Origin of the sequence: Neptunomonas marina (assembly GCF_004005935.1) — a bacterium.
In the GTDB taxonomy this organism is placed as follows: Bacteria; Pseudomonadota; Gammaproteobacteria; order Pseudomonadales; family Balneatricaceae; genus Neptunomonas; species Neptunomonas marina.
In genome coordinates this window covers 229,163-286,833 of sequence record NZ_SACQ01000005.1, presented here as the reverse complement: position 1 = coordinate 286,833, position 57,671 = coordinate 229,163, and the positions used below count along the sequence as shown (strand labels likewise).

Annotated in this window: 54 protein-coding genes, 1 tRNA gene and 1 riboswitch (2 of these 56 running past the window's edge); of the genes, 19 read left to right on the top strand and 36 right to left on the bottom strand. The window is 49.6% G+C overall.

The window, feature by feature from the left end:
* From EOE65_RS12385 to gyrA, 4 genes are all read right to left on the bottom strand, one after another.
* Positions 1-1,451, bottom strand: partial view of a bifunctional prephenate dehydrogenase/3-phosphoshikimate 1-carboxyvinyltransferase gene (locus tag EOE65_RS12385; RefSeq protein WP_127694628.1) — the 5' portion only. It extends 772 nt beyond the left edge of the window; 1,451 of the gene's 2,223 nt are visible here — the first part of the coding sequence; its start codon is at positions 1,449-1,451; the stop codon falls past the left edge of the window.
* Between the two features lie 52 nt (positions 1,452-1,503).
* Positions 1,504-2,604: a prephenate dehydratase gene (pheA, locus tag EOE65_RS12380; protein ID WP_127694627.1), complete on the bottom strand. Its 1,101-nt coding sequence runs from the start codon at positions 2,602-2,604 to the stop codon at positions 1,504-1,506.
* 8 nt (positions 2,605-2,612) lie between these two features.
* Entirely contained in the window at positions 2,613-3,695 is a 1,083-nt protein-coding gene (gene serC / locus EOE65_RS12375) for a 3-phosphoserine/phosphohydroxythreonine transaminase (protein ID WP_127694626.1), read from the bottom strand.
* A 67-nt stretch (positions 3,696-3,762) separates the two neighbouring features.
* Positions 3,763-6,357 carry a DNA gyrase subunit A gene (gene gyrA, locus EOE65_RS12370; RefSeq protein ID WP_127694625.1) on the bottom strand — a complete coding sequence of 865 codons (2,595 nt, stop codon included), beginning with the start codon at positions 6,355-6,357 and terminating at the stop codon, positions 3,763-3,765.
* Positions 6,358-6,617: 260 nt separating this feature from the next.
* Between gyrA and ubiG the strand changes: the two genes are divergently transcribed.
* The 3 genes from ubiG to EOE65_RS12355 are packed head-to-tail and all read left to right on the top strand — an operon-like array spanning position 6,618 to position 8,764.
* Complete coding sequence (ubiG, locus tag EOE65_RS12365; RefSeq protein ID WP_127694624.1) at positions 6,618-7,325, top strand: bifunctional 2-polyprenyl-6-hydroxyphenol methylase/3-demethylubiquinol 3-O-methyltransferase UbiG; 708 nt, start codon at positions 6,618-6,620, stop codon at positions 7,323-7,325.
* 6 nt (positions 7,326-7,331) lie between these two features.
* Positions 7,332-8,003, top strand: coding sequence for an HAD family hydrolase (locus EOE65_RS12360; RefSeq protein ID WP_127694623.1), 672 nt, complete (start codon positions 7,332-7,334; stop codon positions 8,001-8,003).
* A gap of 11 nt (positions 8,004-8,014) precedes the next feature.
* Positions 8,015-8,764, top strand: a complete 750-nt coding sequence (locus tag EOE65_RS12355) for a YciK family oxidoreductase (protein ID WP_127694622.1) — start codon at positions 8,015-8,017, stop codon at positions 8,762-8,764.
* Positions 8,765-8,815: 51 nt separating this feature from the next.
* Here the strand turns inward: EOE65_RS12355 and rluB are convergent, their stop codons facing one another.
* From rluB to EOE65_RS12335, 4 genes are all read right to left on the bottom strand, one after another.
* The gene (rluB, locus tag EOE65_RS12350; protein WP_127694621.1) at positions 8,816-9,661 is read right to left on the bottom strand and encodes a 23S rRNA pseudouridine(2605) synthase RluB; all 846 of its coding nucleotides are present in this window, start codon (positions 9,659-9,661) and stop codon (positions 8,816-8,818) included.
* Positions 9,662-9,733: 72 nt separating this feature from the next.
* Entirely contained in the window at positions 9,734-10,126 is a 393-nt protein-coding gene (locus EOE65_RS12345; protein WP_127694620.1) for an H-NS histone family protein, read from the bottom strand.
* Positions 10,127-10,228: 102 nt separating this feature from the next.
* A complete protein-coding gene (locus EOE65_RS12340; RefSeq protein ID WP_127694619.1) occupies positions 10,229-10,849 on the bottom strand; it encodes an L-threonylcarbamoyladenylate synthase in 621 nt (206 codons plus the stop codon).
* Positions 10,850-10,857: 8 nt separating this feature from the next.
* Positions 10,858-11,700 (bottom strand): PHP domain-containing protein, encoded by an 843-nt coding sequence (locus tag EOE65_RS12335; RefSeq protein WP_127694618.1) that lies wholly within the window; start codon positions 11,698-11,700, stop codon positions 10,858-10,860.
* Positions 11,701-11,769: 69 nt separating this feature from the next.
* Between EOE65_RS12335 and EOE65_RS12330 the strand changes: the two genes are divergently transcribed.
* The 5 genes from EOE65_RS12330 to EOE65_RS12310 all read left to right on the top strand — a co-directional run bounded on the left by EOE65_RS12330 (position 11,770) and on the right by EOE65_RS12310 (position 14,235).
* The gene (locus EOE65_RS12330) at positions 11,770-12,315 is read left to right on the top strand and encodes a septation protein A (protein ID WP_127694617.1); all 546 of its coding nucleotides are present in this window, start codon (positions 11,770-11,772) and stop codon (positions 12,313-12,315) included.
* Between the two features lie 2 nt (positions 12,316-12,317).
* Positions 12,318-12,617: a YciI family protein gene (locus EOE65_RS12325; protein ID WP_127694616.1), complete on the top strand. Its 300-nt coding sequence runs from the start codon at positions 12,318-12,320 to the stop codon at positions 12,615-12,617.
* 183 nt (positions 12,618-12,800) lie between these two features.
* The gene (locus EOE65_RS18350; RefSeq protein ID WP_127694615.1) at positions 12,801-13,403 is read left to right on the top strand and encodes an OmpA family protein; all 603 of its coding nucleotides are present in this window, start codon (positions 12,801-12,803) and stop codon (positions 13,401-13,403) included.
* 73 nt (positions 13,404-13,476) lie between these two features.
* Positions 13,477-13,905, top strand: a complete 429-nt coding sequence (locus EOE65_RS12315) for a DsrE family protein (protein ID WP_127694614.1) — start codon at positions 13,477-13,479, stop codon at positions 13,903-13,905.
* A 9-nt stretch (positions 13,906-13,914) separates the two neighbouring features.
* A complete protein-coding gene (locus EOE65_RS12310) occupies positions 13,915-14,235 on the top strand; it encodes a rhodanese-like domain-containing protein (RefSeq protein WP_127694613.1) in 321 nt (106 codons plus the stop codon).
* A gap of 5 nt (positions 14,236-14,240) precedes the next feature.
* On the opposite strand, the gene EOE65_RS12305 is transcribed toward EOE65_RS12310, so the two are convergent.
* From EOE65_RS12305 to EOE65_RS12275, 7 genes are all read right to left on the bottom strand, one after another.
* Positions 14,241-15,161, bottom strand: a complete 921-nt coding sequence (locus EOE65_RS12305) for a D-alanyl-D-alanine carboxypeptidase family protein (RefSeq protein ID WP_127694612.1) — start codon at positions 15,159-15,161, stop codon at positions 14,241-14,243.
* On the bottom strand, positions 15,145-16,449 hold the full coding sequence (locus EOE65_RS12300; protein ID WP_127694611.1) for an ExeA family protein: 1,305 nt from the start codon (positions 16,447-16,449) through the stop codon (positions 15,145-15,147). Before EOE65_RS12300 ends, EOE65_RS12305 begins: the two co-directional genes overlap by 17 nt.
* Before the next feature lie 217 nt (positions 16,450-16,666).
* Positions 16,667-17,737, bottom strand: coding sequence for a nucleotidyltransferase domain-containing protein (locus tag EOE65_RS12295; protein ID WP_127694610.1), 1,071 nt, complete (start codon positions 17,735-17,737; stop codon positions 16,667-16,669).
* A complete protein-coding gene (locus EOE65_RS12290) occupies positions 17,734-18,654 on the bottom strand; it encodes an HprK-related kinase A (protein ID WP_127694609.1) in 921 nt (306 codons plus the stop codon). The genes EOE65_RS12295 and EOE65_RS12290 overlap by 4 nt, the downstream gene beginning before the upstream one ends.
* 263 nt (positions 18,655-18,917) lie before the next feature.
* Positions 18,918-19,595, bottom strand: a complete 678-nt coding sequence (locus EOE65_RS12285; protein ID WP_127694608.1) for a hypothetical protein — start codon at positions 19,593-19,595, stop codon at positions 18,918-18,920.
* Positions 19,596-19,761: 166 nt separating this feature from the next.
* Positions 19,762-21,063: a nucleotide sugar dehydrogenase gene (locus tag EOE65_RS12280; protein ID WP_127694607.1), complete on the bottom strand. Its 1,302-nt coding sequence runs from the start codon at positions 21,061-21,063 to the stop codon at positions 19,762-19,764.
* A gap of 42 nt (positions 21,064-21,105) precedes the next feature.
* Positions 21,106-22,134: an SDR family oxidoreductase gene (locus tag EOE65_RS12275; protein WP_127694606.1), complete on the bottom strand. Its 1,029-nt coding sequence runs from the start codon at positions 22,132-22,134 to the stop codon at positions 21,106-21,108.
* A gap of 164 nt (positions 22,135-22,298) precedes the next feature.
* On the opposite strand from EOE65_RS12275, the gene prsK reads away from it, so the two are divergent.
* Together prsK and prsR are read left to right on the top strand one after the other, a co-directional pair.
* A complete protein-coding gene (prsK, locus tag EOE65_RS12270) occupies positions 22,299-24,374 on the top strand; it encodes an XrtA/PEP-CTERM system histidine kinase PrsK (RefSeq protein ID WP_127694605.1) in 2,076 nt (691 codons plus the stop codon).
* A 21-nt stretch (positions 24,375-24,395) separates the two neighbouring features.
* Positions 24,396-25,742, top strand: a complete 1,347-nt coding sequence (gene prsR / locus EOE65_RS12265; RefSeq protein WP_127694604.1) for a PEP-CTERM-box response regulator transcription factor — start codon at positions 24,396-24,398, stop codon at positions 25,740-25,742.
* Between the two features lie 111 nt (positions 25,743-25,853).
* Here the strand turns inward: prsR and EOE65_RS12260 are convergent, their stop codons facing one another.
* A complete protein-coding gene (locus tag EOE65_RS12260; protein ID WP_164847103.1) occupies positions 25,854-27,320 on the bottom strand; it encodes a TIGR03013 family XrtA/PEP-CTERM system glycosyltransferase in 1,467 nt (488 codons plus the stop codon).
* A gap of 509 nt (positions 27,321-27,829) precedes the next feature.
* Here EOE65_RS12260 and prsT point away from each other — a divergent pair.
* Entirely contained in the window at positions 27,830-30,436 is a 2,607-nt protein-coding gene (prsT, locus tag EOE65_RS12255) for an XrtA/PEP-CTERM system TPR-repeat protein PrsT (RefSeq protein ID WP_127694602.1), read from the top strand.
* A 67-nt stretch (positions 30,437-30,503) separates the two neighbouring features.
* Here the strand turns inward: prsT and EOE65_RS12250 are convergent, their stop codons facing one another.
* Positions 30,504-30,776 (bottom strand): hypothetical protein, encoded by a 273-nt coding sequence (locus EOE65_RS12250; protein WP_127694601.1) that lies wholly within the window; start codon positions 30,774-30,776, stop codon positions 30,504-30,506.
* Here EOE65_RS12250 and EOE65_RS12245 point away from each other — a divergent pair.
* A complete protein-coding gene (locus EOE65_RS12245; protein WP_164847102.1) occupies positions 30,757-31,275 on the top strand; it encodes a LysR substrate-binding domain-containing protein in 519 nt (172 codons plus the stop codon). The genes EOE65_RS12250 and EOE65_RS12245 overlap by 20 nt on opposite strands.
* 126 nt (positions 31,276-31,401) lie before the next feature.
* Here the strand turns inward: EOE65_RS12245 and EOE65_RS12240 are convergent.
* From EOE65_RS12240 to EOE65_RS12225, 4 genes are all read right to left on the bottom strand, one after another.
* Positions 31,402-31,478 (bottom strand) — tRNA-Met (locus EOE65_RS12240).
* Positions 31,479-31,532: 54 nt separating this feature from the next.
* Entirely contained in the window at positions 31,533-31,910 is a 378-nt protein-coding gene (locus EOE65_RS12235; RefSeq protein WP_127694599.1) for a PilZ domain-containing protein, read from the bottom strand.
* Entirely contained in the window at positions 31,910-32,710 is an 801-nt protein-coding gene (locus EOE65_RS12230) for an OmpA/MotB family protein (RefSeq protein WP_127694598.1), read from the bottom strand. Before EOE65_RS12230 ends, EOE65_RS12235 begins: the two co-directional genes overlap by 1 nt.
* The gene (locus tag EOE65_RS12225) at positions 32,707-33,489 is read right to left on the bottom strand and encodes a motility protein A (protein ID WP_127694597.1); all 783 of its coding nucleotides are present in this window, start codon (positions 33,487-33,489) and stop codon (positions 32,707-32,709) included. The genes EOE65_RS12230 and EOE65_RS12225 overlap by 4 nt, the downstream gene beginning before the upstream one ends.
* 75 nt (positions 33,490-33,564) lie before the next feature.
* Here EOE65_RS12225 and EOE65_RS12220 point away from each other — a divergent pair, with 75 nt between their 5' ends.
* Positions 33,565-34,416 carry a DUF72 domain-containing protein gene (locus EOE65_RS12220; RefSeq protein ID WP_127694596.1) on the top strand — a complete coding sequence of 284 codons (852 nt, stop codon included), beginning with the start codon at positions 33,565-33,567 and terminating at the stop codon, positions 34,414-34,416.
* Positions 34,416-35,054: a DsbA family protein gene (locus tag EOE65_RS12215; RefSeq protein ID WP_164847101.1), complete on the top strand. Its 639-nt coding sequence runs from the start codon at positions 34,416-34,418 to the stop codon at positions 35,052-35,054. The genes EOE65_RS12220 and EOE65_RS12215 overlap by 1 nt, the downstream gene beginning before the upstream one ends.
* Before the next feature lie 62 nt (positions 35,055-35,116).
* Here EOE65_RS12215 and EOE65_RS18345 read toward each other — a convergent pair whose 3' ends face one another.
* On the bottom strand, positions 35,117-35,563 hold the full coding sequence (locus EOE65_RS18345; RefSeq protein WP_127694594.1) for a cold-shock protein: 447 nt from the start codon (positions 35,561-35,563) through the stop codon (positions 35,117-35,119).
* A gap of 187 nt (positions 35,564-35,750) precedes the next feature.
* Here EOE65_RS18345 and EOE65_RS12205 point away from each other — a divergent pair, with 187 nt between their 5' ends.
* Together EOE65_RS12205 and plsB are read left to right on the top strand one after the other, a co-directional pair.
* The gene (locus tag EOE65_RS12205) at positions 35,751-35,960 is read left to right on the top strand and encodes a SlyX family protein (protein ID WP_127694593.1); all 210 of its coding nucleotides are present in this window, start codon (positions 35,751-35,753) and stop codon (positions 35,958-35,960) included.
* Positions 35,935-38,283 (top strand): glycerol-3-phosphate 1-O-acyltransferase PlsB, encoded by a 2,349-nt coding sequence (gene plsB / locus EOE65_RS12200; protein ID WP_127694592.1) that lies wholly within the window; start codon positions 35,935-35,937, stop codon positions 38,281-38,283. The genes EOE65_RS12205 and plsB overlap by 26 nt, the downstream gene beginning before the upstream one ends.
* A gap of 42 nt (positions 38,284-38,325) precedes the next feature.
* Here plsB and ribB read toward each other — a convergent pair whose 3' ends face one another.
* From ribB to mpl, 6 genes are all read right to left on the bottom strand, one after another.
* Positions 38,326-38,985: a 3,4-dihydroxy-2-butanone-4-phosphate synthase gene (gene ribB, locus EOE65_RS12195; protein ID WP_127694591.1), complete on the bottom strand. Its 660-nt coding sequence runs from the start codon at positions 38,983-38,985 to the stop codon at positions 38,326-38,328.
* A gap of 106 nt (positions 38,986-39,091) precedes the next feature.
* A riboswitch (FMN riboswitch) is annotated at positions 39,092-39,251 on the bottom strand.
* 67 nt (positions 39,252-39,318) lie between these two features.
* Positions 39,319-40,131, bottom strand: coding sequence for a class I SAM-dependent methyltransferase (locus EOE65_RS12190; protein WP_127694590.1), 813 nt, complete (start codon positions 40,129-40,131; stop codon positions 39,319-39,321).
* Entirely contained in the window at positions 40,132-40,941 is an 810-nt protein-coding gene (locus tag EOE65_RS12185) for an undecaprenyl-diphosphate phosphatase (RefSeq protein ID WP_127694589.1), read from the bottom strand.
* Positions 40,942-41,625, bottom strand: a complete 684-nt coding sequence (tsaB, locus tag EOE65_RS12180; protein ID WP_127694588.1) for a tRNA (adenosine(37)-N6)-threonylcarbamoyltransferase complex dimerization subunit type 1 TsaB — start codon at positions 41,623-41,625, stop codon at positions 40,942-40,944. It lies immediately after the preceding gene.
* Positions 41,626-41,663: 38 nt separating this feature from the next.
* A complete protein-coding gene (locus tag EOE65_RS12175; RefSeq protein WP_127694587.1) occupies positions 41,664-42,299 on the bottom strand; it encodes a flavin prenyltransferase UbiX in 636 nt (211 codons plus the stop codon).
* Positions 42,292-43,659: a UDP-N-acetylmuramate:L-alanyl-gamma-D-glutamyl-meso-diaminopimelate ligase gene (gene mpl / locus EOE65_RS12170; protein WP_127694586.1), complete on the bottom strand. Its 1,368-nt coding sequence runs from the start codon at positions 43,657-43,659 to the stop codon at positions 42,292-42,294. Before mpl ends, EOE65_RS12175 begins: the two co-directional genes overlap by 8 nt.
* A gap of 145 nt (positions 43,660-43,804) precedes the next feature.
* Here mpl and EOE65_RS12165 point away from each other — a divergent pair, with 145 nt between their 5' ends.
* The gene (locus EOE65_RS12165) at positions 43,805-45,181 is read left to right on the top strand and encodes an AmpG family muropeptide MFS transporter (protein ID WP_127694585.1); all 1,377 of its coding nucleotides are present in this window, start codon (positions 43,805-43,807) and stop codon (positions 45,179-45,181) included.
* Positions 45,182-45,256: 75 nt separating this feature from the next.
* A complete protein-coding gene (locus tag EOE65_RS12160; protein ID WP_127694584.1) occupies positions 45,257-45,478 on the top strand; it encodes a hypothetical protein in 222 nt (73 codons plus the stop codon).
* A gap of 77 nt (positions 45,479-45,555) precedes the next feature.
* Here EOE65_RS12160 and purL read toward each other — a convergent pair whose 3' ends face one another.
* Complete coding sequence (gene purL / locus EOE65_RS12155; protein ID WP_127694583.1) at positions 45,556-49,458, bottom strand: phosphoribosylformylglycinamidine synthase; 3,903 nt, start codon at positions 49,456-49,458, stop codon at positions 45,556-45,558.
* Positions 49,459-49,552: 94 nt separating this feature from the next.
* On the opposite strand from purL, the gene mltF reads away from it, so the two are divergent.
* Positions 49,553-51,037, top strand: coding sequence for a membrane-bound lytic murein transglycosylase MltF (mltF, locus tag EOE65_RS12150; RefSeq protein ID WP_127694582.1), 1,485 nt, complete (start codon positions 49,553-49,555; stop codon positions 51,035-51,037).
* On the opposite strand, the gene tadA is transcribed toward mltF, so the two are convergent.
* The 7 genes from tadA to guaB form a co-directional block, all read right to left on the bottom strand.
* A complete protein-coding gene (gene tadA / locus EOE65_RS12145) occupies positions 51,011-51,547 on the bottom strand; it encodes a tRNA adenosine(34) deaminase TadA (RefSeq protein WP_276317521.1) in 537 nt (178 codons plus the stop codon). The genes mltF and tadA overlap by 27 nt on opposite strands.
* A gap of 92 nt (positions 51,548-51,639) precedes the next feature.
* Complete coding sequence (locus EOE65_RS12140) at positions 51,640-52,644, bottom strand: CobW family GTP-binding protein (protein WP_127694581.1); 1,005 nt, start codon at positions 52,642-52,644, stop codon at positions 51,640-51,642.
* Positions 52,634-52,867, bottom strand: coding sequence for an LbetaH domain-containing protein (locus tag EOE65_RS18240; protein ID WP_240656985.1), 234 nt, complete (start codon positions 52,865-52,867; stop codon positions 52,634-52,636). The genes EOE65_RS12140 and EOE65_RS18240 overlap by 11 nt, the downstream gene beginning before the upstream one ends.
* 69 nt (positions 52,868-52,936) lie before the next feature.
* Positions 52,937-53,194 (bottom strand): LbetaH domain-containing protein, encoded by a 258-nt coding sequence (locus tag EOE65_RS18235; RefSeq protein ID WP_240656984.1) that lies wholly within the window; start codon positions 53,192-53,194, stop codon positions 52,937-52,939.
* Positions 53,195-53,239: 45 nt separating this feature from the next.
* Positions 53,240-54,574, bottom strand: a complete 1,335-nt coding sequence (locus EOE65_RS12130; RefSeq protein ID WP_127694580.1) for a dihydroorotase — start codon at positions 54,572-54,574, stop codon at positions 53,240-53,242.
* A gap of 281 nt (positions 54,575-54,855) precedes the next feature.
* Positions 54,856-56,436, bottom strand: a complete 1,581-nt coding sequence (gene guaA / locus EOE65_RS12125) for a glutamine-hydrolyzing GMP synthase (RefSeq protein WP_127694579.1) — start codon at positions 56,434-56,436, stop codon at positions 54,856-54,858.
* Between the two features lie 95 nt (positions 56,437-56,531).
* Positions 56,532-57,671: the 3' portion of an IMP dehydrogenase gene (gene guaB, locus EOE65_RS12120; RefSeq protein WP_127694578.1), read on the bottom strand. It continues 330 nt past the right edge of the window; the window shows 1,140 of its 1,470 coding nt (coding positions 331-1,470); its start codon lies beyond the right edge, outside the window; the stop codon is at positions 56,532-56,534.

Below are 57,671 nucleotides of genomic sequence, written 5' to 3'. Positions count from 1 at the left end.
TCTTGCGCGTACAGAGCAGCCAACATCAGCGCCGTTTTGATTTGGGAGTTAGCAGCAACTAATGTTCCCTCTTGGCTCTGGATAGGACCGCCTTTAATCAGCAGTGGCGCGTGACCATCTGTTGTTGAAATAGTGGCACCCATACGGCGTAGTGGCTCTACAACTTGTTCCATTGGGCGAGACGAGAGCGAGGCGTCTCCCTGTAAAACAGTGTCAAATGGTTGAGCAGCTAGCAGCCCCGCCATCAAACGCATCGCGGTGGCGGAGTTTCCAAGATAGAGCGGCCCCGGCGGTTCGCAGAGGCCATGCAGCCCTACGCCATAAATCTTCACACGCCCTTGATAAGGGCCCTCAATCACGACACCCATATCACGAAAAGCCTGCAGCGTGGCGAGACTATCTTCACATTCTAAAAAGCCATCGATGATTGTTTCGCCCTCAGCTAATGCGCCGAAAATAATAGCGCGGTGCGAGATCGATTTATCACCTGGCACAACCACTTGGCCATTAATCACACCACCAGAATGGGCGTGGAAGGTTACGTCAACATTGTTATGTTTTTGTGAATAAGCAGTGCCAGCCAGCATTTTCGTGAAATGCTCACGGGCCGCTTTGGCGCGGGTAAAAATACCCAGCATCTGTTGGCCATCATTCTCGACAATCGCTTGGCGCAACGTGCTTAAACCAGCAGTAAACTTATCGATTTGCGCAAGCAACTCTGCTTGGTTGGCGTCGCAGACATCTCGCCACATCGTCGGATCAGATGCCGCAATACGGGTAAAGTCTCGAAAACCACCCGCCGCATAGCGAAAAATCTCCAGATTGTCTTGCTCTTTCGCCAACGTATCTACCAACGAAAACGCTAACACATGAGGAAGATGGCTTGTGGCTGCCAAAACTTCATCATGGCGATGGATATCCATCTGAATCAGCTCGGCGCCGGTCACTTGCCACATGCGGGAGACCAACTGTTGCGCCTCTTTCGAGGTGTCGTCCAATGGCGCAACAATGACTTTGTGCTTTTTAAACAGATCAGCGTCAGCCGCAGCAACACCGCTTTTCTCGGAGCCAGCTATGGGATGCCCTGGTACAAACCACTCCGGTACACGACCAAAAACCGCTTGCGCCGCTTCAATAACATTGCGCTTTGTACTGCCTACATCTGTTAGGACAACCTCAGCTTTTAGATAAGGTTGAATCGCCCTGAGCACCGTTTCGGTGGCCTTTACCGGCACAGCCAGCACGATCAAGTCTGACTTAGCGACAGCCGCCGCTAAGTCAAAGCCTGCTTCATCAATAACGCCAAGGCTCACGCCTTTTGTCAGCTCATCTTCATTTCGATCAGAGCCAATAACACTACGCGCAAAGCCACGCTGCTTTAACGCTTTAGCCAACGAGCCACCGATCATACCCAGACCGATGACTAATAGGTTATCTACTAACGGAGTCACGACCTCTCTCCTCGCTTACCACAGATGCTAAAAGACGACATCACGTTTCTCTTTACAGCACAGCCTGTGGATACGAGCCCAGAAGTTTTAACTCAACAGAACCGGCTTCAAGCTCCTTTAACACCTCTTGCACACCGGGCTCCTCGGCATGGCCTTCAAAGTCGATGTAAAACATATAGCTCCACCCAGTGCCATTGCCCGGACGGGTTTCAATACGTGTAAGACTGATACCATGGCGATGAAACGGTTCTAGTAACGAGTAAAGCGCGCCGGGTTTATCGTGAGCACATAACAAGATCGACGTTTTGTCTTTGCCGCTTACACCCACATCCTGATTGCCTAAAATCAAAAACCGAGTTGTGTTGTCAGGGAGGTCTTCGATATTGCGCGCCAGAGCTTCCAACTTGTACAAATCGGCAGCAATGTCACCAGCAATCGCCGCAGCCCCCTGTTCACCAGCGGCGATACGAGCGCCTTCAGCGTTAGAGTTAACGGTAATCTTGGCAGCCTGCGGGTAGTGTTGCTCAAGCCAGTTACTGCACTGGGCAAACGACTCCTGATGGGCATAAATCGTTTTAACATCGCTGCTTTCGGTACCCGCTTGCGCCAGTAGCTGATGATGAATCGGCAGCTCTAGTTCACCACAGATCTGCAAGTTAAAACGCTTAAACAGGTCGAGAGTATGGGTCGCCATACCTTCGGTGGAGTTCTCGATCGGTACCACGCCATAGTGTGCAGCACCGGCCTCAACTTCACGAAAGACTTGATCCAAGGAGGTTAACGGTGCACTAACAGCAGAACCACCGAAGTGCTTCAACGCCGCTTGATGCGTAAACGTCCCTTCAGGGCCTAAAAACGCCACGCGCATCGGCTGCTCTAACGCTAGACAGACCGACATAATTTCACGGAAAAGCCGCGCCACCTCTTTGTCGGGCAGCGGCCCCTCGTTCCGCTCCATCACGCGTCTTAATACTTGCGCTTCGCGCTCAGGACGATAAAAAACAGCATCCTCTTCACCCTGAAACTCTTGCTTTACTTCAGCCACACCTTGAGCACAACGAGCGCGCTGGTTAAGCAACTGATGAATCTGCTTATCAATACTATCGATCTGCTGGCGCAGCTCACCCAACGCCTCTTCCTGTTTGGTCGTCATACTTGCTCCTAGCCGTGGCGGCGCTCAAACTCTGCCATGAACTGAACCAATGCATCCACTGCCGCTTCTGGTACAGCGTTATAGATGCTGGCACGCATCCCACCCACGGAACGATGTCCTTCCAAGTTCAGCAAACCTGCAGCCTTTGACTCCTCTAAAAAGACACTATCAAGCGCAGCATCCGCGAGTGTAAACGGCACATTCATACGAGAACGGTTGCGCAGCGCAACAGGGTTGGCATAAAAATCACTACTATCGATCGCAGCATAGAGTTTGCTGGCTTTACGCGCGTTGGTTTGCGCCATCGCTTCCACGCCACCTTGCTGTTTCAACCATTGGAAAACCAACCCCGCCAAGTACCAGCCAAAGGTAGGAGGCGTATTATTCATTGAGTCAGCTTTCGCATGGACTGCATAGTTCATCATGGTTGGCGTCATGGCTTGCGCTTTACCAAGCAGATCATCACGAATGATTACGACAGTTAACCCAGCAGGACCGATATTCTTCTGCGCACCGGCATAGATCACACCAAACTTAGAGACATCAAGCGCGCTGGAAAGAATGTTAGAGGACATATCCACCACCAACGGGACATCACCCGTTTGCGGAATGTAATCAAACTCCACTCCACCAATGGTTTCATTCGAGGTGTAGTGAACATAAGCTGCATTGGGGTCTAGCTGCAGTTGCGCCTGCTCAGGGGCACAGAAGAAGCGCTCAGACTCTGTTGTTGCGGCAATATTCACTTGGCAGTAGCGCTGTGCTTCAGCGATAGCTTTCTTGGACCACACGCCGGTATTGATGTAATCCGCACTATTGCGATCACCCAATAAGTTCAGCGGCAGAAATGAGAACTGACTTGTAGCACCACCTTGAAGGAATAGAACTTTATAGTTATCCGGGATCGAGAGTAGGTCACGCAGATCTTGCTCAGCTTGCGAGGCAACCGAGACGAATTCATCACTTCGGTGACTCATCTCCATAATAGATAAGCCGTTGCCATGCCAGTCCAATAGTTCCTCTTGCGCTTGCGCAAGAACGGCTTCAGGTAGTGCGGCAGGCCCTGCACTGAAGTTAAATTTACGTGCCATATCTCAATCTCTTAACGTTATCTATACCTAAAACATAAAGTGCGGCCTGAGCCGCACTTTACATGACTTAATTGTCAGCTTGCGGTGCGTCTTCTTGCACCTCATCAGCATCCGTCAAAGCCTCATCCTCGGGCTCTTCTGGCTCCTCAATCCGCGCTAACCCCACCAAGTTTTCATCATCCGCAACGCGAATCAGACGAACACCTTGAGTGTTGCGGCCCAGCACTGAGATTTCAGAAGTACGCGTACGCACCATGGTGCCTTGGTCACTGATCAGCATCATATCGTCGCCATCAAAGACCTGCACAGCACCGGCCAATTGGCCATTGCGCTCTGTGCACTGCATACCAATAACACCTTGGTTACCGCGGCCTTTACACGGGAAGTCTTCCACAAGGGTTTGCTTACCATAACCGCGCTCAGATGCAGTCAACACACGACCGCCCTCTTTGGGAATGATTAGCGAGATAACACGCGCATCATCTTTCATCTTAACGCCGCGGACACCGCGTGCTGTACGACCCATGGCACGTACTTCACCTTCGTGGAAGCGCGCCGCTTTACCCGTACTTGTTACCAGCAGAATATCGTCATCGCCTTCGGTGATCGCAGCTCCGATAAGAGCATCGTTCTCAAGCAAGTCAACAGCGATCAAGCCGCTTGTACGAGGGCGGGAGAAGTTAGCCAGCGATGTCTTCTTAACAACACCGCTAGAAGTTGCCATAAATACATAGCGGTCTTCGCTGTACTCTTTCACCGGCAGAATCGTAGAGATACGTTCGCCTTCTTCTAACGGCAAGATATTGACGATAGGGCGACCACGAGCCGTACGGCTAGCGACAGGAATTTCGTACACTTTTAACCAGTAAACTTTGCCACGGTTGCTAAAGCACAGAATGGTGTCATGAGTGCTGGCAATTAATAGATGCTCGACAAAGTCTTCATCTTTAACTGCAGTCGCTGATTTACCTTTTCCGCCTCGGCGCTGGGCTTGGTAGTCCGTTAACGGTTGCGTTTTCGCATAGCCACCATGAGATATAGTGACAACCATATCCTCTTCAGTGATGAGATCAGCAACTGTTAAATCACGCTTAGACGCAATAATTTCTGTACGGCGATCATCACCATACTCAGCTTGAATCGCCACTAGCTCTTCACGGATTACTTCCATCAAGCGCTCGTATGAACCCAAAATTTCTAATAGCTCAGCGATGCGATCCAGCAGCTCCTGATACTCAGCGATGAGTTTTTCGTGCTCAAGGCCTGTTAGGCGGTGTAAACGCAGATCCAAAATCGCTTGTGCTTGCACGGGAGACAAGTGGTACTTGCCATCAACTAGACCAAAATGATCCTCTAGACCGTCAGGTCGACAAGCACCTTCACCTGCACGCTCCAACATACCGGTCACAGAGCCCGGCGCCCACGCCGTTTCCACCAGACGCTCTTTGGCTTCAGCCGGTGTCGGAGACTGCTTGATCAGTTCAATGACTTCGTCAATATTCGCCAGCGCGATAGCAAGGCCTTCAAGCACGTGGCCGCGCTCACGGGCTTTGCGCAGCAGATAAACCGTACGGCGTGTGACAACTTCGCGGCGATGGCGAATAAAGTTTTCAAGCAGCTCTTTTAGGTTCAGAATTTTTGGTTGGCCATCGACAAGCGCAACCACGTTGATCCCAAACACACCTTCCATCTGTGTTTGCGCGAACAAGTTATTGGCAACCACATCAGGCATCTCACCGCGACGCAGCTCAATAACGATACGCATACCGTCTTTGTCAGACTCATCGCGAAGTTCAGTGATGCCCTCTAGCTTTTTCTCTTTGACCAGCTCAGCGATCTTCTCAATCAAGCGCGCTTTGTTCAGCTGATAAGGGATCTCGGTGACAACGATCGACGCTTTACCGCGCTCGTCCTCTTCGATGTGGTGACGCGAGCGAATGTAGATACGTCCGCGCCCGGTACGATAGGCCTGCAAGATCCCAGCACGGCCATTAATAATGGCACCTGTTGGAAAGTCAGGGCCTGGAATGTGTTCCATCAAGCCATCAATATCCATCGCGGGATCATCGATTAATGCTAAACAGCCGTTGATCACTTCGCGCAGGTTATGTGGCGGAATATTGGTCGCCATCCCTACCGCAATACCAGATGAGCCATTGACCAAAAGGTTGGGCACACGTGTTGGTAAAACGTCAGGAATCTGCTCTGTGCCATCATAGTTTGGCACGTAGTCGACAGTCTCTTTATCTAAATCGGAGAGCAGCTCATGAGAGATTTTCTCCATGCGAATTTCGGTGTAACGCATCGCAGCCGCTGAGTCGCCATCAACGGAACCGAAGTTACCTTGACCATCCACCAGCGTGTAACGCATGGAGAAGTTCTGTGCCATTCGCACAATAGTGTCATAGACCGCACTGTCACCGTGGGGGTGGTATTTACCTATTACATCACCGACGACACGCGCCGACTTTTTGTAAGGCTTGTTCCAGTCGTTCCCGAGTTCATTCATCGCAAATAGGACGCGACGATGCACAGGTTTCAAACCATCTCGAACGTCAGGCAAGGCACGCCCGACAATGACACTCATTGCATAATCGAGATAAGACTGTTTCATCTCATCTTCGATATTTACCGGTAGAATCTCTTTGGCTAAATCACCCATAGGTATCAGCTTTCCTTGGTTGGTCTATCTATCCGGCCGCCGGATAAACAGAGGCCATTTTTAACCGCGAGATTGTACCATAAAATTACACTATCGACATATCTGACGCCGTGATACTGCAACAAAATCAACTTACTAAAACAGCACTTACCTATTTCAACTTCTAATTGAAATCACGCTAACTGCTAATTCTTTTCTGCCCTCACTAAAGCGTCGATGTTAGAATGGGCGCAAGAGTAACCAAGAATTTAGTGATAAGTATGCAAGCACCTAACGTAGACGCTGCCGAGATTGCCAAGTTTGAAGAATTAGCCAGCCGGTGGTGGGACCGCAATAGCGAATTTAAGCCCCTACACGATATTAATCCTCTTCGCGTTGGCTACATTGACCGCTTCGCAGCACTCGCAGGCAAGCGCACCATTGACGTCGGCTGTGGCGGCGGCATTCTGGCGGAATCCATGGCCCAACGCGGCGCAGATGTCACCGGCATTGATATGGGCGCAGCGCCATTAAAAGTAGCGAAATTGCACGGCCTGGAAAGCGGTGTTTCGGTAAACTACCAGCAAACAACCGCTGAAGAGATGGCAGAGCAGCATCCGGAAGCCTTTGATGTGGTTACTTGCATGGAAATGCTCGAGCACGTACCCGATCCATCCTCCATTGTTGCCGCTTGCGCAGCCATGCTCAAACCCGGCGGCACTGCATTTTTCTCAACCTTAAACCGCAACCCCAAAAGCTACCTATTTGCCATTTTGGGTGCAGAGCGCTTGCTCAAGCTGGTGCCACAGGGAACCCACGACTTCAACAAGTTCATTCAACCCGCTGAGCTGGCCGGTTGGATTCGCGCAAGCGGGCTTGAGATTGATGATATCTCCGGGATGACCTACAACCCGCTCACGCAGCAGTACCGCCTTGCGCCAGATGACGTCGACGTGAACTATATGATTGCCGTTCATAAACCAGAGTAATTTAGGATGAAAACCCTTGGCGCAGCGCTGTTTGATTTAGATGGAACTCTGCTCGATTCAGCACAAGACTTTCTGTTTATTTTAAATACCATGCGTGCTGAGCGACAGATGCCACCTATCAGCTATCACGAGCTGAAACCCACAGTTTCTGAGGGCGCTGCAGCGATGGTGGCTCACGCGTTCCCGAAATTAAGTGACACTGCACCATTAAAAGCAGAGTTTTTAGAGCGCTACCACCAAGCACCTACTGCAAAGAGCGAGCTTTATCAGGGTGTTGAAGTCATACTGAGACACTTTGAAGAGCAAGGCACACCTTGGGGCATTATCACGAATAAGCCGCGCCACTTCACGCAACCCATACTAGCGCACTTTGATTTGCTCGAGCGCTGCGATTGCCTCGTTTGCCCCGAGGATGTTACCCACAGCAAACCGGCACCCGACGCTTTATTACTGGCCGCCGACATACTCAGCACAGAGCCAGATACATGCATCTATGTCGGCGACCACCAACGAGATATTACCGCAGGCAATAGGGCTGGTATGTTCACGATAGCCGCATTGTGGGGCTATATAGGTGAAGCCGATGACACCACCCAATGGCAAGCAGATACAACAGCCAATCGTATCCAAGACATATTACCTGCACTTGAGAACCACTTTTCCATAGCGGCACTTTAAGAGGACAAGCCATGTTTGAATATCAAGCTCCCGACAACCTGCTGCAAGACAAAATTATTTTAGTAACGGGTGCTGGCGATGGCATTGGCCGTGCTGCCGCACTCACCTACGCCGCCCACGGCGCTACGGTCATTTTAGTGGGCAAAACTACCGAGAAGCTAGAAGCCGTTTACGATGAGATAGAAGCATCTGGCGCGCCGCAGCCCGCTATCGTGCCTTTAAACCTTGAGACAGCCACCGAGCACGACTATATCGACCTCACCAATATTTTAGAGCAAGAGTTTGGTCGTATTGATGGTATTTTGCACAATGCAAGCGTACTCGGCATGCGCACATCGCTCGAGAATTATGACCCAATTACTTGGAACCAAGTCATGCAGGTCAACGTAAATGCACCCTTTATTTTGACACAGAACCTACTTCCACTGCTGCACCGCTCAGAGCGCGCATCGATTATCTTCACTTCATCTGGCGTGGGCAGAACAGGTCGCGCCTACTGGGGTGCATATAGCGTATCGAAATTCGCGACCGAGGGGATGATGCAAGTGCTTGCCGATGAACTTGAGAACACATCGAATATTCGAGCTAACTGCATTAATCCAGGCGCCACACGCACACAAATGCGCGCTTACGCCTACCCAGCGGAAAACCCGGAGACCGTTGCAGCACCTGCTGAGATCATGCCGGTTTATCTCTATCTGATGGGCGATGAAAGCGCAGAGATCAATGGCAAATCCCTTGATGCACAGAGCAAAAGATAACCAATCACAAAACAACCAGACATAAAAAAGCGCGGTTTAAACCGCGCTTTTTTATTCACTACGATGCTTTGGCCCAACAGACTGCCTTATTTTTTGGTTCTTCTGTCTGCGCTCATACTTAGCTTTTTCAGCAGGTTTCATACGAACAGGCTTTTTCTTATCCAGCCCCATCATATTCGACAGCTCTTTAATTTCTTTATTGGTGAGCTCTTTCCACGTTCCGATCTTTACGTCGCTCGGCAAAAACAACGAACCATAACGAACGCGCTTAAGACGACTGACCTGCAAGCCCTGAGATTCCCAAAGGCGACGCACTTCTCGATTTCGCCCTTCCATAACAACACAGTGGTACCACTTGTTCGCACCTTCGCCATCGAAAAACTGTACATCCGTGAAGCGTGCCATACCGTCTTCCAGTAACACACCTTCAGTCAGGGTTTGTAACGTTTGATCTGTCACATCTCCTAACACACGCACAGCATACTCTCGATCGATATTTGCAGACGGATGCATCATACGATTCGCAAGCTCACCGTCCGTCGTAAAAACAAGCAAACCACTGGTGTTGATATCCAAACGACCAATAGCGATCCAACGACCTTGACGCAGCGGCGGTAGATGGTCGTAGACGGTTGGCCGCCCCTCAGGGTCATGACGCGTAGAAACCTCACCTAGCGGCTTGTTATAAATCAATACGCGACGCGGACTTTCCGCTTCAGATATAAGTTCAACAGCCTTTCCATCGACTGTCACCTGATCTCGCTTGGAAACACGATCACCGAGTGTTGCACGGGCACCATTAATGGTAATTCTGCCCGCTTCTATCCAGCGCTCCATCTCACGACGTGAGCCATAACCAGAGCGCGCCAATACTTTTTGTAACTTTTCATCAGACATTTGACGCTTCCTAAAAACAAAAAGGCCCCTCAGCAAAACAACCGAGAGGCCTTTCACATAATTAACAAACCGTTATTTTATCCGACATGCGTCCTTATCGACACCATGCTTATCAAAATAACGCTGGAAAGCGAGCGGCGTGCGGCCTCGACCAGACCACTCGTGCACATTACCTTCCTCATCTTCAATACGATATTTAGCTTCAACCTTCTTTTTCGGCGTTTCAGCCACTAAATCGCGAAGATCATCAAAACTCAGACCGGCTTCCTGCATTGTACGACGAATCGCATCGATCTTTTCGTTTTTCTCTTGTTCAACTCGCTGCTTTTCCTCTTCGACGGCAATTTTCTCGCCGTGAATTTCATTTAAATCAGCGATGACTTTTTCAACATCCGCTATTGATAAATCCTGACACTGCTTACGCAGTGAATTTTTGCGCATTAAAACTTTTAAGAATTCAGTCATTAGTGAGCCCAACGATTTATCTAAATTAAAGTAACTGCATTATCGCTAAAAAAACTCAAGATTCAAGTTTGTTCCCATAAATTAATAAGGAAACCATATCCGTTATTCAAATGGGGTTATATCTCCAGCACCTTTTCGAATAACCTCGGGCTGATCTTCAACAAAATTAATAACGCTTGTTGCTTCAAGCCCGCAATACCCTCCATCAATCACAAGATCTACCTCATGCTGCAAAAGGTCTCTTATTTCATAAGGGTCTGTTAGAGGGTCTACGTCACCCGGCAGAATAAGAGAAGTGCTCATAATAGGCTCCCTTAACTCCGCCAATAGCTCTTGAACAACCGCATTGTCGGGAATTCTAATACCGATAGTTCGGCGTTTTGGGTGCAGCAACCGACGCGGGACTTCGCTAGTGGCTTTTAAAATAAACGTATAAGCGCCCGGCGTGTGGGCTTTAATCGCCCGGTATTGCTGATTATCCACTTTCGCGTAGGTAGATATTTCACTCAGATCACGACATACCAGCGTAAAATTATGTTTATCATCAAGTTTACGGATACGCTTAATACGATCTAACGCCGCTTTATCACCAACATGACAGCCCAGCGCATAAGCGCAGTCAGTCGGGTAAACCACCACACCGCCTTTATTAATAATATCCACAGCCTGCTTGATTAGCCGCTTCTGTGGATTATCCGGATGTATTTGAAAAAACTGACTCACAAAATCACCTAAGTGTTAATTAAACCGTTTTCGATAGTGGGCATATCATCTGGTATTACCGGAAAAGAACCTACCGCACTCCACTGGTTTGCCGGTGTATGGAAATCACTGCCAGCCGACACCAACAGGTCATATTTATCGACTAAAAAGCCCAATGAACGTTGCTGATCAAGTGTCACACCGGGGTATGAAATTTCGATCGCATCCCCCCCAAGCTCAGCAAAAGCAGCAACCAAGGCTCTCACCTTGGTCAGCGTTAGGCGGTATTTGGTAGGGTGCGCCAATACAGCCACACCACCGGTTGCTTGGATAAGTGTTATCACAGTCTCTAACGAAGGCCACTCGACTTTTACATCACCAACCTTCCCAACCCCTAAATAGCGCTTGAACGCCTGTCCTGCGTCGCTAACCAGACCTCGATCAACAAGCACTTGTGCAAAATGAGGCCGCCCTACTTGGCCACCAGACAATGCCATTGCCTCTGCTAGCAGCCCTGTTAAACCTGTGGCTTTCTCTAGCTTTACAGCAATCCGCTCTGCACGCTCTTCTCGCAGCCGAACCAATAGCTCAACATGCGCCGATATCATCGGGTGGTGAGCATCAAACCCAAGCCCCACAACATGGACCACTTGCTTGATATGAAGACAAGTCCACTCAACACCAGCAATTAGCTCAACTCCCTCAGGAAGCTCAGAGGAGGCTAACGTGAGGTAGCCATCAACCGTATCGTGATCAGTCAAGGCCAAGCGTTGTACACCTGCCTCCATAGCAACCTCTAGCAGCGCATGGGGCGCTAGCGCCCCATCTGAGGCAGTCGTATGGGTATGGTAGTCAAACGTATGAAAACTCATTATCTCTCTACGGTTTATCCGCTAATGTTTGGGCGATATACTAGCCGTTTTGGGCTTGGTTATACGATTATGAAGCTACTTCTCGACTTTCTCCCTATTCTAATCTTTTTTGGCGTTTATAAATACACAGGGGATATTATTATCGCGACGGCTGTGCTGATCCCAGCGACGCTAGCGCAAATGCTTTACACATGGCTGAAAGAGCACCGCATAGAAAAGATGCAGTTAGTCACGCTTATTCTGGTGGTGGTTATGGGGGGAGCCACGGTTCTCTTCCAAGATAAGACCTTTATCCAGTGGAAGCCTACCGTCGTGAATTGGCTATTTGCTGCGGCTTTTTTTGGTAGTCAGTTTATTGGCCAAAAAACGATTGTTGAGCGCATTATGGGGGCTAATATCGAGCTTCCGAAAAATGTATGGTCCACCCTAAATATCTCTTGGGTTATTTTTTTCCTGTTTATGGGCGCCATCAACTTGTTCGTCGCCTACAATTTCTCGGAAGATATTTGGGTCGATTTCAAACTGTTCGGCATGCTCGGCCTAACTATTCTTTTCATTATCATCCAAGGTTTGTATATGTCTAAACACATGCCAAACCAAGATCAGGAGCAGTAGCTATGTTTTATGCCATCATCGCCGAGGATAAGCCTGGAACCTTACAGCAGCGCATGGACGCACGCCCAGCTCATTTAGGTCGACTCACTGAGTTAAAGGACGCTGGTAGACTGCTCATTGCAGGCCCACACCCTGCGATCGATACCGAAGACCCAGGCGAGGCAGGCTTTACAGGTAGTTTGGTCGTGGCTGAATTCGACTCACTCAGCGATGCGCAAGCATGGGCTGACCTCGACCCGTACATTCAAGCCGGTGTTTATGCCAAAGTCACCGTTAAGCCGTATAAAAAAGTACTGCCGTAAATATAGTAAGCTAGAATTGCTTATAAAAGTCTTGGGGAACGGTTCCATACTTGATGGACTCCAAGTAAAATGATAAGAACTTAAAAAAGTGAATTACCCATTAAAGGTCCAATAAAAGGGCTAGTGGGGATGATTCATAAAGTTAATTAGAATGCACAACCCACAACTCACAAGGACACTGATATGAAAAAGCTCGCTATGGCCGCAGGTTTAGCTCTAACGATGGGTATGTCAGCCACAGCAATGGCTCACCCAACTAACAGCGGTTACGTCACTGACTCAGGAGATTCAGTATGGCGTACAGGTTTTGGTGGTTGCTGGCACACAGGCTTCTGGTCACAAGAAGACGCAACAGTTGAAGGTTGCGATGGCTACAAAAAAATGGCTCCTAAGGCTGCTGAGCCTGCGCCTGTAGCTCCAGCAAAAGCACCAGAAATGATGGATGTAAGCAAGAAATTTGCTGTATTCTTCGATTTCGACAGCGCAGTGGTAGACAGCGTTTCTAATATCGTAGATTACGTAAACGGCCTGCAAAAAGTTAATACAATCCGCCTAGTAGGTCACGCTGACCCAATCGGCTCAAGCGCATACAACGATGCACTTTCTAAGCGCCGTGCTGAAAACGTAGCAGCAGCGCTTCGCTCTGCAGGTGTTGGCGCATCAATGAACGTTGATTACATGGGCGAAACAGCTCCAATCGCTCAATGTTCTGGCCGTGGTGCAGAACTGATTCGCTGCTTGCGTGCTGATCGTCGTGTAGACGTTCACGTTGCAGGCAAGAAGTAAGAGATTACGATCTCACACGAAGGCTGACATTACGTCGGCCTTTTTTATTTTCAGTCTATATAAGGAGTTTAAAGTGAACCTTGCCCGCCTCCTTCTAACACTTGCTCTCACGTTATCCACACACCTTTACGCGGCACCTTATGAGCCACAACAAGTGGTCTATCACATAAACTACGGCGACCAAGGGCGTATCAGTGAAGCTATGAACAATATGGCCAATCATATTCAAGCGCTCGGTGAAGCCAATGTTGATATCAAAGCCGTTATCCATGGTAAAGCCATCGAATACTTCATAGATGCCAATAGCGATCAAGCCAAGCAGATTACGCTAGACTCACTCAGGCTAAGCGATGTTCAGTTTATTATCTGCGGGAACACACTAGATGGTTATAAAATCACTCACTCCGACCTTTATGAGGTGGAGGAAGAGGATGTCGTAAAAGCAGGCCTTCCAGAGATAGTGCACCTACAACAACAGGGCTATATATACGTGCGCCCATAGGCTCGAAAGATGTTCTTCAAGGATATACCCACAATAAGCGCAAAAGACCTTATAGCTAAGCTGACCTCGGATGAACCAACTCCACCTATCGTGCTGGATGCGAGAACCCGCCTAGAATGGAATCTGAGCCATATCCCCAATGCTGTACTGGCGGGACACTGGCATGAAGCATCATTACAGCCAAATCAACTAGTCGTCTGCGTGTGCTTGAGCGCGCATCGTAGCAAACCCCTTACAGACCGCCTTATCAAACAAGGGATTAATGCAGTCGAATTACAAGGCGGTATGCTCGCTTGGTGGAAAGCAGGGCTACCTACTGAAAAATCCTAATATCACTATTGTTGAGAAAGGTTGATACATCCACCACCAAACTTGACCTGTGGCGCCTTCAACGACAACGCACGGCTTCCGCGCCAGCTTAATAATCTCAGGCCAGGCGCATCCACGCCCTTCTCAAATCCGGCATCCATGACTTCAACGGCATATTCGTAGCGCTGATCTAGAGAAGCAGCGCCCATCACTACGCCAATAAGTCTATCTCCGCCCCGAACAGCAGAAGCCACAAGATTATATCCAGAACTACAGGTGTAACCTGTTTTCATGCCATCAGCGCCGTCATAGCTAAAAACAAAACGGTTATGAGAGGTGTATGACTGCCCCTCATAATAAAAACTGGGAGAGGATAAATAGTGGTAATAATCGGGATAGCGCACCAATAACTGACGCGCCAAAATCGCCATATCGCGAGCGCTCGTTAACTGCGCCTTGTCAGGCCAACCATGTGGATTCACAAAAAATGTTTCATCCATTTGCATAGCTTTAGCTTGAGCATTCATCCGACCAACAAACTGCTTTTCTGAGCCTGCAACAAACTCCGCCAGCGCAACAGAAACATCGTTAGCGGAAATGGTCGAAACCGCTTTAATGGCCTGTTCAACTGTCAATGTATCGCCAATAGAAATACCAAGCTTTTTCGGAGGCTGATTTGCAGCATTACCACTGACTCGCATTTTATCGGATAGGCGAATATCGCCACGCTCGAGCGATTGAAAGGTAACATACAGCGTCATCAGTTTCGTAAGAGAGGCAGGATACCAAGGCACGTCAGCTTTTACTTCAGACAGTACCGCTCCTGAGTCGGCATCGATAACGATACTCGACATTTCACCCACACTATCGGCTGCAACACGAAGCGAAACGAATAGCAGTACTGCCAGCCAGACACTCTTTACTACCAAGTTACACAACCATGTCATCGAAAACGTCTAGGGATACGAAACCACGTAATAGATCCGAGAGGTGACGCAGCTTCTCAATAAACATTGCTGGATCAATAAGGTATAACGAGATAACAAACACCAGCACCACAGCACACGCGGAAAAGAACATGAGCCCGATATCACTTTTCGCATAGCTACTATCATTAACCGAGCGGCTTTCATCTCCGTAACGATCAACGTAATCTCTGGCAGGAGCGGCCGAGCCCACTTCGTCAGCAGGTGCTGCTTGTTGCTGTTGCTGTTGCTGTTGCTGTTGCTGTTGCTGTTGCTGTTGCTGTTGCTGTTGCTGTTGCTGTTGCTGTTGCTGTTGCTGTTGCTGTTGCTGTTGCTGAGCATGGCTCTGATCAACACCCGCATCAACCGCTTGGTTCGCTTTCGATAGCGCAGCACTGTCTACAAATACGTCTTGAACCGCAAACTCACCCTCAATTTCAAGGCCTGGCGGTAGCAACTGCTCTTCTATCAACTCAGAGATCACCAACTCTGCATGCTTAACACCGATACGTGATAACTCTTCAATACTGCCAAATAGAAACAAGCGGCTGCAGATCAAGTTAATTCGTCGCGGGATGCCTTGGCTCCACTTAAAAATGATCGGAAAGATCGCTTCGCTTAGCAGCGGCTTTCCTCGCCAACCGACAACATTCAAGCGGTGTAAGATATATGCTTTCGTCTCTTTCTCTTGCAAAGGTTTTAGGAAGCAACTAGCCACCAAACGCTGCTGAACTTGCTCCATCTCTGGCTGATGCATCAGCTCTTGCAAGCCCTCCTGACCTAGCAAGAAAATCTGCAAGAGGGGGACACTCTCTTGCTGCAGGTTTGTTAGCAACCGAAGTTCTTCCAAGCCTTGAGCAGATAGTCCCTGCGCTTCATCAATAATCAGGAGCGCTCGACCACCAACAGAGTGGTTTTCATTGAGCATATCGGATAAACGCTGCAACAATGCCGCCTTGCTTGGCGCCTCATCACGCAGGCCAAAGGAGTAACAAACCATGCGGATCAGGTCATCAGCTTCCATTTGTGTGGTCACTAACATCGCCACTTTTACTGTTGGGGCGGAAGCAAGACTGTGTACTAGATCGTTAACCAACGTAGTCTTTCCGGTTCCTGGCTGCCCGGAAATCATCACAAAGCCCTCCGCGCGCTCATATGCATACTGCATATAAGCTTGCGCCCGAGAAAAGCTTTTATGACCAAAACAAAAGCGATGATCAGAGCTTAAACGGAACGGCTCTTCTGTGAATCCATAATAAGCGTCATACATAAATGCAGTACCTAAAAACCTCTACCAGGAAAACACATCCACTTTCAAAGCGGGCGCTCCGAGTACACTAACCAATAATCGAACGTAACGAGCGCTGAAGTATACGTATAAAATTAGAACACTAGCTGACTTGCCGTTTGAAATATGCTGCAAACAACAATATTCAGTCTAGCAAAGTTTGAACAACCCTTGCCGAGATGTAAACAGCCACAATTGGCTAGGCTTCGTCTTTGGCAAGAAACGCTTTATAGAAAAGGTGCTGAAAAAGAAGCCTCTTAGGCATCCTCAAATAATGCCCTCGCACAAACAGCAGTCGCTCCGCTAGCGCATACCCTGATTCCAACGCGCTAGGGTGAGGCGGTACGATGACCTTAGTGAATAAGCGATGTAACCATCTACGCCGCATCCCCCCTATCGATAGAGCGGCAGAAAAACGCTCTATCACCCCCTCGGGAACAGGTGTAAGAAACTCGGCTTGAGCATGATAAATCGCAAAGTAGACAGGCTCTAACAAATCATGAAGCTGCGCGCGATTAAAGAGCTCATTCCAATCTTCAACCTCAATAAGTAGTCGCAGAAGACCATCAATATCAACCAAGTCACGATAGGCGTGATTATACTCACTGTCCGTAAATAAGTGCGTAGCGGCATGCAGTACCTGATCGTAGCGCGACAGCAAACGATACCCACCGTTACCCTGCCTAGCACTGGAGAAAAGCTCCTCCGCACGCGGCATGTAGCGTGCAGTTAACGGTAAAATAGTATGATGGATGTCGAGGACTGTTTGCCGTTTCACATGCACGACAGGAGGGATCTCATGCATCCACTCTCTATAGTATCGCTGGTCGTAATCATTGTGATGCGTGCCTTGCCAGCCGTGCCACTTGAGCAACTCCTCAACGCGCTCGATATCGCATTTTGGCACCAGCAGGTCGATATCGGAAAACGTTCTGCCTAGCGCAAAGCTCTCCTCCTCTACGACATAAGCCGCCCCCTTGAGCAGAACTGGTACGATTTCCTCTTTTTCAAGAGCCGCGCATAAATGTTCTACTTCCCACTGCGCATCCCTACGGTACTTTTCAAAAATACGCCACGACGAGAGTAAATGCTTCTGCACAGAGACATCGATTAACTGAAACTCGCCGCGCTCACGAAGCCTGCTGCACAGAATACCCAATACCTGCGCGCTTCGTGCTTGCTCAACCACTTCAGTCCACTGCTCTGGAAGAACATCAGCGGCACTGAGCTGACCGACAAGAAGCTGCGATAGACGAAGAGGAGACCTCATAACGACTCACCACCCCATATCTGGCTAACCAGCGCTATCGCATCATCCAAATCCCCGAACGAGAGATCAAATGCTTCAGAGTGGTTCAACACGTAACTAGCGCACTCAAAGCCTCGTTCGCCCAACAAGTAGTAATTGAACGCATTCTCTACAATCGTCATGTACGCACTCGACTTTGCTCTTGAAGATAAAGAAGGAGCAGCGCCACTCCGGAATTTTGGAAAAATAAATGCCGCTACTGTCGCCGAGTCATTTGTTCGCACAACGCTAGCATCAGGCGGACACAAGTGTGAGACAGTTCCTTTGACCGTATCGGTACAGCTTTTACCGAAGCGAGCATCTAGCCAGTAATCTTTAATGACATCAATGGATGCGTTCTTCAAACTTATCGGCTTAGTAAATGGAAAAACTTGACCACTATCGACACAAAGCAGCGCAAGTTCATCCGATAATAAACGCCAACCTTTACTTACCAATGCCGCAGTAAGTGTGCTTTTCCCGGAACCAGAAAGAGCGGGCATCACCAGCGCTTTGCCATCCTTTTCCACAACAGCTGCATGCAAAATTAAAAACTGATGTGCATGTGCAGAAACGCACCAATTAATACCCCATTCTAAAAGCGCAGGAGATTGATCAAGGGGTAAAGGGGTAAAAGGAACATTGCCGTTGAACGTAAACTCCGCAACAGGCTTCAACCATCCACGAATAGAGCTTTTCTTACGATCAACCTCGATACTAAAGTCAATAAAACGAGGCTGGGAGTCAGTATTTGCATACCTGTAGAGGTTCGTAAGGTGTTCATGAACGTCTGGCAACTTTGAGCGAATAGAAAACCAGAAAGGCCCTATTTGAATTTGCAGGCCAGTACTTTTTAGAGCACTGCGAATATCCGCGCCTGCCAAGTCACAAATTTTCATAGTAGAGGGGAGATAACACCGTGCTGCAGCAAATCAGAGAAAACAGCATCAGGATCAACACCAGGAGACCGTGCTAAAACTTCGCCGCATAAGGCCTCATGCGAGAATGACTCTGTAGACTGCAGAGCCTGCACCAGCATGAATAATGATAGGGGTAGGACAAACAGCCTATCATCTGTACGTCTATGGATAACGTAATCCATATCGAAGCGTGCCACACGGCACGCCTCTAAATCCAAACCCAGACGATACAGCACTACTGATTAATTCGCGTAGACTGTAAAATATTCTGACATTGAATAGTCGCCGCCGACCCAAGGTACATTTTGGTTGATGCCTACAGTGTAGTAACCCTGACTGAGTAAGTCCTTGAAGATCATACGAACTTTGTCAGTTGCAGGCTCTGCTGTACCTGCAGCAGAGTTAAGTAACGCAGCAACTGCATGTTGCTCCATTGTATACCCACCCACAGACTGAGAGCCAAGCCCCTCTAACAATACTTCCATCAAGGACGCAGTCGTCAGACTGCCTGCACTGAACACCCCAACAAAAGAAGACGTTCTAACATAATGCGTACCATTAGACGCCTGATAAAACCCTAGGCCATATCCTTTACTTGCTGCAAAGACCCCAGGATCTTCCCCGTGAGGTACAACCAAATCTCGTTCAAACGAGGACGGCCACGTTTGAGATTGCAGCCATGTAGCAGGAGAGCTACCAGATGGCTGAGCACAGACAGCTGCTTCATCCGGGTGATGGGATGAGAACGTCATTGAGTTAAATGCGGAGGGGGAGCACATCCGACCAGCCCAAGCATTTCTGCTCGCTAAAGACAACACCACAGGCGCAGCCACACCTGCACCAAATAGGCGTCGACGCGACTTATCAACAGATTGGCTATTGTGGTGTGAACCATCTACTTGTTTCGAGTTATCTTTCATGCCTTCCATCCCGATAGGACTTAATCCAACTTTTAATTAGGAAAATGCAATAAACACGCCAAAAAAACCAACCTACTATTTTAAATCGGTTTTTTCGGCTCCTAAAAACACATTTCCAGCGCCATGGAGCCAGCTGTAAAAAAAGCCGACAACACGTCTTAGAAATTTACAAGCGCCACAGTTTCAGATCAGAACCATCAAAGGCACTACGATCAAGAAGCGATTTAACATCCATGACAACAGCACCAGGTGCACAAATCTCTTTGATCTTCTCTGTAGGCATAGCCTTGTATTCACTATGCGCAACAGCAACAATCACTGCTTCAGCGCCCGCTAAATCAGACCACTCAGACAACGCTACACCATACTCTTCCATTGCTTCTTCACGCTCTGCGATAGGATCGTGCACGCATACGTTGCAACTATAAGAGTTTAACTCAGCAATGATATCTTCAACGCGTGAGTTACGCAGGTCAGGGCAATCCTCTTTAAACGTCAAGCCCAGAACAGCAACTTTCGCACCATTAACATTCTTACCGCCACGAATAAGTCCTTTAACGGTCTGCTCAGCAACATACTTACCCATACCATCGTTAGTTTGACGGCCGGCCAAGATAACCTGTGGGTGATGTCCTTCCGCTTCCGCTTTGTATGTGAGGTAGTACGGGTCAACGCCAATACAGTGCCCGCCAACCAAACCAGGGCGGAACGGCAAGAAATTCCATTTAGTACCTGCAGCCTCAAGCACATCCAAGGTGTCAATATTGAGCTTATGGAAAATCAGTGACAGCTCATTCATAAGCGCGATGTTGAGATCTCGTTGAGTGTTCTCAATAACTTTCGCAGCTTCAGCCACTTTCACCGTTGCAGCTCGGTGAACTCCGACTTCCACAACTTTCTCGTACAAAGCAGCAACAGTATCCAGCGTATCAGCAGTATCTCCTGATACGATTTTCACAATCGTTTCCAGGCGGTTAACTTTGTCACCCGGGTTAATTCGCTCTGGTGAGTAGCCTACGAAAAAGCCACCATCAGGCTTACCCTCACCACCTGACCACGGAAGGCCTGACACTTGTTCAAGAATAGGTACGCATACCTCTTCAGTACAGCCCGGATATACAGTCGACTCGAAAACAACAATCGTGCCAGGCTTAAGGTTCTGAGCAACCGTACGACACGCACCCTCTAATGGAGACAAGTCTGGGCGTCGAGCCTGATCGATCGGCGTAGGTACCGCAACGACGATGATCTCCGCTTCTTGTAGTCTTGCAGGGTCACTCGTGTACTCCAACCCAGTAGCAGCCGCTAGACCTTCAGGTTCTACTTCACCGCTTGGATCTACACCGTTTCTATAGTTCTGCAGCTTATTCTCATCCAGATCAAAACCAATCGTCTTAATCTGCTTACCGAACGCTACCGCCAACGGAAGTCCTACGTATCCAAGACCTACAACTGCAATTTTTTCCATTTCAATTCCTGAACTTATGATTCGAAAGAGCGCTTAGTCTGGTTATTTGACGCTATTTGCGTCGTACCATACAACAGTCTCTTTTAATCCTTCATTAATACGAAACTCTGGTTCGTAACCTAAAAGCTGCCGAGCTTTGCTGATATCTGCTTGAGAGTGGCGAACATCGCCTGCCCTGAACTCACCGTAATCTGGCTCAGCTGAAGCAATACTTTCGTCAAACTCCGCGAGTAAACTCTTTAAAACGCTGTGCAGCTCATTAAGGGTGGTTCTATCCCCTACAGCCACATTGTATACCTGATTGATAGCGGCCTCGGATTGCGTCATTGCTGCCAATAGGTTGGCTTGAACCGCATTTTTGACGAAACAAAAATCTCTCGAGGTTTCACCATCGCCGTTAATGCGACACGCTCTTTTTTCAATAAGAGCATCACTCCATTTGGGAATAACGGCAGCGTAAGCGCCATTAGGGTCCTGTCTTGGGCCAAATACATTGAAGTAACGCAGCCCCATTGACTCAAGACCATAGCTACGCGCAAAGACAGCTGCATAAAGTTCATTGACATACTTTGTCACAGCATAAGGCGACAACGGATTACCAATTATATCTTCTTGCTTGGGAAGTGCTGGATGATCGCCATACGTGGATGAGGAAGCTGCATAAACGAACCGCTTAACCTGATTATCGCGCGCAGCGACCAACATGTTAAGAAAACCGTTGATATTCGACTCATGAGTCAGTATCGGGTTCTCCAACGACCGTGGCACACTTCCAAGTGCTGCCTGATGCAGAACGTAATCAACGCCGCGACATGCTTCGGAGCAGTCATTTAGGTCTCTAATATCGCCTTTAATAAAACGAAAATTACTCCATTTGGAGCCCACCAGCTGCTCAACCTCATCCAGGTTTCTCTGATGTCCAGTTGAGAAATTATCAAGACCCACTACTCGCTGGTCCAGACGCAACAACTCCTCCAGTAGGTGAGAGCCTATAAAACCCGCCACTCCTGTGATCAGCCACGTACTCTGGCTGGTCGCCAGCCGGTCTTTTAATTCGCTAAAAGCAGACATTAATATCAATCACCTTTCCAGTAATCAAAGGCTCGGCAACGCTAGCAGCTGGCCTTTTGATTTACAATATTATCCTGTTTTTATTACAACAAATGGGCATATCGGTTAATACGAAACCCCATTCAGGGTTAATATAGAGCCCACACCGATCAGAGAAAATAATTATGCTAAACAGTATAGGGCTATATAGTTATTTATCAGCACTGGTATTTTTTTTCGCCCTTAGTGCGCTACTCATTTTCAGTGCGCGAAGAAACCAAACGCATATTAGCCTTAAAATTGCTGCCGTATGCTCAACTTTGTGGAGCGCGACCGTCACCCTATTCTATTTGCGCTACCTCTCAGCCCCTATACTTCTGCCACTGACTGAAATTATACGCGATTTTGCCTGGTGCTTCTTCCTACTAAAATTAGCCAAACTGGGGCAGCTCAATTCTGAAGGCGGAGTCATCTTCAAACTCACGAACTCGAAAAAAGGCATCGCTGCTGTTGCAGCACTCATTGCTTTTTCTATTTTAGGCCCAGGCCACCTGTTACCTACACAGTTAAGCATCCTGACGCTGAATCATGACTTACCGCTCATAGCATGGATTTCGATATCGATCATCGGACTAACGCTAGTTGAGCAGACTTATAGAAACCTCGACAACCAGCAACGCTGGGCACTCAAGCATCTGTGCTTAGGTGCGGGGTGTATTTTTGCATTCGATTTTTTTATGTATGCCGACGCCCTGCTGTTCCGCAAGCTAGATCAACAATTATGGGTTGCCAGAGGTGTTGTGAATGCAATAGCCGTCCCGTTGATAACTGTCTCGATAACCCGCATGTCGGGCTGGGACAAAAGCATCCAAGTTTCACGTAAAGTCGTCTTTCACACTGCGGCATTGACAGGGGCCGGGATCTATCTAGTTCTCATGTCAGCGGCAGGTTACTTCATCCGCTACTATGGGGGTAGCTGGGGAGGCGTCCTGCAGATTGTATTCCTATGCGGCGCCGGAGCACTTTTATTTACACTGCTGTTTTCTGACCGCATACGCGCGAACATTCGCGTTATTTTGAGTAAGCATTTTTTCAGCTACAAATACGACTACCGCGAGGAGTGGCAGCGTTTCACGCACAGCCTGTCAGATACCTCGCATGAAGCGCCAGAACGGATATGTTTAGCATTAAGCGCCCTAGTCAACAGTGACGGAGCATCGATATGGAGCAAATCAGAAGATGACACTTTCAAGTGCATCGCTTCTATTAACACGCCCATTACCAAAAGCACAGGTACCGAATTTAATTCGCTAATCGGCTTTCTTGCTCGCACTGGCTGGGTCGTCGATATTAAAGAATATAACGAAACACCGGGGCTATACGACAACCTATATCTTCCCGAAAGCATCACCCAAAATCCTAGAGCGTGGCTTATTGTACCGCTTCTGTTTGATACCACACCGAGCGGATTTGTGATCATCAACTACTCGGATCTAAAGGCATCTATTAACTGGGAAGATCGTGACCTACTCAAAATCGCGGGCAAACAGGCCGCTAGCTTGCTAGAGCAACACCAAGCGAACCTAGCGCTGCTACAAGCGCGCCAATTCGAAGCTTTTAATCGACTCTCTGCCTATATTGTCCACGACCTGAAGAACATATTGGCACAACAGTCTCTCATTGTTGCTAACGCAGAGAAGCATAAGCACAAGCCAGAATTCGTTGACGACGTGATTTTAACTGTTCGAAACTCCGTTGATCGCATGACACGCCTGATGGAGCAGATGCGAAATGGTATGCGAGGTTCCTCTCCAGAGACCATTAGTCTGCAGCAATTTTTAGAAAACATATGCGCGAAATACAATCGCTTACGCCCTCTCCCCCTGCTATCAGCTAATGTTAACGAAAGCTGTATTATAGTGGCCGACAGCGATCAACTAGCCAATGTATTTGGCCACCTAATTCAAAATGCTCAAGAGGCAACGCCCGACTCGGGCTCAATATCCGTCACACTAGAGACTGATGAGAACAGGGCAAATATCATCATTACTGACACAGGTTCAGGGATGAGTGAAGAGTTTATCGCTAGCCGCTTATTTAAACCGTTTGACTCAACCAAAGGGTTAACCGGTATGGGTATCGGTGTATTTGAAAGTAGAGAGGTCGTTCGCACATTAGGCGGTGAAATCTCCGTAATAAGCCAACCTGGAGCAGGCTCATCCTTTACAGTTACGCTCCCCTTGGCAGAACAACCAAGTTAACTATTCCAACAGGAAGAAGGAATGAATAGAAACCTCCTAATTGTTGAAGATGATGAGGGCTTACAAAGCCAGCTTCGTTGGTGCTTTGACGGCTTTGACGTAACCATCTGTGCGAATCGCTCCGACGCTATCGCAGCGGTGCGCAGAGTACAGCCGGGCGTTGTGCTGTTAGACCTTGGGCTTCCTCCGGACCCAGGCGGGGTTACCGAGGGCTTTGCAACCCTTTCTGAGGTTCTTTCGCTGATTCCCGAATGCAAAGTTATCGTCGTAACAGGAGATAATGATCGCGGTAATGCGGTTAAAGCGATCGCTCAAGGCGCTTACGACTTCTACCAAAAACCGGCTGACCCCGAAATTCTGACCTTAATGGTTGAAAGGGCTTACCGAGTTTACGAGCTGGAGCTTGAGAATAAGAAGCTTCACAAAGGGTCACAAACAATGCCTCTTGACGGCGTTATCGCAGCTAGCGATGCAATGCTCAAGGTTTGTCGCACAGTCGAAAAAGTGGCGCCATCCGACATTACTACGCTACTACTGGGTGCAAGTGGTACGGGTAAAGAGGTATTTGCCCAAGCCATTCACAACATGAGCCCTCGCGCCAATGAAAAAATGATCGCCATCAACTGCGCCGCGATCCCAGATAACTTGCTCGAAAGTGAACTGTTTGGTCACGAAAAAGGTGCATTTACCGGCGCGACAAAACAAACGATTGGCAAGATCGAAATGGCAAACGGCGGCACCCTGTTTCTAGACGAGATAGGCGATCTACCGTTCGAGCTACAGGCAAAGCTGCTCCGTTTCTTGCAAGAACGGGTCATCGAGCGCGTTGGCGGGCGTAAAGAGATCCCTATCGATGTGCGCATTGTGTGCGCGACGCACCAAGATATAACTAAGCATATCGAAGAGGGCCGCTTCCGAGAGGATTTGTACTATCGGATAAGCGAAATCACTATCAACATTCCTGCGTTGAAGGATCGTGATGGTGATCCACTCCTGTTGGCCAAAGCTTTCCTAACCCGCTTTTGCCAAGAGTATAAAAAAGTTATCAAGGGCTTTGACTCGAACGCAATTGCAGCTATTGAAGCCTACTCATGGCCAGGTAATGTTCGGGAAATCGAAAGCCGCATTAAAAGAGCGGTTATCATGGCAGATGGCAACATGATTACTCTGGAAGATCTTGAGCTTAATATCGACTCCGACGAGGAAGCGCCGCCACTTAACCTGAAGCAAATTCGCGAGGAAGCAGAGAAGAAAGCGATTAGACGCGCGCTTAATCACACGAACGCCAGCATTTCCGAAGCGGCTAAGATGCTAGGTATTACGCGCCCAACCCTCTATAGCATGTTAGAAAAGTACGATATGAAATAACCTGCAAGCCGCCCTAGGGCGGCTTTTTTGCGCGCTGACGCACCACTACCAGCACAAAATTTAGCAATAAAAAAGCCGCTAACTAAGCGGCTTTTTTATTGCTGACAAGTATTAACGAGACCCTTTCTTAAAGAGCACAACCTCGACGGTTTGTATCAAGATATAGATATCTAAAAAGATACTGTGATTCTTAACGTAGTACAGGTCATACTGCAACTTCTGGATAGAGTCCTCGTCAGATGCACCGTATGGGTAGCAAAGCTGCGCCCACCCCGTGACACCGGGGCTCAAGCGATGACGCTCACGGTAGAGTGAGTTAATTTCACCTAAGTGCTCCACAAACTCCGGACGCTCAGGGCGAGGACCAACTAAGCTCATATCACCCACGAAGACATTCCAGAGCTGAGGAAGCTCATCTAAGCGATATTTACGGATGAAATGCCCGACACGTGTCACACGCGGATCATTATCTACTGCCCATTGAGCTTTACCACTGGCCTCAGCATCTGTGCGCATACTGCGGAACTTAATAACATCGAATACGTGACCATGACGCCCCACACGCTTTTGTCGATATAGAATAGGCCCCTTGAAACCACTTTCGATATAGATCGCAAGCGCTGTCAAAAGCATAAAAGGAGCAAACACCAATAAGAGAACAAAGCTAACCAACCAATCTAGCGCTCGCTTTTTAAAGGCACGCAAAGCGTCTGGCGCAAAGCCTTTCGCAAACACCAACCAACCGGGATAGAGAAGGCTTAGTAGAATAATACCGCGCTCACGCTCAAAGAAGTCGAGCATATCTACGATATCGATACCACTCATGCGACAATCTAGGAGGTCCTCAACCGGTAGCTTTTGACGACGATCATCCAGCGCAATCACGATCTCATCCACACGATTGGCGATTGCAAAGTCACGAATCGAACCCTTTATTTTAAGGATACGATCTTGATCAACCTCACGTTGCGTTGATTCATCCAAGCAAACGAAACCCAGCAAATTAACAGCACGCATATCTGACTTACGACGCAAACGATCAATCGAGGATGCACGTTGGCCCACGCCGATAACGATGACACGTTTACGCAACATATGGCCATCAACAAATGCATAGAAAAGCCCACGTACAATCGCGACAACAGCCAAAGACCCAAGCGACGTTAAGCCTAAACTACCAGCGGTGAGCGTTGTTTGCGGAAAGATAAAACCAACACAAGCACAAAGAACCATGCCAAATAGGATCGCCACAACAATACGCGACGCAATACCGTTAAAGCTCTGTCGCTGGCGCGTATCATAGAGACCCATTGCCGCCAAACTAAAAGAGAATGCCGCAACAGGCATAACAGCACTAAGCAAGAGCCAAAGAAACGACCCTGACGCATCAACGGCCGCTGAACCCGCATTGACTGAGTAGCTAACCGCACTAATCAATCCAAACTCGATCAATGCCAAAAGCACAAACTGGGCGTGAACAAAGTGACCAAACAAACGAAACTTACCGTGACAAAAGCGCATTCGAGCTTTTGGAACCTCTCTTTCCGAACCTGCTTGGCGTACGTTCAAGTCATTCATTTGATTACTACAAAGTCCTAAATCCGCTTTTTCCATCAGAAAACCTTTTTGCTTACCGCTGCTTAGAGAGTGTCAACACAGCTATTTGCGACTCCTTGCACATATGTCTCACGTTACTGAGAAAACTGTGGCACGAATATACACGACGAAAACTGCATTTCAATGACCAACAATCGCTAACATGAGACCCATTTGAAACGGCCGTATAAAACAAAGCACCCCAATTTCACGTAAAATTCGCGGCACACATCACATTTATTTAACCGTCTGTGCACAGTAACAATAACCAATTAACCTACGCTTAAACTTTGGAGCTGTAACCTACAGCTTAGCTTAAGAACTTAACCACTGCTCATAACCTTATCTAGTGAGTTACGCTGGAACAAAATGAGCATATGAATAAAGCGCCTAACCTCACGCGCATCAACAAGAAGCGCGTATGATAGGTAATAAGCATCAAACAACCTGAAATCGAGTTCGTCCATCGAGCCAACCAAGGAAGATTTACTATGCGTTTGCTACCACAGCACTTTTTTACACGTAAGTCGCTACCCCTTTTTATCGCCGCAGGCTTGGCACTATCTGGGTGTGGGGACCCACAAAAGAGCGTTGAGGAGTACGTATCTAGCGCCGAATCCAGCTGCCAAAAAGAAGATTTAAAAACCTGTGAGATCGAGCTAAAAAACGCGCTTCAGCAAACGCCGGACCACTCAAAAGCACGCTTCCTGCTAGGTAAGCTCTATTACGATATTGGTAACTATCAAGGCGCAGCGAAAGAGCTTCGTCACGCACTCGCAGGCGCAGCCACAGAATTGGATGTCTATCCGCTTTTCGCCAAAGCGATGCTAAAAAGTGATGATGCAGAGACACTACTCAGTAAGTCAGAGGTAGGCGCTACTGATACGCCAGAGCTCCAGGCACTTAAACAAGCATTCTCGGCATCTGCGCAGTTGCAGCTAGGCAAACGTGCAGAAGCGGAAGCTACGCTGGCAAAGGTGCTCACCAATGCTAACCCTCCTGTACAAGCACGTATTCTCGAAGCACGCATCGCGGCTAGTAAAGGCCAGTTAGATCAAGCCATTACACTATTAGATAACGTCCTAGCATCTGAACCAAACAACATAGACGCGCTCTTCCTCAAAGCCGAGGTTTTTAAAGATAAAAGCGATGTGGCGCAGCTTGAGAGCAGTTACCAAGCCGCAGTTGATGCGATTAAACTTGAGAAAAGTTTTCAGCGATTCCTTGCATTGCGCGGTCTAGCGCATGCTCAGATTTTGGCAAGTAAAGCAGACGCAGCCAGAACCACCGTCGAAACTATCGAATCCAGCTTCTTCAAGCGCCTGTTAAAAGATGATCCGCAACTTATCTATGTACAAACACTGCTAGCATACGACAAAAAAGACTTTACCAGCGCAAAAGAGCTGGGCGAGCGTCTATTAGGCAATACCGAGCAGTTCCCTGCGGTGCTCTTACTTTTAGGCACAATCAATACACAGCAAGGGAATCTCGAGCAGGGTGAGTCACAGCTTGCTCAATTCAGCCAAAAATACCCAAATCACGAGCCATCACGAAAACTGCTGAGCTATATCCACTTGCAGAAGCAAAACCCTCAGCAAGCACTGGATACACTGAAGCCATCCATCAATGACAGCTCCGATCTGCCCACATTGAAGCTCATCGCCAATGCAGCGCTGCAAACAGGCGATACAAAAGCGAGTAAGCAGTACTTCGAGAAAGCATTAGGCAAAGCGCCCGATGACTCCAGCCTACGATTGGGGTTGATTCGCTCCTTTATCTTTGAAGAGAATTACGATGAAGCGATTGAAGAACTCAACGAGCTTGCCAAAGATGAAGCTAACCGCTTGTTCGCCAACCTTTCTATCGTTCGTGTTTACATAAAATCCAAAGACTACGATAACGCACTTGCGACACTAGAAACCTTAAGTGAAGAAGAGAAAGCTCACCCGCTTGTCGATACCATGAAAGGCACCATTTTGCTGATGCAGAATGACAAGCCTGCGGGTAAAGAAGCCCTATTAGCAGCGCTGGAAAAAGAAGCCAATTACGTACCTGCGTTGCGTCAACTCGCCATTGTTGCAGCACAAGAGGAAGACACAGAGCAAGCGCAAGCCTATTTCCAGCAGGCGCTAGACAACAGCCCATCAGAAACGAAAATTGCTGAAGAGTTCGCGGGATATCTAACCTACCTCAATAAAGATGAGGAATCCCTAGAGGTACTGAAGAAAGCGCAAGAGGCCACACCTTCAGAAGATGTGGCACTGCAGATCGCGTTCCGCCATCTTGAAAACAAACAACCGCTGAAGGCCTTCTCTGCACTAACACCCTACAAAGACAGTGGTAGCGCAGAAGTACACGTGTTCTTGGGTCACTCTTACATGCAGCAAGAAGAGTATACACAAGCGCTTGATGCCTATAAAAAAGCAGAAACCTTCAAGCCTAAGTCTGCGTTCATACACTACCTAAAAGCAGCACCGCTGCGCTCCCTTGAGCGGGTAGATGAGGCACGCGACTCACTACAAAAGTCTTTAGAACTTAACCCAGATGCCGTGCCAACGATTCTTGCACTGGGTCAGCTTGAGGCGATGCAGGGTAACTTCGACTACGCCATCAAAGCACTGAGCGGCGCGATCAAACGCGATCCAAATAATGCTCAGTTAATTGGTATCACTGCAGCGATCGTTGCGAAAAGCGGTAATCGTGAAGAGGCACAAAAACTGTACCTCAAGTCGTTTGATTTGTTACCAACAGCGGCACTTGCAGAGCAGATTGCCGCTAACTACTTGCAATCCAATACACCAGAGCAAGCGGCGCCCTTCCTCGAGCGGGCAACCAATAAAATTACTGACAGCGCCCGTTTGCACAATTTATTGGCGAGCATTTACATAGATCAGGGAGAACAAAACAAGGCGATCGATCAGTTTGAGAAAGCTGTCAGCGCCGATGAATCCGATGCACGCGCATTGAATAACCTCGCTTGGCTGATAAAAGAGTCAGACACAGAACGCGCTTACGGCTACGCGCAAAAAGCGTTGCAATTAGATCCAGAGAATAGCGCAATTAAAGATACGGTTATGCGTATCGAGGCCCTGCGTTAAAGTACAACAGCGAGAGTGAGGGATTATACAATCCCTCACTCTGCTTATTTTTTAGAAGGTATCAGCGCTATGGATTTTCGATGCTATGAACCTCTTTCCAATTCCCCGGCTGAACGGCATAAAAGATAAACGCGTTATCACCCTCATACTGAAGCTCTGCGCCATCGGGAAGCCACAAGACATCGCCTTTTTCACCCACCAGTAGACCATCTTTGGTACGTACCTTGAAGGTGCCCTCTAATACCACCACAACCTCGTCGTAAAGCAGCGTCCAAGCGATTTGGCAGTTTCGCCCAGAAGTCGATATCCGAATTTTAGCTGTGGACTCACTCGCAAACATCCGCAATGACGAGTTTGATCTCGCGCTCTTCTATTGCCGAACGCTGCCCTCAAACCTCATCGCGACACCGCTATTTAGTGAGTCGGTATTCCCCGTTTGCAGCCCAGCTTACTTGGCCAAGAACCCACATATTGCCAACCCAGAGAGCCTCGCTGAAAGCACGCTGCTATCCCTAGAAGTGAGAGAGGATTGGTTAAGTTGGAATGACTGGTTTATCAATTGTGATCTAAAACCACCCAGTGAAAATGCTAAACGGATTAAGATCAACAACTACCCACTCGTTATCCAGTCGGCTCTCAATGGTCAGGGGCTTGCGTTAGCATGGGCTCATCTTGTGGATGATTACCTAGCGAGTGACCTTCTGGTACGTCCCGTTGATAAGGCACTCACGACTGAGTCCCAGTTCTATATGCTTGAGCCACCAGAATCACCACGCCCGAAAGTCGGCGTCGAGCTAGTACGCGATTGGTTAGCTAATCAGGTTGAGGGGCAAGTATAGAAGCGATCTCGATAGCTCAGCTCTTGCTATTAAGCAGGAGCTAATCCTGAGAGTGAAAGGTAACGAGCTATAGACAAACAGGCAATAAAAAAGCCGACAAAAACTTGTCGGCTTTTTTATAAAATCTGGTAGCGGGGGCTGGATTTGAACCAACGACCTTCGGGTTATGAGCCCGACGAGCTACCAAGCTGCTCCACCCCGCATCAAATTGTGGTGCGTATATTACGGGAGCATTTTCGCAATTGCAAGACATAAAATTAATTATCGTCCTTACGTTTTGTCGCCTCACGTATATCGCGCCGCTGCAACGCCATAACCAATTTATTCAGTACCGTCTCGTCGCGTGCCGACAGCGCTTCAAATACTCCGCTTACTATATCATCCTGATGCCGCACTATACGCAGCTCACACGCCACTTGGTATCGGCGCCCGACACTAATAAGCAGCTCAATAGGGTATGACGACTGCTTTGTCTCGCCGGCATAACGAAACGCAACTCCCTTCACAGAAAGGTCAATAATTTCCATCTCTCGGCCAGCGACAAGTAGTTTAATGGGGTCGTTAGGCATAGGCTTGACCCGATAGTTTTGTCGCGGGTGGTTTGCATCCTCTTCAAACTCTATTACCGGTTTCATTATTTCTGCGACTTCTCCAGTACAAATTCAATTCGACGATTATCGGCGCGCTGCTCTGGGGTGTTATTGGGACCGATTGGCAGCGAATCACCATAGCCAGTTGCAGTAAGACGCTCAGGGTCGATACCGCCGCGAACCATATAACGCAAAACGGTGGTAGCGCGCACCGCTGATAATTCCCAATTAGATGGGAACTGAGCGGTCTCGATCGGCACATCATCGGTGTGGCCTTGAATATCCACTCGAAACTCTGGGTTCTCCTCGAGACGATCAAGCAAGCCATCGAGTATCGGCATCATCTGACGGTTGAACGCAGCGTCGCCTGAGTTAAACAGTACAGAGCCTTTGACGCGCACACGTATCTTGCCATCCTTCGGCTCGCCGACTTCAACCACATCTTTAACACCCATCGTCGAGAAAACATCTTTCAGGCTGTTAGACATATATTCGAGCTCTTGAGTTCGCTCGCTATCTTCAGGCACTTCAGGTGCACGGGGTTTTTCGTCTTCCAGAATGATGGGCTCGGGCTGGATCTGAAGCTGCTGACTGTCATCCTCTAACGCTTCAGGCAGCTCAGTCGCAGGGGCTCGCAGCTCTTCGGGCAATGGAATAATACTGCCGCCCGTGCTGGTGTTAATGGCCAGTTGAAATGATCGAACAGTGCTCGCGAAGCGCTCCTTTTCCACCGTCGACATCGAGAACAACAACACAAAAAAGACGAGCAATAAGGTCATCAAATCAGCGAACGTAGTGATCCAGCCATTACTCTCTTCGCTATCGACGATCTTGCGCGAACTCATTTTACATCCTTCGCCTTATCACCACCGGTGATCGGTTTACGGGCAGCTTCAGGCAGATAAGCCGATAACTGCTCATAAACGTGGGCGTAATGGTCATTCGTCAGGATACTGATACAGCCTTCACGGATAATCTCTAGGTTCGTCACTTCCATCAATGTCCGTGCCTTTAGCTTTCCGGCGATAGGCAGAAAAACCATGGTTGCCAAAAGGGAGCCATAAAATGTGGTCAACAAGGCCACCGCCATCGCAGGTCCAATGGCTTCAGGATTATCAAGTTCGCTAAGCATCTGTATCAGACCAATCAGCGTACCCAACATACCAAATGCCGGTGCATAAGCGGCCATCTTACGAAACACCTCTTGAACCGAAAAATGGCGCGCCATTAAAGAGTCGATTTCGTTTTGTAGCGTATTACGGATAACCTGCTCAGATGCCGCTTCAGAGAGTAAATTACAGGCACGGCGCAATACGGCCGAATCAGTTTTCACATCGCCTAGCTTAAGCAACCCATGACGATGGCTGATACGGCTCAGCTTGATCATGGTGTCGATCATTTCAGAGGAGTTGGTTTTATCGCGGGTAAACACAATGTACGCAGCACGAAACGCGTTCAGAACATCTTTAAATTGTACTGTCAGCAATGTCGCTGCCATCGTGCCACCGACAACGATCATTACACCGGGCACATTAACGAAGACATCTGCATTGCCGCCGATAAATATCGCAGAGATGATCAACGCTAAGCCCGAGATAATTCCGAGCAGGGAGGCAAAATCCATCTAATCAGATACTCCAAACAACCGATTAAAAATCACAGACTTGAGTATAACAGCTGTTCAAGAGACCATAGCGAGATGAAGACACTTTCGCAGAAATATTTTATCGGCCTCGCCCAGTGGCACCATCCCGAGTGGTATCCAGATCTTGCGGATAAGCGGGCCGCACTCCCCCGTTATGCTGAACACTTTTCAAGCGTGGAAGGGAACAACACCTTTTATGGCCTACCAGCACCAAGTACTTTGCAACAATGGCATGAAGAAACACCAAGCACCTTCCGATTCTGCCTAAAGTTTCCCAAGCGCATCACCCACGAACTCAAGCTGCGCCACTGTGATGAAGAGGTGCAGAACTTCTTAGTGCACGCTGCACAACTAAAAGAGAAAGTAGGCATACTTTGGCTACAAATGAGCCACCAGTTCGCACCGTCAGATCTTCCTTCGCTGGCAAAATTGCTGTCGCAGCTCCCACAAGAGTTCTCTTATGGGATTGAAGTTCGACATTTGAATTTCTTTAACAAGAGCGATGAGGAGCGCGCTTTTAATCGCTTGCTACTTGAGCGGGGTATCAACCGCGTTGCATTTGATACCCGCACACTGTTCGCACACCCAATGCCCGATGCCGTAACACAGGAAGCACTGCGCGCGAAACCTCGTGTTCCGCTTCATGTGATCGCCACAGGCCAGCATCCCATGGTGCGTTTTATCACGCCATTGGATTATCAGCTTGCCTCTTCAGCACTCGACCAATGGGTGAATAAAGCGAAAGCATGGATCGAGGAAGGAAAAACACCTTACTTTTTCTTCCATACACCCAACAACGAACGTGCGCCTCAGTTGGCGATCGAATTTGCTCAACGCCTAGCGGAACTCGAGCCGACATGTGCGCCTCTAAAGGCGTGGACGACACCTCAGCCGGAGCTCTTTTAATGCAGTTTATTTACGTCTTAGATCCAATGTGCAGTTGGTGCTGGGCATTTCAGCGCTCGTTTTCCGATCTAACAGCGCAATATCCCGAGATACCCACCCAATACTTGCTGGGCGGCCTAGCACCGGATACGGATGAACCGATGCCCAGTGAGTTGCGCACCAAGCTGCAGGATATTTGGCGCCATATCGAAGCTAAAACAGGCACACCTTTCAACCACGCATTCTGGCAAAACAATACACCAAGACGCAGTACGTGGCGTGCATGTAGGGCGGTTATTCTGGCAGAAGATGTTGGTACTTCATCTGCTGAAATGGTTGCTGCCATTCAGCAGGCCTACTACACACAAGCACTCAACCCATCAGACCGCTCCACGTTGGTCGATATCTGCCGCAAGCTTGGGGGAGACGCCGAGCTGTTCAGTCAAAAGCTTGATGATCCCGAGACACAAGAGGCGCTTAATCAACATCGTCAGCTTGCGAGCCAGTTAGGTGCTGACGGGTTCCCCGCGTTGCTGTTAGCCATCGAGGATAAAGTTTACCCGATTACATACGGCTACACCGATGGCGCAGCACTCATCACTCGGACCCGCCAAATAATAAGTGAAGCCTCACTCAAAAGTAGAAAAGCACCGGAGTAGCGTCTAAAAAACGGGCAAAAAAAAAGCGGAGCTTATGCTCCGCTTTCTCATCTAATCAGCGATTAGCCACGCACAACAGAGACATCTTCTGCTTGCAAACCTTTATCGCCCTGACGCGCATTAAAGCGCACCTTTTGTCCTTCATTTAACGAACGATGGCCACGGCCACGGATATTGCGGAAGTGGACAAATACATCGTCACCATTTTCACGGGTAATAAAACCAAACCCTTTTGAGACGTTAAACCACTTCACCGTTCCTTGCTCGCGATCATCATTTTCATCATCTTCTGCTTGCTCCGCGCCAGCGCTGTAACCACTTGCAGCAACGGGTGCTGACTTACCTGCAGCAGCGATCAAGGTACAAACCAATACAACAACGAATACGGTGATGATCGACATAGCGCCCAATTCAATTTGAGCTGAAGATGTTGCATTCAACAACAACGGAACTAAAACGGACGCGATAACACTAACAATCACACTACGAACTATCTGATTACCACTCATCTATCTATCTCTTGTCTTATTCATTACTATTATTTTAGATCGTGTAACTAAATCAAAGCACGATAATCTGTCAGATATACATAAGAAAACTCAAACATTCAATAGGTTATATCTTATTCCTGACACTCATTGACGACAATATCGGCTGATATTAACGCAAGTCATTAGAACAACGGATATTCGCTTTATGACACCAGAAGAACAGATAGCTAATTTGGAAGCCCGCGTGGCCTTTCAAGAAGAGGCTATCGACCAGCTTAGCAACGCGATGGCCAAACAAGATCGCATTATTTTGGATCTACAACAGGCACTGCGCTTAATGAATGATCAACTGAAAAAATTAAGCGAGCCGATGCAGGAAGTATCGGCAGATGAACCGCCACCACCGCACTACTAACAGGCTACCTATGTTGTTCTCGTCTTGGCTCAAAAAGCCGCTGCTTCGTATGCTGGTGAACACGAATGTGCAGGGTCAGCACCATCTGAAACAGAGTAACCAAACCCTCTACATTCTGGAAACCGACCGAACCTCACATCAGCTGTTATTAAAACGCTGTATGAAAGATGCAGGGTTTGAGCGCCCACTTCCGCTGATTCTAACCGCTAGCCATCACCATGGTAACGAGTCGCGCCAACGCCTTGAGGCACAGGTTGAGCGGCTTGGCTTCTTGGCGGATGATCAGGATATCGAGGTGGTACCCGTCTCTATTTTCCATGGCCGTATGCCAAGACGCGAAACCTCTCTGTTTAACTTATTATCAGGCGAGCATTGGAACACAGCAAACCCTCTGCGCCGCGCCTTACAAGTGCTGGTCAACGGCCGCGATACGTTAATTCAAGTGGGGCGTCCTCTCTCGCTAAAAGCTTTGGTGCAAAGCCACCCTGATCAACCTTCTGGTGTCTATGCGCATAAGGCACTGCGGCTTATTCAGACCTATTTTCACCGCCGCCGCAAGGCCATATTGGGGCCTGCGCTGCTTAATCGCTCGGCCCAGTTGAGCCTCATCTTGAAAGACCCAGACGTCAAAGCGCAAATTCACGCACTGGCCGCACAAGAGCACGCACCCTACTCCGATATCGAGCAGCAAGCCTATCGAGAGCTAGATAAGATTGCCGCCAACTTCAGCCCTGCCACTGCTCGGGTACTCTCGTACTTTCTGGGCCTTTTTTGGACCAAGGTTTATCGTCGTGTGCACGTCACAGGTATCGATAAGGTGCAAGAGGCGTCTATCGACAGCCAAGTTGTTTACTTACCCTGTCACCGCAGCCATATGGACTATGTCATTTTATCTTGGAACCTCTATCAACATGGTTTGATGATTCCCCATATTGCTGCTGGCGATAACCTCAACGCGCCCATCCTCGGCTCTATTTTAAAGCGCGGTGGTGCCGTATTTATGCGTCGCAGCTTCCGCGGTGACAAGCTATACGCAACGCTCTTTAAAAGTTACCTGCGCCATATGGCCGCGCGCGGTCATGCGCTGGAGTATTTTTTAGAGGGTGGTCGCAGCCGCACTGGCCGCTTATTATCAGCGAAAGCCGGTTTGCTCACTATGACCATCGAGAACTACCTGCGTGACTCGAGTAAACCGGTCACGCTCGTGCCTGTTTGGATCAGCTACGACAAACTGGTTGAGAGCAAGAGCTATCAAAAAGAGCTTGATGGCGGCAAAAAGGCCAAAGAGTCTTTGTGGGGGCTGCTGGTGACACTCAAGTCTTTCACACGCCAATTTGGCGATGCGGCACTATCGTTTGGCGAACCTATCCCCTTGGCGCTCCCCTCCACCATAGATGACAACCTAGCCGATCAAGCCAAGCAGATGGCACCCAAGTTCGCCACTGAGGTACTCACCAAGATCAACGCCGCAGCATACGTGAACCAGACTGCGCTGATCGCTACGCTACTACTTGGCTCGCCACAACTACGTATCGAAAAACAGCACGCGCATCAGGCATTACATATGTTGAAAGCGCTGCTGCTCGATCTACCCAACCCACCAGCTGATATCGCAGCTGGAGAACCCGAGCGGTGGCTTAAAAAGGCACTGCAGCGTGACCAAGTAAGCATAGACGAGGAACACTACTACCTCACTGCTCACCAAGCTCGCGAGATGACGTTTTATCGCAACCAGCTTCACCATATGTTGCTATTACCGAGCATCTATCTCCTTTTGGCCAAGCGTTACGCTAAGCCCCGCTTGCAGACACTCCCTGTGTTAATACGGCCGCTATTTCAATTGATGCAACGTGAGCTGTTTCTCCCTTGGCAAGCACAGGATCTGCCGGAAGTTTTCCGCCGGACACGACAGGCACTAGAGGCGCAGGCGTGTATCTCCCATGATAAAAACGGTGCGGTTACACTCTCAGATAATCCTTTGAGCATCGTGCTCATGCAAACCGCCGAGCCTGTTTTACTGCGTTACTTCATCGTCCTTCGTGTGCTTCAACATAACAGCGCAATGCTGCGGGAAGAGCTCTTGCAAGAGAGTCAACGCATTGCCGCTGAACTACATCACCTATTTGGGTTTAACTCACCTGAGTACAGCGATATTCGAACCTTAGATAGCTTTGTTGAGACTCTCCTCGAACAAGGTGCACTCGGCAGCCAAGATGGGCTGATCTCAGCGCAATTTGCCACTGAAAAACTACTGCAGCGTGCAAAGCAGATACTTAATCAACAGGCTGTGAGCTCTATCGAATCTCACCTTTCGCCTAAGTGATAAGGGCTATGGCTGGAGCATTCTCCAGCCATAGCGCTAGCCTCAAACGTTTGGACTTATTTGCCGATAGCTGACAATATCCGCAATCGTTAAGATCGGCAGTGCGTGCTTATTGGCAAAGGTTTGCGCGTCGGACAAGCGCGCCATTGTCCCATCAGGATTCATAAGCTCACACAACACACCTGCCGGTGATAAGCCAGCCAACCTGACAAGATCGATGGTGGCCTCAGTATGACCACGGCGCCCTAACACACCCTCATCATGGGCTCTTAACGGAAAAATATGCCCAGGTCTAGCAAGATCCTCAGCACGAGCACCGATTGCAGTTGCTGCTCGAATCGTAGTGACGCGATCAGCCGCAGAGACGCCCGTCGTTACTCCCTCACGTGCTTCAATACTAACCGTAAAACCGGTCTGATTTTGGCTTGTGTTGTGTTCCACCATTGGCGGCAAAGCCAGATGATCAGCCGCAGCACCCGACAAACAAAGACAAACGATACCGCTGCCATCGCGGATCATCATCGCCATCTGCGACTCAGTTAAGTGCTGGGCAGAAAAAATAAGATCAGCTTCGTTTTCACGATCTTCATCATCCAGCACGATGACTCCGCCGCCGGCTTTAAGCTGTTCGAGGGCTAACTTCATACGCTCGAGTGGCGTACCACCAAGGTTGTTTGGCTTTAAACTTAACATCTGATTCATGGTATGACTCCTAGGTTTACCTGAATCAGGGCGTCAGAAGACACTGTATGCGACGCACACAGCGATACGGGCGTGTCAGCCCCGCTTTCACGGGCCCCACACCGAAACGTATTCTCTCCCATCCGGACTATAACCGTCGGCACTGGATTCTCACCAGTTCTGCTGGACCCTTAAGTGTTAGCTTAAGGCGCTCGCGGGCTTGGCAGACACACGGGGTGCGCTACTTTACCGCCGGTGGGGAATTTCACCCCGCCCTGAGAATAAATAAATGGATATGCTCAAATTGAGCGAGCCTACATTAGCACATCGTGCTAGCAGGAGGATAGAAACGAATCAGAGCACCTTCTCAAGTGCGGCGAGTGTGTAGATGTCGTAACGGCTCGACTTGCCCTCGACCTGATAGGTCGGTTGAGTCTCATGCTCAATAGTTGGCGCCTTACGTGGTCGTTTGACGACAACCCGGGCTTTCGCAAACTCAAGGGCTGCATCGAGAAGCTGGCTAGCATCGTCATCGGCACCTACCACATCTCGGAATAAACGCATCTCTTTTTTCACTTGAGCGCTTTTGTCCGAGTGAGGAAACATAGGGTCAAGATATACGACAGCCGTCTGTGTAGCCTGCTGTTGAGCCATAAGCTGCGCCGCATTGCCGTGCAGTAACGATAGCCTTTGGACAATATCAGTAATTTCGCTTTCCTGCTGCGCACGATATAAACCATCCGCTAACAGCGTATGCACAATGGGGGAGCGTTCCACCATCGTCACGTCGCAGCCGAGTGTTGCGAGCACAAAACTATCTTTACCGAGCCCTGCGGTTGCATCGAGTATTGTGGGACGCACACCACTTTTAACTCCCACCGCTTTAGCAATCATCTGGCCACTACCGCCGCCAAACTTGCGCCGATGGGCCACTGCACCGGTAACAAAGTCAGCCCAAACAGGCCCAGGCGCTTTCTTTCCCGTCTGTTGTAGCTGCACACCATCATCAGTGCAGTACAACAAAAGTGGCCATTCACAAAACTTCAGTTGACCAACCACACCGACACAGTCGAGTTGCAACTGTTCTGCTAAACGCTGGGCATGGGGAGCATGATAAGGAGATGATGCAGCCACGACAGGCTGCACCGTAAGTGTTTGTTCGTTCATTTAGATGGCTGGGACCATAAAGTAGACACAGAGCAGCAGTATACCCAACGCGAAGCGATAAATAACGAACGGCAACATACCCACCTGATCGAGCCACTTCAAAAATAGGTGAATACAGGCCAATGCACTCAGGCCGGACAACACAACGCCACCGGCAACAAACTCCCACTGCGCGGGCGTCGCAGTTTGCACTAGCTCCAATGCTTTGTAAGCACCTGCAGCTGAAATAGCAGGGATCGAGAGTAAGAACGAGAAACGCGCAGCCGACTGCCGATCAAAGCCCAGCATTAACCCGGCGGACATTGTAATTCCCGAGCGAGAAGTGCCGGGAATCAAAGCAATAGCTTGCGCCACACCAATCAGCATCGCTTCTTTAAAGGTGATTGCGCTGAGCGCTTTAACCTCGGTACGTTTCGCATCCGCCCACCAAAGCACCGCGCCAAAGATAATGGTCGTCCCCGCGATCACTAGCATTGAGCGGCCGTAGTGGTCGATGATGTCATTCATCAGGAAACCGAAGACCATCGCTGGAACGGTCGCGAAGATAACGAGCCAAGCGATATTACCATCAATACTTTTTTGGCCACGAAACGAGGCAAAAAACGCGCATAGCATACGTGCTACGTCATCGCGAAAGTAAAACACGACCGCCGCTAACGAGCCGACATGTACGCCCACATCAAACGCTAAACCTTGATCTTCCCAGCCCAATAACTGAGAAGGCAAAATCAAGTGTGCCGAGCTCGATATCGGCAGAAACTCTGTCAGCCCCTGAATTAACGCCAGAACGACAGTCTGGATCCAATCCATCTATTGTTGATCCTTCTTTTTCCAAGCCACTTCATCACGCAGGTAAACAGGCAGGGCATCTTCAGGGGCAACCATATCGCCCTTTTCAAATGCCGCCGCAGCCAAGCTAGCCATGCTCCCTGCTCGCGGATAGCATTCTACGTCTGGCTCGTTAACTGCGGACTGAATAGCTGCGCTCATATCCTCTAAATAACGCCATCCACTGCCCGCTGCGTGCCAAACATGCTCATCCGGTAGCGCAACATTGGCTGGGGCATCAACCCGCTCTTGATCAACCAGTACAGGCAAACCTGCATCAAGCCGGAACGCTCCCCAGTACACTTCGTCCATACGCGCGTCGAGCGCCGCGATAACCCGCTCATGCCCCTGTTGATGCTGCTGTAGCGCGATCGCGGCTAATGTCGAAACCGGTACTAACGGTAGCTCAGCCGCGAAGGCCAACCCCTGCGCTACGCCTGTCGCGATACGGATCCCCGCGAAGGAACCCGGCCCGCGGCCAAAGGCGATCGCATCCAAGTCAGCAATGGCCAATTCAGCGTCGGCCAGTATCGCTTGCACCATCGGCAGTAGTTGCTGGGTATGTTGGCGCGGGATAACGCGAAAATCCTCTTTCACCTCGCCATCCAAATAAAGAGCTACGGAACACGCGTCCGTCGAGGTATCGAGCGCTAAAATTTTTGCCATAAGGGAGCAATCCTAAAATCTAATCTATAGAGCGATGATTAAGACTGTGTGTCATCAATAAGGTTCTGCCCCCAAGGAGGCAATAACGTTTGGTCGATACCGAGCTGCGATAAGATACGCGCCACGATGAAGTCGACCATATCTTCAACGGATTCGGGGCGATGATAAAAGCCTGGGCTAGCCGGCAAAATCACGGCGCCCATACGCGTTAGCTTGAGCATATGCTCAAGATGAATTTCAGAGTACGGTGCCTCGCGGGGTACTAAAATCAGTTGGCGACGCTCTTTTAACGCAACATCGGCCGCCCGTTCAATAAGGTTGTTACTCGCACCCGTTGCAATCGCTGACAGTGAACCTGTACTGCAGGGGCACACCACCATACGGCTTGGCGCACCAGAGCCAGAGGCCACCGGCGCCATCCATTGCTCTTTCGCAAAGACCCGGATTTGCCCCTGTTGTGCGCCGTAAAGCTGGCTCAAGTGTTGCTCTAACTCGGCACTGCGGGTAGGTAACTCAACATCCGTTTCTGTTGCGGCCACCACATGAGCAGCACGGGATACCATCACCAATATCTGTACATTTGCTGCTACCAAACACTGCATGAGGCGCAAGGCATATTGCACCCCAGAAGCCCCCGTAATCGCTAAGGTTACGCGGTCAGCATAGTTATCCATGCTCACCTCCTAGGGCCTCAATAAGGCGTGAATGGATGCCGCCGAAACCGCCGTTACTCATAATCACCACATGGGATGGCGCAGCTGTTAACTCAGCTATCCTTGCAATTAGCGTATCAATATCGTTGTAAACCTGCATATTGTCTTGACCTTCAACCACCTGTTCCAAAGACCAATCTAGCCCAGCGGGCTGGTACCACAGCGTTGTATCAGCATCGGCCGCGCTGGCAGCGAGTTTGGCTTGGTGTGAACCTAAGCGCATGGTGTTAGAACGGGGTTCGATCACCGCAATGATGCGCTCATCGCCCACGCGCTTACGCAAACCTTGCAGAGTTGTTTCGATCGCCGTGGGGTGATGCGCAAAGTCGTCGTACACATTAACCCCATTGATATCTGCCAGTTTTTCCATGCGCCGCTTTACGCCACCGAAACAACACAACGCCTCGATAGCATGGTGGGGTTGTACGCCCACATTACGAGCAGCGATCACCGCCATCAAACCGTTCGCCACGTTGTGTTGGCCGGTAAGCGGCCAGTTCACTTCACCCTGCAGTTCACCGTCATGGTAGATGCGGAAGCGGCTGCCATCAGGCTGGCTTAACTCGGTATACCAATCGCCTTGCTCAGCTTCTAACGATGCCCTTACGACAGGTGCCCAAACACCCTGCTCTAACACATCAGCAACAGCGCTATCATGCGCCGGTACAATGACTTGGCCATTGCTTGGCACCAGGCGGATACCGTGATGAAACTGGCGTTGAATCGCGGCCAAATCGGGGAAGATATCCGCATGGTCGTACTCAAGGTTATTGATAACAAAGGTACGAGGCAGGTAATGAACAAATTTGGAGCGTTTATCGAAAAAGGCCGTATCGTATTCGTCTGCTTCGATAACAAAGAAGGGCGAGCCTCCCAAACGCGCCGATACTGAAAAGTTCTGGGGCACGCCACCAATCAGATAGCCAGGTTCCATACCCGCATGTTCAAGCACCCATGCGAGCATCGATGCCGTGGTGGTTTTACCATGCGTTCCCGCCACCGCCAGCACCCAACGCTCTTGCAGGACATGTTCGTTAAGCCACTGCGGACCAGAGATATATCTAATCCCCTTATCTAACACATATTCCACGGCTGGATTACCACGGGACATCGCATTGCCCACGATAACCAGATCCGGCTCAGGATCTAAGTGCTCCGGTAGATAGCCCTCCGACAGCTCAATACCATGGGCCTCCAACTGCGTGCTCATGGGTGGGTATACGTTCGCATCTGAACCCGTCACACGATAACCCAGCTCACGGGCTAAGATCGCCAGCGACCCCATAAATGTTCCACAGATACCCAAGATATGAATATGCACGCCATGCTCCTGTCATTTCGAATGGCGCTAATAATACCGGAAAGCCGCCCATTGAGCATGACGAAAAACAACACCACGACAGATCAGATTTACAACCGCCAGCGAGACAGACAGAATAGCGATCTACCCATGGAAGAGGCGAGTTATGCCAACCACAACCCAAACACCCGAGAGCTGGATCGATGCTCTTAAAGTTTATCTGCACCCACGCGCCATCACTCTGCTCTTTTTTGGTTTCTCTTCAGGGCTTCCGCTCTTGTTGGTATTTGGCACACTCTCGTTTTGGCTACGAGAGGCGGGGGTGGAACGCAGCCTGATCACCTACTTTTCTTGGGTTGGGTTAGCGTACGGCTTCAAGTGGATCTGGGCACCGCTCATTGATCAATTGGCATTACCCATACTCACCCCCTTGCTAGGGCGGCGGCGCAGTTGGCTAGCATTTTCACAAGTTGCACTGATTGCCAGTCTCGCAGGGCTCGGCATGGCCGATCCCAACGACGGCTTGCAAACGATGGCGTTGCTCGCCGTTATCGTGGCATTTAGCTCAGCGACACAAGATATCGTGATCGATGCGTACCGTATCGAATCCAGTGGCGAGCGCTTGCAAGCGGCGATGGCAGCGACCTATATGGCTGGGTATCGTCTAGCGATGATCGTAGCAGGAGCCGGAGCGCTGGCGTTAGCGGCATGGTTCAGCGTCGACTCGAGCAGCTATGACTTAACCGCTTGGCGCTATGCCTATCTCGCAATGGCGGCTTTGATGTCCATTGGTTTGATCACCACACTCATTGTTGCCGAACCTCCTGCGCCAACAAAAGATGGCAGTTTAGAAGCCCAGCGCCAACATATCGTGGCTGCCAGTCAACAGTATGCTCATCTGCCTGTGCCTATTGCTCGTTTTGTGGGCTGGGCCTATATCGCGGTGATCTGCCCTTTTGCCGATTTCATTAAACGCTATGGGAAACAAGCACTCATCATCCTAGCGCTGATCGGTACCTACCGTATCTCAGATGTGATCTTGGGGATTATCGCAAACGTCTTCTATGTGGACATGGGATTTCAAAAGCAGGATATCGCGCAGATTATTAAGATCTACGGCGTCATTATGACGATTATTGGCGCAGCGCTGGGTGGCGTGCTAGTGAACCGGATGGGCGTGATACGCGTGCTCTTTATCGGCGCATTACTCGTAGCGGCCACAAACGGCTTATTTGCTTGGCTTGCATCATTAGGCCCTGACACCCGTGCGCTCACCTTAGTTATCTCGCTGGATAACTTAGCCGGAGGGATTGCAACGGCAGCCTTCGTAGCGTATCTCTCAAGCCTAACCAACATTCAATATTCAGCTACTCAGTATGCGCTGTTTAGCTCGGTTATGTTGCTATTTCCGAAATTTATCGGCGGTTTCTCTGGCGGGTTTGTTGATAGCTTTGGCTATCAACCCTTCTTCCTAGGCGTGGCTCTGCTAGGTTTGCCTATCGCGATTCTCGTGGTCTTGGCGGGTAGAGTCGAACAAAAATAATAAATGATAATTATTATCATTTACGAATGAATCTCAATTTGATACTCTCACCTTAACAATAAGGAGAGCGAAACTATGTGTTATCAAATTGATGCATGGCTAGAACGGCCTGACCCTTACCTTCAAGTCGTCCATAAGGAGCGGAAAATTCCCGTTATTCAATGGCGGGGGCGTACTGTCAAGGAGATGATTGCAGACGGGCTGCTGTGCCCGAGTGATTTTTCCGATAGCAATGTGAATCAGCAGGAGCTACTCAAGGAGCTATTTCTGCTCTCGTGCATGGATGAGTATGCATAACGCGCAGACTAACGATCGATCTTTTTAAAGACAAACAAAAACGGCAGCCGAAGCTGCCGTTTTTCGTTGGTCTACGTTTAACCAACAAAGACGCGAGCGTTACGGAACATGCGCATCCAAGCACCATCTTCTGACCACTCAGAAGGCGCCCAGCTGTTAGTCGCTGCACGGAATACACGCTCTGGGTGCGGCATCATGATTGTCACGCGACCATCATTGGTGGTTACACCAGAGATACCCATCGGCGAGCCATTCGGGTTAGCCGGATATGTCTCGGTGACTTGACCATAGTTATCCACATAGCGCAGCGCTACTTGGCCTGAGCCTTGCAAGTTTGCCAGATGCGTTTCATCTTTAAACTCTGCACGACCTTCACCGTGAGCAATAGCGATAGGCATTTGTGAACCTGCCATACCCGATAGGAAGATCGAATTGCTCTGCTGCACTTCAACCATCGCAACACGCGCTTCAAACTGCTCAGACTGGTTACGCACAAAGTGCGGCCATGCTTCGGCGCCCGGGATCAGCTCATGCAGGTTCGATAACATCTGACAACCATTACAAACACCCAGTGCAAAACTGTCGCCGCGCTTGAAGAAGGCCTCAAACTGGTCACGTGCTACGCTGTTGAAGAGGATAGACTTCGCCCAACCTTCACCGGCGCCAAGTACGTCACCGTACGAGAAGCCACCACAGGCTACTAAGCCTTTGAACTGATCTAACGTCACACGGCCTGCCAAGATATCGCTCATGTGAACGTCAACCGCAGCGAAACCTGCACGATCAAACGCAGCGCCCATTTCAACATGGCCGTTCACACCCTGCTCGCGCACGATAGCGATGGTCGGACGCACACCCGTGTTGATGAAAGGAGCAGCCACATCTTCGTTCACATCAAAGCTCAAGTTTGCACTCAAGCCTGGATCTGCTTTATCTAACAAACGGTCAAACTCCTGTTGTGCACATTCGGAGTTATCACGCATCGCTTGAACACGGTAAGACGTTTCAGCCCACCAGCGTTGCAGTTGAACACGCGCTTCGCTGTATACTTCCTCTTCATCGAAGTGGAAGTTGATCTGATCATCTTCGTTCAAAGCACCGATCACTTTAACGATATCGCCAAGACCCGCTGCATTGAGCTCAGTAAGTACCGTTTCTAAGTGCTCACGTTTAATCTGGACAACCGCTCCAAGCTCCTCTGCAAACATCGCCGCAGCAAGCTCAGTCTTATCCGCTGCCAGCATATCCAGTTTGATATCGATACCTGTGTGGCCCGCAAACGCCATCTCAGCTACCGTTGCAAACAGACCACCGTCAGAACGGTCATGGTAAGCCAACAGCAACCCTTGCTCATTCAGCTCTTGAATCGCTTGGAAGAATGCAACCAACTGCTCTGGCTGGTCAGCATCAGGAACTTGCTGACCCACTTCGTTATAAACCTGTGCAAGTGCAGACAAGCCCAAGCGGTTTTGGCCATTACCCAAATCCAACAACAGCAGGTCAGTTTGGCCTTGGTCAGTTTTTAGCTCAGGCGTCAGTGTTTTACGTACATCGGTAACCGGTGCAAAACCTGTAATGATCAGCGACATCGGTGCTGTAACCGATTTATCCTCGCCCTCATCGTTCCATACCGTACGCATTGACATCGAGTCTTTACCCACTGGAATCGTAATACCCAGTTGCGGACAAAACTCCATACCCACCGCTTTCACCGTGTCGTAGAGTTTTTCATCTTCGCCCGGGTGCCCTGCTGCACACATCCAGTTGGCTGACAATTTGATGTCGATAATATCGTTGATGCGCGTGCCAGCTAGGTTTGTCACCGTTTCAGCGATGGCCATACGGCCAGAGGCTGGTGAATCAACCAGCGCCAGCGGTGTACGCTCACCCATCGCCATCGCTTCACCTGCATTAGTATCGAAGGCAGCGGTAGTTACTGCGCAATCCGCCACAGGTACCTGCCACGGTCCAACCATCTGGTCGCGAGCTACCATACCGGTGATGGAACGGTCGCCAATGGTGATCAAGAACGATTTAGACGCCACCGCTGGCAGTTTCATAACGCGCTCAGCGGCATCTTTTAGATCGATCTGGGTCGCGTCAAATGCAGCTACTTCATAAGCCTTACGCTCAACCGAGCGATGCATTTTTGGTGGCTTACCAAACAGCACGCTCATCGGCAGATCAACGGGGTTGTTCTCGAAATGGTTGTCGCTCAGCGTGAGGTGCTTCTCTTGTGTAGCTTCACCTACAACCGCGTAAGGGCAACGCTCACGTGCACAAATGGCTTCAAAGCGCGCTAGATCTTGCGGCTCAACGGCTAACACGTAGCGCTCTTGCGCTTCGTTACACCAGATCGCCAGCGGGCTCATACCCGGTTCATCATTGTTGACATTACGCAGCTCAAAGTTGCCGCCACGGCCGCCATCTTTCACCAACTCAGGGAAAGCATTCGATAAACCACCCGCGCCCACATCGTGGATAAACGCGATAGGGTTTTCATCACCTAGCTGCCAGCACTGATCGATCACTTCCTGACAACGACGCTCAAGCTCAGGGTTATCACGCTGCACGGATGCGAAATCCAGATCTTCAGATGAAGAACCAGAAGACATTGAGGAGGCAGCACCGCCACCTAGGCCGATCTGCATCGCAGGTCCACCTAAGCAGATCAGCTTGGCACCCACGGCAATTTCGCCTTTATCGACATGCTCGGTACGAATATTACCGAAACCACCGGCGATCATAATCGGCTTGTGATAACCACGCACCTCTTCGCCCGCAGCGCCATTAACTTGCTGCTCAAACGTACGGAAGTAGCCGTTAAGGGCCGGACGGCCAAACTCATTGTTAAATGCCGCGCCACCGATCGGGCCTTCAAGCATAATATCAAGAGCACTCACGATACGTGATGGCTTGCCGTATTGGCTCTCCCACGGCTGTTCGAAGCCCGGGATATTTAGATCAGAGACGGTAAAGCCTGTTAAACCCGCTTTTGGTTTCGAGCCTTTACCTGTTGCGCCCTCATCACGGATCTCACCACCAGACCCTGTCGCGGCACCCGGATGTGGTGCAATCGCTGTAGGGTGGTTGTGAGTTTCAACCTTCATCAGGATGGCAATCTCTTCCTGATTGTAGCTGTACTCTTTGCTGTCTGGTTTCGGGAAGAAGCGGCCTGCTGTCGTGCCGTTCATCACTGCGGCGTTATCGGAGTACGCTGAAAGAATGTTCTCGCCGCCCACCTCGTTGGTATTGCGAATCATCGCAAACAGAGATTTAGCCTGCGCTTCGCCGTCGATATCCCAAGAGGCATTGAAGATTTTATGGCGGCAGTGCTCAGAGTTTGCCTGTGCAAACATCATTAGCTCGACATCGTTCGGGTTGCGGCCCAAGCCTTGGAACGCGTCAACCAGATAGTCGATCTCATCTTCCGCTAGGGCAAGACCAAGCTCAGTGTTAGCGGCTTCAAGTGCGCTGCGGCCACCGGCTAGGATATCCACAGAGGTCATTGGCGCTGGGGCATCTTCGCGGAACAGCTGCTCGGCAGCTCCGATCTCTGGCAGCACCGCTTCAACCATGCGGTCATGCAAGATGTGAGCAGCTTTCACCTGCTGTTCACCCGTCAACTCTACACTAGCGTCCACGTAATACGCGATGCCGCGTTCCAGACGATTGATTTTGCTCAAGCCGCAATTTCTGGCAATATCGGTAGCCTTGCTTGACCAAGGTGAGATGGTGCCAGGACGAGGAACCACCAGCTGTAACAAGCCGGTAGGGTCTTGGACTTCTGCTTTTGGCCCGTAAACCAAAATGGTGGATAGCACGTTGTGCTCCGCCTCGGTTAATGCCTCGTTGAGGTCGGCGAAGTGGTAGAATTCACCATAAACTGATGTAATCTCAGGGATTTCGCTTTGTAAAGCAGCTAACAGTTTATCGTGTCGGAAGGCAGAAAGAGCGGGTGCTCCACGCATTACTAGCATGTTGATATCAAGCCTCTTAAATGAGCCAAAACAGACTGGAAAATTAAGCCGCTAGTTTACCTGAAACTGGCATATAAGTACCAGAAACCGCCTTATGTTATTTGACCTTCGCCGAAAAACAGACGTTCTACACCTACTCACCTTTATGGTGGTGTTAGCTTTGCCTGCGCTCGTCTCCTTTAACTCCATGACTCAGCTTGAAGCGATTCAAAAGAATGGCCAGCTGCGGGTTGCCACACGAAATACGCCAAGCTCCTACTTTATCGACAAAGGACAACCCGCCGGGTTCGAGTATGAACTGGCGCAGGCCTTTGCTGAGCATATCGACGTAGAGCTAGAGCTACTGGTTCCAGATACCATCACAGGCTTATTTGAGGCGGTCAAACTTCGTGATGCGCACCTTGCCGCAGCAGGTATCAATATTTCCGAGACACGCAGTGACCTTTATCAGTTCTCTGTACCCTACTCAATGAGTACATCAACAGTGATCTATCGGGAAACCCGCGGCAAGAAAGCACCTAAGACCACCGCTGATTTAGTGGGCAAAGAGCTATTGATATTGGCCGATTCGATTCAGTCAGAGCAACTACACGCCCTAAAAGAGAGCGATTACCCTGAACTGGCTTGGCACGAGACCGACGAGCTTACCAGTACCGATATTCTCGATCAGGTCTTCAATAAAAACGTCGACTACGCCATTGTCGACTCCACGATTTTTGAATCCCAAAGCTCATTTTATCCGGGCCTGAAAAAAGCGTTCACGATCGGCCAAGCACAACCTATGGCTTGGGTATTATCGCCAAATCAAGATGGCTCCATCCGTCGGGCTGTGAATAAGTTTTTGCAACTGCCAGAAACCAAAACGCTCATTACACAGCTCAAAAAGAAGTACTTTGAGCGCCGTAACCCCCTCAACTACTTCGATACGGTCACGTTTCGCCGCGATATGGAAACACGCTTACCCAAGCTTGAGCAGTACTTTTATATGGCAGAGCAAGAAACTGATATCGATTGGCAACTGCTTGCCTCCGTGGCATATCAAGAGTCCCACTGGAAAGCGGATGCGGTTTCACCCACTGGAGTAAAAGGGATCATGATGTTGACCCGTGCTGCGGCAAAAGAGGTGGGCGTCACTGATCGTACTGACCCGATCCAAAGCATCATGGGCGGTGCGAAGTACCTGACAATTGTGAAAGCGAAGATCCCCGAGCGAATCCCAGAACCTGATCGCACGTGGTTTGCCTTAGCGGGATACAATGTGGGCTTTGGTCATCTTGAAGATGCGCGTGTTTTAGCTCAACGTGCTGACAAAAACCCAGATAGCTGGAAAGATGTGCGCCAATTTCTGCCGCTGCTCTCGAAGGCGCGCTACTTTAAAACCGTTAAGCACGGCTATGCCCGTGGCCAAGAGCCGGTACAGTACGTCAGCAATATCCAGAAATATATAGAGCTATTGAAGTGGGAGAAGCAGATCGCAGCGATCCGCCGAGCAAGAGAGGAGGCTGCAAAAGCGGAACAAGAGGATGAGCTAGAGCCCGCAACACTGCTCGAGCTAGACGATATCCCCTCCGCTTTGTGATGCTTCCAACTTACGCTGCGCCTTAGCCGCTTTCTGGGCTGCGCGGCGTGCTTTAAAAAACGCGCTCAACTTGTCACTGCAAATTTCGGCGAGCACACCACCGGTTGGCTCAACCCGGTGGTTAAGCCAACCCTCTTCTAAGAACTGTTGCTGGCTCTCAATTACCCCAGCTTTAGGCTCTGTCGCACCGTAAACCAAGCGCCGTATGCGGCTGTGTACAGAAGCTCCGGCACACATGCTGCAAGGCTCTAGCGTCACATAAAGATCAGCATCGACTAAGCGGTAATTTTCAATACGCTGAGCAGCGTCTCGCAACGCGATAATCTCCGCGTGGGCAGTCGGGTCGCGACGGCTTATCGGTTGATTCCAACCTTGGCCAATCACCTCTCCATCCAAAACGACAACCGCCCCCACAGGTACCTCACCTATGGCCGCCGCCTTATCTGCCAGCTGCAAAGCTAAACGCATCCACTTTTCATCTTCGCTTTGCTGATCTTGATCTTCCGCCACGCCTTAACCTACAAATTAACACCGATTTTGCGCTGCTAAGTGTATCTCGCGCTCTGATAAATGCCCAGACTACACGACCAGAACCCCCATGTTCAGGGCGTCTCCTCAAGGCAATCCATCAACTGCATTTCGAAGCTCTCATCGAGTCTATCGGCAATCAGCTCGATGCGGCTCTCTAAGCAATCATCAAGTACAACTTCCATCAGTCCATCGGCTGTCATGTTGTAGCCAAAGACACCCTCTGTGGTGATAAAGACCGCTTTCATGCGCTCCACGCTCAAGCCCTTCAGTAAAGCGACAAGTTGGCGACGATCAAACGTTTTTTCAGGCGAAAAGCGCCAGCCCATGCTGGTAAAGCCTTCGCCCTCATTGCGTGCGCTCAGCACACCAGAGTCTGGTAGAGGCAGTTCAGAAGCAACCGGCTTACTGTGTCCATGGTGATGCACATGCTCCTTAGTAGAGTACTGCGTAGCGCCTACGAGTAGATCAAGTGATAGCTCACCAAACTGCGTAAACGTTACCTCAGCCTCTGCTCGACCATGGGTTTCGATATAATCGATCAACCGCGCCTGGTCGCCCACAGCGTATAGATCCTGCTTATTTCCCACCACCCGATCAGCGATCGCAATCTGTTGATTAAAGGTATCGTGCTCTGTGTAGCGTCGATCAGCGAGGTTACGGGCATCCACCAGCGTGATGGTTTTTTGCAGCGATAACACCTCTTGATAGTACTCAGAGTTCAGCACCGCCAGCACCTCTTTCGGATGACCAAGCCCAGTTGGCTCAATCAACAAGCGGTCGGGCTTCGCTTTGGCGAGTAGCTGGTTGAGTGCAATCTGCATTGGCAAACCCGCCGCACAGCACATGCACCCTCCCGGTACTTCGCGGATGAAAACCTGCTCTGAGTCAGCGCCCTGACCATCGAGCAGGCTGCCATCTACGCCAATCTCACCAAACTCGTTGACCAGCACTGCCCAGCGCTGATCGCTGGGCTTGCTTTTGAGTAGATGCAAAATAGCGGATGTTTTACCCACCCCGAGAAAACCCGTGATGATATTCGTTGGCACCTGAGCAACAGATTGGCCTTTAGAGCTCATTGGCGATTCTCCGGTACCCTTGTACCAGTGTATGGTTGGCAGAAACCACCGATTCTGAAAAAGCAGAAAACTCGGGTGGCACTTTCGAGATAGATGCCAAATCAAACCCTGCCCCAATATTGGTCATCGGAGGCACGTGGAAACGCTCAGGCAGATCTAATCCATCGACCACACTATTGTGACGAATGACACACCCTTCGCCAATAACCGCGTTGAACACCACGGAGTTAAAGCCGATAAAAACATCATGGCAGACCTCACAAGGGCCATGGATGATGGAGCGATGTGCGATCTATGAACGTTCACCAATCGTGACAGCAGCACCCGCTTTGGAGTGAATCACCACGCCGTCTTGGATGTTGGTATCGCGCTTGATATGGATCGCCTCCATCTCACCTTGCTCATTAACCTCATCAGCACGGATCACCGCATAAGGCCCAATGAACACATTATCTTCGATGATAACTTTGCCACAGATGATGGCGGTTGGATCAATAAATGCCGTTTCAGACACGCGCGGCATATCGCCACTTGGATTTTTTCTTAGCATAGAACTCTCATTATCATTGTCATTATATGGCGCAGCTCAGGTGAGCTAGCGCGAAAAACTCAGTGCCTGCCCAAGGTTCTGTTGAACGGCACCTTCCGTATCACGATAAGCCTGCACCCCATTAACCCAAGTGCGCTTGATACGCGCAGCAAACTCCACGCCCGCAAAAGGTGACCAACCACAGTGATAGAGGCTGTTGGCATCGGTTACCGGAGTACGCTCGCTAAAATCTGCCAATACAAGATCCGCAAAATAGCCTTCACGGATATAGCCACGTTCGTCAACACCGTAGCGAATAGCTGGATTGTGGGAGACTTTTTCAACCACCTGAGTGATTGATAAACGCCCTTTAGCAACCTGATCAAGCAAGCTCGGCAATGCGTGCTGAACCAGCGGCAAACCCGCTGGCGCTTGATCATAAGCAACCTGCTTCTCTGCCAAGGTATGTGGAGCATGGTCGGTAGCAATAATGTCGATCTGGCCGCTATGCAGTGCTTTGATCAGCGCTTCGCGATCAGATGCGGTTTTGATCGCTGGGTTACATTTAATCAAGTTACCCAGAGCCCTGTAGTCCTCATCGCAAAACCAAAGGTGGTGAACACACGCTTCGGCGGTAATCTGCTTGCCAGCAACAGGGCCAGCGGCAAACAGCGCTAGCTCTTTGGCCGTGGTGATATGCAAAACATGCAGTTGGCTAGCGTACTGTTTCGCCAGTGACACCGCATAAGAGGAGGATGCAAAACAGGCCTCAGCATCTCGGAGAACAGGGTGATCATGGATGGTTAGCTCGGGCTTATTACGTAAAAGCTGAGTACGATTTTGGCTGATCACCGGGCCACTCTCACAGTGGGTAACGATCAAGACAGGCGAGTCACGAAAGATCGCTTCGAGCGCTTGCGGCTGCTCCACCAACAAACTGCCGGTTGACGCTCCCATAAAGACTTTCACACCGCAGCAACGCCGCGGATCAAGGCGTTTAATCTCTTCAAGGTTATCTTCGGTTGCACCAAGATAGAAAGCATAGTTTGCTACCGAGTGACGCTTGGCGATGCCATATTTATGCTCCAATGCGTCCACCGTTGTTGTCGACGGGTTTACATTGGGCATCTCCATATAGCTGGTGATTCCTCCGGCAACAGCGGCGCGCGATTCACTCGCAATTGATCCTTTGTGCGTTAAGCCGGGCTCTCGGAAGTGCACCTGATCATCAATCATACCTGGCAGCAGAAAAGCCCCACCCGCTTCCACCACGTCATCATCGGATCGAGCGGTAATTGATGCTGCCACCTGCTCGATGCGCTGACCAACAATCCGTACATCTCGCTCTAGTACATCACCTTCGTTCACCACACGGGCATTTTTAATTAATGTTGCTGGCATTGCCTTGAGAACCTCCACGCAGTTAAAACAGCTTGCCATGTCGGAGCAGCAACGATCACTCAATGAAAAGCAAACTGAGACAAGGCATAAAAACACTTTAATGTTATATTATAACATTTCATATTTATAGATCTGAAACCAATAGATCTCGACTAGCGTTAGAACGGAACTCGATAAGCGTGCACTTTTTGCTCTGGTGCAACACCATTTATAAATTCAGGACACAAAAAAGCCCGCTACAGGAGCGGGCTTGGATACTTTATTCACAAATTAAGGGGTGATTATTCCCACTCAATCGTTGCCGGTGGCTTAGAGCTCACATCGTATGTCACACGTGACACGTGCGGAATCTCATTGATGATACGGCTAGATACTGTCTCCAGCAGCTCATAGGGCAAGTGAGCCCAACGAGCTGTCATAAAGTCGATAGTCTCAACTGCACGCAGCGCGATAACATACTCATAACGGCGGCCATCACCAACAACACCTACCGACTTAACCGGCAGGAACACAGCGAAAGATTGGCTAGTTTTGTGATACCAGTCTGCGTTGTGTAGCTCTTCTAGGAAGATAGCATCCGCTTCACGCAAAATATCCGCATACTCTTTTTTCACTTCACCAAGAATACGAACGCCCAAGCCTGGTCCTGGGAATGGGTGGCGGTAAACCATATCGTACGGCAAGCCTAGCTCTAGGCCGATCTTACGCACTTCATCTTTGAAGAGTTCGCGCAGCGGCTCCACCAGATCCATCTTCATATCTTCTGGCAGGCCACCCACATTGTGGTGCGACTTGATAACGTGCGCTTTGCCAGTTTTAGCGGCCGCAGACTCGATGACATCTGGGTAGATAGTACCCTGCGCCAAAAACGGCACATCTTTCAGCTTCGCAGCTTCATCATCGAACACTTCGATGAATGTATTACCGATAATCTTACGCTTGGTCTCAGGATCGTTTTCACCTGCCAGACGGCCTAGGAACAGATCTTCAGCATCCGCGCGGATCACACGTACACCCATGTTCTTAGCGAACATGTCCATTACCTGATCGCCTTCGTTTTTACGCAATAAGCCATTATCAACAAAGACACAGGTTAGCTGATCACCAATCGCTTTATGCAGCAAAGCCGCCACAACAGATGAATCAACGCCACCGGACAGGCCCAACAGAACTTTCTGGTTACCCACCTGAGCGCGGACTTTTTCGACCTGATCAGCAATGATGTTCGCAGGGTTCCATAACGCTTCTGTTTGGCAGATCTCCAACACAAAGCGCTCTAGGATTCGACCACCCTGTTTAGTGTGGGTCACTTCTGCATGGAACTGAATGCCGTAGAAGTGTTTCTCTGGATTACACATGGCTGCGATAGGTGCAGACTCGGTCGATGCGATGATACTGAAGCCCTCAGGCAGTTCAGTGACCTTATCGCCATGGCTCATCCAAACATCAAGTAACAATGCGCCATTGTTAGCGATGTGATCTTCGATACCTTCTAGCAAACGGCTTGGGCTACTTGCCAAACGTACTTTGGCGTAACCAAATTCGCGCTTCTCGGATGTTTCAACCTTGCCACCCATCTGTGCAGCCATGGTTTGCATGCCGTAGCAAATGCCGAGAACCGGCACACCCATATCAAACACGACTTCTGGCGCACGTGGCGAGTCGCCTTCAGTAACTGATTCAGGACCACCAGCTAGGATGATTCCTTTAGGGTTGAATTCACGAATGTCTGCTTCTTCCATATCCCAAGCATGGATTTCACAGTAAACACCGATTTCACGAACACGACGCGCAATAAGCTGCGTGTACTGGGAACCGAAGTCGAGAATCAGGATTCGTTGAGCGTGGATATCTTTGGTCATAACCTTTTGGTCTCTTTACTCTTGCGACCTTAGTGTCGCCGCAAAAAAAAAAGGGGGTGGAACAACATCCACCCCTCTTTCCAGAGTTAATCAAATTAGCCTACACGATAGTTCGGCGCTTCTTTCGTAATGCTCACATCGTGGACATGGCTTTCACTCATGCCGGCATTGGTGATACGTACGAACTCAGGCTTAGTGCGCATTGTTTCAATATCTGCGCTACCCGTATAACCCATAGAGGCACGTACACCACCCATCAGCTGATGAACAACACCAACCATCGGGCCTTTACATGCAACACGGCCTTCAATACCTTCCGGTACGAGCTTCTCAGCACCCGCTGTTGCGTCTTGGAAATAACGATCTGATGAACCAGAGCTTTGCGCCATTGCACCAATCGAGCCCATACCGCGGTATGACTTGTAAGCTCGGCCTTGGAACAGCTCAACCTCCCCCGGTGCTTCATCTGTACCTGCCAGCATTGAACCCACCATAACGGCAGATGCACCTGCGACAATCGCTTTAGCAATATCGCCAGAGAAGCGGATACCGCCATCAGCAATCAAAGGAACACCACGGTCTTTCAGTGCAGCCGCGACATTTGCCACTGCCGAGATCTGCGGTACGCCGATACCAGAAACGATACGCGTTGTGCAGATTGAACCTGGGCCAATACCTACCTTAACACCATCAGCGCCTGCATCAGCTAGCGCGATAGCCGCTTCTGCTGTTGCGATATTACCGCCAATGACCTGCACCTCAGGGAAGTTTTGCTTAACCCATGCAACGCGATCGATAACACCTTTAGAATGGCCGTGAGCGGTATCAACGATAATGACATCAACACCCGCTTCAACCAGCGCTTTAACGCGCTCTGGTGTCTCTGGGCCGGTACCTACCGCCGCACCAACAATCAAGCGACCTTGAGAGTCTTTAGCCGCGTTAGGGAATGCTTCCGCCTTGTACATATCTTTTACGGTCATCATGCCCTTCAATTTGAAGTCAGCATCCACCACTAAGATCTTTTCAATGCGGTGCTTGCGTAGCAGGTTACGTACCTTGTCTTTATCTACGCCCTCTTCCACCGTAACGAGGCGCTCTTTCGGCGTCATGATCGATTCAACAGACGCATCTAGGTAGTTTTCAAAACGCATATCACGGCTAGTGACAATACCGACCAACTCGCCGTTATCGATAACCGGGAAGCCCGAGAAGCCTAGCTGTGCAGCCATTGC

Coding starts and splice junctions, on each gene's coding strand:
- EOE65_RS12165 (WP_127694585.1), top strand. CDS start 43,805: ATGCCAACCACAACCCAAACACCCGAGAGCTGGATCGATGCTCTTAAA.
- EOE65_RS12330 (WP_127694617.1), top strand. CDS start 11,770: ATGAAGCTACTTCTCGACTTTCTCCCTATTCTAATCTTTTTTGGCGTT.
- EOE65_RS12280 (WP_127694607.1), bottom strand. CDS start 21,063: ATGGAAAAAATTGCAGTTGTAGGTCTTGGATACGTAGGACTTCCGTTG.
- ubiG (WP_127694624.1), top strand. CDS start 6,618: ATGCAAGCACCTAACGTAGACGCTGCCGAGATTGCCAAGTTTGAAGAA.
- EOE65_RS12355 (WP_127694622.1), top strand. CDS start 8,015: ATGTTTGAATATCAAGCTCCCGACAACCTGCTGCAAGACAAAATTATT.
- guaA (WP_127694579.1), bottom strand. CDS start 56,436: ATGACCAAAGATATCCACGCTCAACGAATCCTGATTCTCGACTTCGGT.
- EOE65_RS12260 (WP_164847103.1), bottom strand. CDS start 27,320: ATGAATGACTTGAACGTACGCCAAGCAGGTTCGGAAAGAGAGGTTCCA.
- EOE65_RS12215 (WP_164847101.1), top strand. CDS start 34,416: ATGCAGTTTATTTACGTCTTAGATCCAATGTGCAGTTGGTGCTGGGCA.
- prsK (WP_127694605.1), top strand. CDS start 22,299: ATGCTAAACAGTATAGGGCTATATAGTTATTTATCAGCACTGGTATTT.
- ribB (WP_127694591.1), bottom strand. CDS start 38,985: ATGAATCAGATGTTAAGTTTAAAGCCAAACAACCTTGGTGGTACGCCA.
- serC (WP_127694626.1), bottom strand. CDS start 3,695: ATGGCACGTAAATTTAACTTCAGTGCAGGGCCTGCCGCACTACCTGAA.
- pheA (WP_127694627.1), bottom strand. CDS start 2,604: ATGACGACCAAACAGGAAGAGGCGTTGGGTGAGCTGCGCCAGCAGATC.
- EOE65_RS12295 (WP_127694610.1), bottom strand. CDS start 17,737: ATGAGGTCTCCTCTTCGTCTATCGCAGCTTCTTGTCGGTCAGCTCAGT.
- EOE65_RS12300 (WP_127694611.1), bottom strand. CDS start 16,449: ATGTATGACGCTTATTATGGATTCACAGAAGAGCCGTTCCGTTTAAGC.
- EOE65_RS12205 (WP_127694593.1), top strand. CDS start 35,751: ATGACACCAGAAGAACAGATAGCTAATTTGGAAGCCCGCGTGGCCTTT.
- mltF (WP_127694582.1), top strand. CDS start 49,553: ATGTTATTTGACCTTCGCCGAAAAACAGACGTTCTACACCTACTCACC.
- EOE65_RS12250 (WP_127694601.1), bottom strand. CDS start 30,776: ATGTTTGCGAGTGAGTCCACAGCTAAAATTCGGATATCGACTTCTGGG.
- prsR (WP_127694604.1), top strand. CDS start 24,396: ATGAATAGAAACCTCCTAATTGTTGAAGATGATGAGGGCTTACAAAGC.
- EOE65_RS18345 (WP_127694594.1), bottom strand. CDS start 35,563: ATGAGTGGTAATCAGATAGTTCGTAGTGTGATTGTTAGTGTTATCGCG.
- prsT (WP_127694602.1), top strand. CDS start 27,830: ATGCGTTTGCTACCACAGCACTTTTTTACACGTAAGTCGCTACCCCTT.
- EOE65_RS12230 (WP_127694598.1), bottom strand. CDS start 32,710: ATGAGTTCGCGCAAGATCGTCGATAGCGAAGAGAGTAATGGCTGGATC.
- EOE65_RS12275 (WP_127694606.1), bottom strand. CDS start 22,134: ATGTCTGCTTTTAGCGAATTAAAAGACCGGCTGGCGACCAGCCAGAGT.
- EOE65_RS12190 (WP_127694590.1), bottom strand. CDS start 40,131: ATGAACGAACAAACACTTACGGTGCAGCCTGTCGTGGCTGCATCATCT.
- EOE65_RS18235 (WP_240656984.1), bottom strand. CDS start 53,194: ATGCTAAGAAAAAATCCAAGTGGCGATATGCCGCGCGTGTCTGAAACG.
- EOE65_RS12305 (WP_127694612.1), bottom strand. CDS start 15,161: ATGACATGGTTGTGTAACTTGGTAGTAAAGAGTGTCTGGCTGGCAGTA.
- rluB (WP_127694621.1), bottom strand. CDS start 9,661: ATGTCTGATGAAAAGTTACAAAAAGTATTGGCGCGCTCTGGTTATGGC.
- EOE65_RS12360 (WP_127694623.1), top strand. CDS start 7,332: ATGAAAACCCTTGGCGCAGCGCTGTTTGATTTAGATGGAACTCTGCTC.
- EOE65_RS12310 (WP_127694613.1), top strand. CDS start 13,915: ATGTTCTTCAAGGATATACCCACAATAAGCGCAAAAGACCTTATAGCT.
- purL (WP_127694583.1), bottom strand. CDS start 49,458: ATGCTAGTAATGCGTGGAGCACCCGCTCTTTCTGCCTTCCGACACGAT.
- EOE65_RS12160 (WP_127694584.1), top strand. CDS start 45,257: ATGTGTTATCAAATTGATGCATGGCTAGAACGGCCTGACCCTTACCTT.
- plsB (WP_127694592.1), top strand. CDS start 35,935: ATGAACCGCCACCACCGCACTACTAACAGGCTACCTATGTTGTTCTCG.
- EOE65_RS12220 (WP_127694596.1), top strand. CDS start 33,565: ATGAAGACACTTTCGCAGAAATATTTTATCGGCCTCGCCCAGTGGCAC.
- EOE65_RS12290 (WP_127694609.1), bottom strand. CDS start 18,654: ATGAAAATTTGTGACTTGGCAGGCGCGGATATTCGCAGTGCTCTAAAA.
- EOE65_RS12285 (WP_127694608.1), bottom strand. CDS start 19,595: ATGAAAGATAACTCGAAACAAGTAGATGGTTCACACCACAATAGCCAA.
- EOE65_RS12225 (WP_127694597.1), bottom strand. CDS start 33,489: ATGGATTTTGCCTCCCTGCTCGGAATTATCTCGGGCTTAGCGTTGATC.
- EOE65_RS12325 (WP_127694616.1), top strand. CDS start 12,318: ATGTTTTATGCCATCATCGCCGAGGATAAGCCTGGAACCTTACAGCAG.
- tsaB (WP_127694588.1), bottom strand. CDS start 41,625: ATGGCAAAAATTTTAGCGCTCGATACCTCGACGGACGCGTGTTCCGTA.
- EOE65_RS12235 (WP_127694599.1), bottom strand. CDS start 31,910: ATGAAACCGGTAATAGAGTTTGAAGAGGATGCAAACCACCCGCGACAA.
- EOE65_RS12175 (WP_127694587.1), bottom strand. CDS start 42,299: ATGGATAACTATGCTGACCGCGTAACCTTAGCGATTACGGGGGCTTCT.
- EOE65_RS12335 (WP_127694618.1), bottom strand. CDS start 11,700: ATGAGTTTTCATACGTTTGACTACCATACCCATACGACTGCCTCAGAT.
- EOE65_RS12140 (WP_127694581.1), bottom strand. CDS start 52,644: ATGAGCTCTAAAGGCCAATCTGTTGCTCAGGTGCCAACGAATATCATC.
- EOE65_RS12345 (WP_127694620.1), bottom strand. CDS start 10,126: ATGACTGAATTCTTAAAAGTTTTAATGCGCAAAAATTCACTGCGTAAG.
- EOE65_RS12130 (WP_127694580.1), bottom strand. CDS start 54,574: ATGCCAGCAACATTAATTAAAAATGCCCGTGTGGTGAACGAAGGTGAT.
- EOE65_RS12185 (WP_127694589.1), bottom strand. CDS start 40,941: ATGGATTGGATCCAGACTGTCGTTCTGGCGTTAATTCAGGGGCTGACA.
- gyrA (WP_127694625.1), bottom strand. CDS start 6,357: ATGGGTGATTTAGCCAAAGAGATTCTACCGGTAAATATCGAAGATGAG.
- EOE65_RS18350 (WP_127694615.1), top strand. CDS start 12,801: ATGAAAAAGCTCGCTATGGCCGCAGGTTTAGCTCTAACGATGGGTATG.